Source organism: uncultured Mobiluncus sp. (assembly GCF_947087965.1).
Classification (GTDB): Bacteria; Actinomycetota; Actinomycetes; order Actinomycetales; family Actinomycetaceae; genus Mobiluncus.
This window is the reverse complement of the sequence record NZ_CAMUES010000003.1, coordinates 1-57,671: the sequence shown is the minus strand read 5'-3', so window position 1 is coordinate 57,671 and position 57,671 is coordinate 1. Positions and strand designations below refer to the sequence as shown.

Sequence of the window (57,671 nt, the reverse complement as noted above, 5' to 3'; positions counted from 1 at the left end):
TCACCGACCTAATCGCTCTGGTAGACGGCCACGAAAACTCCCCCCACACGGATACGGGTAAGGAAACAAAAATATAACCCCCACCCCGAAAAGGTGAGGGGACACACAGAAAAGGTGACCATTATGGACGCACGAATGATAAAAATGTTCCCCGCCGGCTCTATCGAATGGCTCGACCAGCGGCGCAACAAAATCGGAGGCTCAGAAATCGGAGCCATCATGGGGCTATCCCCCTGGAAATCCCACTATGCGCTATGGCATGAAAAAAAAGGTGCCGCCCCAAAAACCATGAACCCGGTACGGGCAGCAATCGGACACGGCCTCGAACAAACCGCCGCAAACCTGTTCGAGCAAGATTATCCCGAATATCGGACAATGCGAGGCGGCTGTTGGCAGTCAAAAACCCGCCCCTGGCAGATAGCCGAACCCGACCGATTCATCACCCCCACCGACAGTCGAAAAAAGATTGGCATTATCGAAATCAAAACAGTCGAACCGTCAATGATTTGGGTATGGGGCGACCCCGAAGACGGTAGCGACGCTATCCCGCCCACCTATTTCGCACAAATCCAATGGTATCTCTCCACCCTCGGACTCGACTTGTGCTACCTGGTGGCGATCATGGGGTATAACACGGTCAAATATTATGAGATACGCCGAGACGAACAGTTTATCGCTCAGGCCCTCAACGCCGGACGGGCCTTTATCGACTCCCTAACTAGCGGGGTTGAGCCCGATATTGATACGACCGACTCTACCTATGAAATGATCCGCCAATTGCACCCGGACATTCACGAGGGTGAAAACGTGGAAATAGACTCCGGCCTGGCGAAAGACTGGGTTGATGCGTTGGAAGCGTCGAAACAGGCCGACCGGCGGCTGGTCGGGGTGAAGAATCGTCTTGCCGATTTTATGGGCTGTGCCCAGGCTGCGACCTTCAACGGTGCGAAAGTCGCAAAGAGGCAGGCTCGCGGTGACGCTGCCCCGTTCGTCACGACCAACCCGAAGGGTGTGTCTGAAGCCCGTATCCTGCTAGAGGCGAGGGCCTAAAAAGTATGGTTGCGGACGGTGCGCTTAGACATGTGGTTGGGGTAGATTTGTCCCTGACCTCAACCGGTATAGCCGTTTACGACACTAAGCGCGGAATGTGGAAATTCCACAACCCGAAAACGGTCGGACACCGGCAAGACACATGGATGCAACAAACCCAGCGTATCTATACGCTCGCCAACCTTATCCTCGGCACCATATCTAACCATGCCCTGGTGGTAGTGGAAGGACCGTCCTACAACTCGGTATCCACCTCAGTTTGGGAACGGGCCGCACTCTACTATCAACTCACTATCTGGCTACAAGAACTAGAGATTCCGATAGCGGTCGCTGCACCAAAAACGTTAAAACTGTGGGCGACCGGCACCGGAATGGCGGGGAAAAAATCTGTCCAAAACGTTGCCGAACAATTCGTGGGACGAAAACTGGCTAACAACGATGTGGCTGACGCGACCATACTCGCCCTCATGGGGATGCACCGTTTAGGGCTGATTAACCCGCCCGGAACATGGCGGGGAAAAACTATCGACCGTATCGAATGGCCAGACGGAGAGTTGACGTTATGGCGGTGAAAAAAACGAGCAAACCTAAAGGGGCACCAGACGGCGAGTTTTGGTTTGATGTTCCCCCGGAAGCGCCCGCCCCAGCCAGGGCAGCCGCAATATGTTTAGCCATCCTCGAAATCACGAAAACAGTCAACCTAGACGATTTAGAAAAAAAACGGGGCGACCCCAGCGTTTCCGGCATGCTTGCTAGGGCACATATCGGCCCCGACGACAGAGGGCTGATAGCCGGACATGCTCCCATGCTGTCGCTTTTGCGTAACAGTAAACCGGCCACAAATTTAGTGATTTGTGACAAATGCGGCCAATACTATCTGACCTCGTCCAAGTCTGTTCCGAAAACCTGCCAAATGGGACCGGCGGGATGTGACGGCGGGCCATATTTGGTTACGGCCGCCAACCGTACACCCACGCCCCCACACGGAAACAACAAGAGCAGCGAAACATAGGCAAGGAGTCTGTAACGTGAGTGTCCTCATCAAAACTGGCCTCAACTGGGGCGAACACCCCAACAATCCGAAAACAGGGCTGGTCGTGGCCGAAAACGGCACGGTCGGATACAAATATTGCCACCCGCTCGGGGCATGGTTCCAGTACGTGTATGGTGCGGCGGTGAAAGAAACCAGCTGGCCTGAAATCCTCTACCAGCATAAAGACCCTATCCTGGTTGAATGTGTGGCGGAAACGTGGAAGAACTCTGTCGCCCCCGTAAAGCCCGCCTTATATGCGACTATCCCCGACCGGTATGTGAAAACTCCGCATCCGTTTGTGCCGGCCGCCCTCACCCGCGAAAACACCTATATTACGGTGTGTGCCCCTGACGGTAACCAGCGGCTCGGGCTTGACTTGTTGGAGGCCGCGACCGGGGGACTGTATGAAACCGTTAGGGCTGTTTCGACTTGGCGGGGCGACCCTACCCCCACCGGTAGGCGGCAGGCAGGAACACTAGACCCTGACGGTTGGCTCCTACCCGGACAGGCAGCGAAAACCCCAAAAATCTATCTCATCGGCCCCAACAATACCAGTATCCTAGGTCGTGTGGCTGAGTTGGTGGAACAGTCCGGGTATCAGCCTGTGCTGCCGCCTGTGTCTGGGCCGGACTGGGGAGAAAAACTCTACAGCCTCGCCAGGATTATCAAAACCGTGGACAAGATTCTGCTGATTCCGGGGTGGGAGAGGAACGAGTTGGCGAGGGTTGAAAGCACCACCGCGATACATTACGGGATAAGCGTGTGGCATCCGGACCCGGAAACCAAAACCCTAATCAACACCATCAGTATGGGGAGGGAATAAACCCATGTTGCAAACCGCACGCATCAAACTACCCACAGGATTCAACCCAGACCTACACACCCGTATGTTTACCAACATAGGGAGGCGATAGGTCATGTTGCAAACCGCACGTATCAAACTACCCTCAGGATTCAACCCAGACCTGCACACCCGTCCATTGGCGCAAAAAATTCGGGAAACCCAAGGCGAAGAATGGGCTATCACCAACATCGATTTAAACGCCGGATACGCCATTATTCAACGCGACCTCGACACCACCACTACCACCGCTACCGACGACACAAACAGTGGCGGGGTCATGCAAGTATATTTAGACCGCACCCTGAAAACGTCAGGAATACCCGCAGCCATAGGCCGACTCGAAGTCCTTCACGAAGGCTGGAGGGTCACCGACGTAAACCTCACCACCTACCGTGCCACCATGCGCCGCATGGAAGAAGAAACCTACCGGGCACGCGAAGCCCTCGCCGCCGCACTCGGCTGCAAAACGTGGGAAATAGACATACGTCCCGAAAACAAAGCAGGCTATTGGGTAAAACTACCCCCCACCTACATGCCGTCAAAACATGCACAAAAACTCGACGAGGCCGCCCAAATGATTGGCGGACCAGGCTGGTACGTAAACATCGACCCAGCCACCCTAGAAGGCCATGTTGTCGCCGGGAAACTCTGGACATTCAACCCCGCCTACCCGTTCCCGTGGGACAGCAAAGATGATAAAACTTGGGAACTACGTCTCGGCTACAGTCTAGGGCACAAGGATCGCCCCAACCAGCCGTTCAGTATCGACCTAGAATCCTCCGCCGGACTCATGGTGGTGGGTACACCAAACTCTGGCAAGTCTGTCGCGGTGAACGCTATGATATATGACGCTTTCACTAAAGGCTGGCAGATAGCGGTGTCGACTACGGCAGCAAAATCTGTCGACTACACGTGGTGCAAACCGTGGGTGATAGACGGCGGATTCGGCGTGACCACCCCCAGACATATCCTGGCCATGCTCAAAATCGTGTATGAGGAAGGACAAAAACGGGTAGAAGTCCTGCACCGGTATGATAAACAAAAAATCCTGGAACTCCCACCAGAAGTACGCCCCAAACCGCTACTGGTAGTAATGGACGAGGTACAACAAACCTTCACCTATACGGAAGAACCAAAATCGTTACCGAAAGATCACCCTCTGCGACAAGAAGCCATCGAATACAATACGAATATTGCGTCGATTAAGTCTGTGTTGCAAAAAATTGCTGCCGAAATGAGGTTCGCGGGTATCCGTGTACTGTTAGCAACCCAAATGGCGCAAGCCAACACAGGTATCTCGGTGCCGTTGAAAATGACGCTACCTAACCGGCTCCTGTTGGGTGCTAACCCTGGCCGGACGGCCCGCGGACACGCCTTTTCTAGCCCGGATTCTGTACCGGAAGTGCCCGATTGGGTGCGTGACGATAAGGGTGCGTCTCGGGGGTGTGGCACGGCAGAGTTGGAGGGCAGACCGTCATGCGTGTTCAAAGGCTACTATGAGGAGGCCGAGGTTTACCACAAGCATCTTTCCCGCCTGGGGCTGCGGGAGTCACCAGCCCCCGAACCCACCCCCGCCCAGTTGGCTAAATATGCGCCCGTACTGTCCGAAGACGCTGATGACGGCCCGCCCGAGTCTAGTATCGAACCTGGGACACCAGATTTTGGTGAACAAGAAGAGCCTACTTTGTTGGGGGCAGCCAAGGCAGCCCACCAACTGAAACAAGAAGAATCAGTAAAATGAAGTGAGGAGAAAAACCATGTTTACTGTGCTTGTGAAACGACCCGAGTTCTTTCACGGGAATCTTCAGCCTGGAGACACTATCGAAGGCGAAGATTTGCCCACCCTTATCGAGGGGCTGTTCCCTGGGTATTGTGAGAATCTGTCTGACGAGTCGCGGTACGCGGGGCGGGTTATTCATTTGACCAAGATTGCGTTCAATCTTCAGGCTGAGGAGTTTAAGAAGATTGAGGATGCGGGCAAAGACCCGTTTGGGGATCTGGGACGCGATGAGGTTTTCGCGGTCATGAACGACAAGAAGACTGGCCCGCTAGTACCACCGTTACGGGCCTGGACTGTCGAGACAATCCCGCTGTATTTGGTGGTGGATGTTTTGGGTGACCAGCTTCCGGCGGGGAACGTGAGGTTTTTGAATGCTGAGACGGAGACCCTGTTTTTGCGTTCGTTGGCGTTTGTGGATTTGATCGAGATTTACGAGAAAAAAGACTAGCCGCCATCCTTTACGGTTGGCCCCGCACACGAATAGGTAGGCGTGAAGCATCTATCTAGCCTGAAACTTGTTTTGCTGTCCGTGTTGGCGGTTTTTGTCGTGTCTGGGGGGGGGCTTGCTACCGTCGCCGCTTGGCAAGACACGCTTACGGTAGGGGATGCGACTGTGACATCGGGGGATGGTTGGGGCAAGCCGTTGAATCTGGTGAGGTTTACCCAAATAGCTACAGGCGGTAGCTACACGGTCGCTATAGACGAAAACGGCGGCACTTGGGCGTGGGGCAACAATCAGGCAGGACAACTCGGCGATGGCACAACCAATAATAGCTCAGTCCCAATCCAGGTTGCGGGTGGGCACAAGTTCACCCAAGTATCAGCAGGCGGTTCTCACACTGTCGCCATAGACACCAATGGTGACGCTTGGGCATGGGGCAACAACCGTAGCGGGCAACTCGGGGACGGCACTCTCAACGGCAGCTCTATCCCGATTAAGGTTGCGGGCGGGCACCAGTTCAAACAAATATCGACAGGCGACGACTGCACCATCGCCTTAGACACTGACGGCGATACTTGGGTATGGGGCGACAACAGCGACGGACAGCTCGGGGATGGCACAAACATCGGGAAAAATGCCCCCGTCAAAGTCGAATACGGACGCAAATTTGTCCAAATATCGGCAGTTAGAGCCTACATGGTCGCTTTAGATGAAAACGGTGACGCTTGGGCGTGGGGCTACAACAACTCAGGACAACTCGGCGATGGCACAACCAAGAATAGAAATACGCCCGTTCAGGTTTCGGGTGGGCACAAGTTTACCCAAATAGCGGCAGGCTACAACCACACCGTCGCTATAGACGCCAACGGCGGCACTTGGGCGTGGGGATGGAACCAGTACGGGCAACTCGGGGACAGAACCACCACCAACAGCCCCACTCCGGTAGAAGTCAAAGGTGGGCATAAATTTGCCCAAATAGGAGTAGGCTATAGCCACACCGTCGCTATAGACGCCAACGGCGGCACTTGGGCGTGGGGTCGCAACGATTTAGGTCAGTTGGGAGACGGCACCGCCACCGACAGAAACATCCCGGTAAAGGTTTCTGGTGGGCACAAGTTCGCCCCAATATCGGTAGGAGCCCAACATACGGTCGCCCTAGACACTAACGGCTATGCTTGGGCGTGGGGATGGAACGACCGAGGTCGTCTCGGTGACGGAACTACCACCGACAGACACACACCTATAAAGGTTCGAGCCCTAGTCGAACCATAACAATTGCCCGCACCCGTAGCCCCCACACGGTGCAAGCCATGAAACAACACACTAGCCGTCACTAACCACACGGAAAAAGTTTTATGGCAGACAACACCCTATTCCCCCTACCACAACCAGGCGATTACCCCTGGCTCACAGGCACACCCGCCCAAAAACTCACCACCTCAGCCATCCTCCCTATAGTCGCCAAAGCACGAGGATACGAAACCCTCACCCCCGAAAACTATCCAGACTGGCTCGAAAAATATAGGCAAGGCACCAAAAACTCCAAAACCGGCGTGTTCGTCCGCGATGCCATCGCCTCACAAGACGCCATGTTCATGCCCTGGTACTCCATCCCCTCCGTCACCGAAGCCAACACCACCGGAATCAGCCCCTGCATGGACTCCTGGCAGCTTAGGCCCGCTATCCCCCGTTACACCACCGGTACCGGCAAAGCCGCCAAATATTTAACAGCACCTGGCAAACCCACAGTCATGGACATCCACCCCGCCACACCACCAAAAACCCTACGCGACACCGACACAGTCATCATCGCCGAAGGGTTACTGAAAGCCGACGCCATCGTCTCAGCCCAACTCAACCACCACAGCATAATACTGCCCGTCACCGACCAAACCACCGTCACCCAAGCCCAACAAGCCCTACAAGACGCCATAAAAAACACGCCCGGCTGGATACCCGTCATTGCAATCGCCGGAGTCTACAACTGGCGCTCCAACCCCGAATGGAACAGCCTAAACCTCACCCAAAAACAAATCTATATAGCCTTCGACGGAGACACCGCCACCAACCTTGGTGTATGGCAAGCCGCCTCCAGCCTGTTCGAATACCTCGAAACCTCAAAACACGCCAAAACCGTCAAACTAATCCAAACCCCCCTCACCCAAAACGACCAACATCGTGGCGTAGACGACTGGATACACGACGGGGCACTATTCACCGACATCCTGAAAAACACCACCGACCTGCCCCAAGCCCCCACCCTAGAAGAAACCACCAGCGTAGACGGACTCAAACGCATCTCCCCCGACGGGCTACGCTTCGAACAAGGCATCGGGGCAGACGACCAACACGACGCCGGCTGGATCACAATCGCAGGCGTTGGTGGACGCATAGTCTCATTCACCAACCCGCGGTTCCCCACCGAAGACGAAATCCGCACCGGGAAACTCAACGCCGGGGTTCCCATCGGGGAACAGACCGCCTATAACCCCAACTCGACCGTATCAATCGAAGTCGGCTGGGCAGACGAATCCGGACACCCCACCACCGTAAAAATTGAGGGCCCGTCCGATATTCTCAACCACAAGCCGGAAGAATGGGGCCGGTGGGGAGCAAAAATACCTCCCATCCTCTACTCGTGTCCCGACTGGCCCCCCAAAAACGGTGCCGAATGGGTAGAAGCCATCCGGGCACACCGCAAACAAGAAGTCACCTATATTGATAGGTGGACCTCAATGGGTTGGATACCTCGCAAAGACGATCAGCCCGTGTTCACAATCGGGAACCAAATCATCGACTACACCGGGCCAATCAGTCTACCGAATTTTGTTCCGCTCAAAGAAGAAGACCTCGATGGGGCGAGCCTGTTCGGGATAGTAGACCCGCCCACAATAGACCAGCCGATAGAAAACAACCCCGACTATCAGGCCCAAATATTAGACGACTTCCGGCGCGTCTATGCTGGCATGTTCCAGTCCGGGGCCTGGACAGATTTGCGTCTCCCCGTACTCATGATCGCCCTAGCTTTGCGCCCAATCTGCCCCATACCCACCCGGCTCGCATCCTATTTCGTTGGTTCGAAAGGATCCGGGAAATCCTGGTCGGCGGCCGCCATCATGGGGTTTTGGCAACACACGGCAGGAACCTGGACCAACTCGCGGCTCCCCGGCGGTGCCTCAGACACGGCAGCCTCAATGGAACACGCGATAGCCCGTGTACCTATCTGGGTCGCTGACGACCTGGCACCATCCGTATCAAAAATGCGGGCAGAAACCACCGAATCTGGTATCGGCGAAATCATCCGCAACGTCCACGATCACAGGGGCCGGAGGCGCATGAACCCTGACGGGTCAGCCAGGGTCGTAAACACGCCCCGTGCCCTGCTGGTGGTGACGGGTGAAAACGACTTCACCACCACTTCTGTGTCCGACCGTGTCCTGATAGTCAGGTTCGGGAAAGAATCTTTGGTTGTGAAAGACGAAGAAGGGCTGGAGGTCGGGTCGCTGGCCCCCGTAGAAGCGTTAACGAAAGACGAGCCGGTGTTGGCGCGTATCAGCGGGTATTGTATCCAAAACTATTGTGATATTGCCCGACAGGTGGGCTGGGCCGAACTGTATAAACAGTGTCAAACGTTTTCTGAACGTGCTTTGAAGTTTTTCAAAACTAAGTTTTTTGCCCAAGTTCAGGGCAAAGACGGTTTAGGCACTAGGAAACTCGAAATGGTGCGGGAACTGTTCCTGGGCCTATACATGCTGGAACTGTTGCTGTATCGTGCCGGGGCCGATAAAGACAAGGTTTTGGGGCCGGTGTTGCGGGAGAACCTGTCTGGTCCGGAAGGGGACGGGAAAGCCTGGTACGGTGACGTGTTCAGTTACGTGTTGGGTGATGTGGAAGAATCTGCGGAACGTATGCCTGGCCTGTCGCTGTTGGAGGGGTTGCGGGGCGTGTTGGCGTCCGGGGCGGCACACCTGGCTGACCCTGACCATCCGGGCGAACCCCCGCTGGGTGGTACAGCTAAGGATGCTGGGGTCGGTTGGGTGCGTGACGCCGCCCGAGACACTTACATGCCGAAGGGTGAAACTATCGGCTGGATAGTGAACAATAACGGTGCCCAAGTGGCTGTGTTTAACATGCGGGGGTCTTTCAACCTGGTGCAACGCAAATTCCCGGACTTGTTGCCTCCCGGCACGAAACAGGCCACCACCTGGTCGGCGTTCTGGGCCGAACATTTAGCCTATGACGTGCGGCAACGTCGCCGTAACACGTCCGGCAACTTCCGCAACGACATCCAGTATGAGACGGGTGAGGGCGGGAGCGTGTCCGGGGTACCAATCCTGGTGGATGAACTGTTGTACGGCAAACAAGGCAGCGTCCAAGACTAGAGGTGGTTTGCATGCGGAAAGATAATCAGCACAAGAAGCGCGACAAGAAACGCGCCAGAACCATCGAGGCTTGCCCGCATCCGGAAAAAGCGGCGTTCCTTTCCCGACAGGACGCTTTACGTGCGGCGCGCGTCGCAAGCAAAGAAAACCCCTTCTTTTCCGGGGAAAGAACGCTCGCCCCCTACCTTTGCGAATGCGGCATGTGGCATCTCACCAGCCACCCCCGCCCCGACACGAAACATCGAAAAACACGCCGGAAAGGAACAGAAAACATGCCCCAAACCCGGTACCGTATCCTGAAAGACTCCAACCCAAACAGGTACAACTGTATCGATCTGTTCGCTGGGGCAGGAGGAACAGCCCTCGGGCTAGAAAACGCCGGATTCCATCATGTTCTTCTAGCAGAAATCGACAAAAACCCGGTCAACACGTTACGGAAAAAACCGGCCCGACTGGAACATCGCCCATGAAGACATCACCAGCCTAGACTTCACCCCATACCGGGACAAGATAGATCTCGTGGAGGGCGGTTTCCCCTGCCAGGCGTTCAGTCGTGCCGGGAAAAAGGAAGGTTTTGACGACCCGCGTGGTGCCATGTTTTTCCAGTTCGCCCGTGCAGTTAACGAAATCATGCCGAAAATGTTTGTTGGCGAAAACGTGAAAGGACTAATCTTTCACGAACAGGGCGAAACGTTCAAAACCGTAATCGACACGCTACAGGACATACACGACCATGAAGGCCGACATTACCGTGTCGGATACCGGGTCGTGAAAGCCCAACATCATGACGTGCCCCAAAAACGCGAAAGACTCATCATTATGGGCATCCGCAACGACATCGGCACCGAACTATTCTTCCCCAAACCCCGCAACTATATTCCCACGCTACGTGACGCCATCTACGGCCTGCCCGAATCTGTCGGGGCGCAATACTCTGAGAAAAAACGGGCGGTGCTTGACCTGGTGCCGGAAGGCGGCTGCTGGCGTGACCTGCCTGAACCGGTAAAAACCGAATACATGGGGACACTACTATATGTGCGGGCAGGAAACAGTGGTGTAGCCAGACGCCTCTCCTGGGACACACCCTCACTCACCCTACTATGCACCCCGTCACAAAAAATTACTGAACGTTGCCATCCCGAACAAACCCGGCCCCTAAACCTGCACGAATACGCCCGTATCCAAACCTTCCCCGACGATTGGGAATTCGTCGGCTCAATGGCCTCAATCTATAAACAGATAGGTAACGCGGTACCCCCGAACCTCGCCTACTATATCGGCAAAAGTGTCCAGGCCAGTCTAGGCGACCGTGGCCCACAAATCCTGGACTATGTTGAGTTCGCCAATCCGGAAGACTACACAAACTAGCCCCTCTCAGTCCCCGCCTGTTTTTTGCCCGCACACATACACCCCGTAAGAAAGAATCTAAACCCGAGGGAAAGGAAACGATCATGGGGTTCGATCCGCGGAAACAAGGCAGGCTGAAGAACGGCGAGTTCGGGCCTCGCCTATATGGGGCCTCGCCGCAAGACCTGGAAGACACCAACCCGAACATGCCCAGTCGGCAAGACTATGATGCGTGGATTGAGAAACGCCGCCAACTCTTGAAACAGCGCGGCTGGGTAAAATCTGTCTCCCTACCCGTACCGACCGTCCCGGCCACCACGAAAGGTATCAAAAACTGGTGGAAAGGCGGATTTGATGCTTACGGGGCCAACAATCAACAAACCGCTATCCCTGTACTACCCGACAATTGGTCCAAATCTTTCAGGGAAGGCCGCGTCTCTACCGGGCATTCGTTGGAAGGTAACCGGCGTGTGTCTCGCATGTGCTACCAGGCCGGGGACCGTAACATTCGTATGCCATCCAAAACCGCGATACGCCACTATATGAACAGTCAGGGCATCAACCAGCTACAGGTACCGTTGTCTATCGACACCCCCACCGGGCCTAGGGTCGGGTATGTTACCCTCACCCGTAACCCTAACGGTTCTTGGGTCGGGCATACGGAAGGGTTTGACGGTGAGGACAAACTCTATGTGGAGGAGGCTTCTGCCGCCATCATGGAAAACCGTAACATGGAGATTAACACGCCCTACCAGATGCGTAAACGTGCCCGGGCCAGGGCGGTGGCGCACGGGGTACAGCCGGTGTTGGCGCATTCGTCTTGGGCGCAAGAATACGCTTACGACAAGAAAACCCACACGTTCTACATGTCTACCTTGGATGGGAACTCTTACGCCTATAAGGCTAGCCCCGATTTTGATGTTCCTACCGAGGCCGACCAGTCGTTTGGACGCTGGTTCAACCAGAAGGTTAAAGGAAAAATGGAACAAATCGAGGGGGCACAATGCCCGGATTGTGGCAATTTTGTTCCCGACCTGGAAGAACACGTGTGCCGGTTTGCGCGTAGCGAAGACACTAAACACACCCACGCCACCGATTTGTATAGTTTGGCGGCATCCGGGGAATATCCCGTGTTCGACCGGGACAATGACACAACCGGCCTGGGTGTGGCACAGCCTAACAGCCCCATGCTGCGCGGCACCATGTTCGGTGGTGAAGAATACACGCCCCTCATTGAGGCCGCCAGGCGGAGCCGTGTCCCGTGGGCGTACCGTGACGGGGCAACCAACGGAGAAAACGGCCAAATCCACTATGACGGGGTAACCCCAGACCAGATTCCTGATAAACATTTAGACCAACAGTCGCGCCGGATCATTGCCAGCCTGAAACATCGGGACGGGGTAGAGATTGCTGGCACCATGTACGCGAAAGACGGAACAATCCGCGCTCGGGCTATCAGCATCAACCGGCCTAACCTGCCTGAGAGGGACGACATTGCGGGGCAGGTCAAACTGGCTGAACAATACGGTATCCCCACCCAGATGATTTCGCGCGGCCGGATTCGTCGAACCAGTAATGGGCCGAGGCTCACGTTTACGCTGCTCGATCGGAACATTGCATAAACAGGGTGAGGGTAGCGGATGGAAAGTGGCGTGTCTGGGATGAAACCGCCCAAACGAACCGGCAGGCATGCCACTAAACATCCCCAATATCGTTGCGGTCCGGCCCCGCAAACCACACCGGGAACTGTGGGGGCGCAGTCGTTGGGGCGAATCCGGTTTGCTCCCCCTGTGGTCCATATTGTGTTGTTGCCGCCTAACCTTCTGGCGGCTTTGTCGTGGGGTGCGCAAAACACTAGTGTCGTCTTGTTGACGACTTTGACCGTGTTGGTGGCCTGGTGTGTTGCCCGCCGGTTGGATGCACGAATAGTGTGGACGGTCACTGTCCTGTCTGCGTTGGTGGTGTTGGTGGAGCGTTTTCAGCCTGCTTACGGCACGATTTTTTCCACCGTCTCGACACTGTTGGCTGCTGGGCTGTACACCCGCTACGAGTATGCCACCAGTAGCCTGTTTAAGATTTTACAAAAACAGCAGATTGTTATTACCCGTACTGGTGTGGTAGGTGAGCGTGAGTCGTTACAGGCTTGGGTATATTGGGTCGAGCAGGCTATGTGGGGGCTACCGTATGCGCGGGCGGTAATCAACCTGGCTTCACCCACCCCGATAGTGATTATTAACGGTTCACGTAATGTTACTGTCCGTGCCGGGCACAGCCTAGAGCCGTGTCTAATGTTGATGGGGAGAAACCTGTCCTTGGACTGTGCCGGTCCGCAAGCTGGCCAGGTTCACGATTTTTTGGCGGGGGCGAGGTTTCGTCGCGCCAGATGGGGGCCTGACATGGTCAGGTTTTTGGCAAAAACCGTTGATGATGCCCCCACACGGTTGTAAACGTGCAGATAGTTTCACCACCTTTCACCTATATGGGGAACAAACGGCGTCTACTACCGCAACTCTTACCGTTAATACCGCCCGTCACGGGTAGGTTTATTGACCTGTTTGCCGGTACAGGGTGTGTGGCTGTGAATGCGCAGGCTGGTCGGAAGATAGTGAACGACGCTAACCCGTATCTTACCGGGCTGCTTCGGGCCATTAGAGACACCGACCCTGATAGTTTTGTTCAACAAGTTTATGGTCTTATCAGCGAATACGATTTAGATAATCTGAACGAGTCGAAGTTTTATACCCTACGCGACCGATACAATACGGGCCATGATCCGGTTGTTCTCTACACGCTGCTGCTGTTCGCGATAAACAGCCTGTTTAGGTTTAACAGTCGGGGGGAATATAACGCGCCGAAAGCCCCAGGACCCCGCCAATATGCCAATAAGCTGGATTGTCTGCCCGGGTATCGCCAGGGCTTGCAACAGGTTCGCATCACGAGCCTCGACTATCGCAACATTGACCTGAACGTTTTTACACCCCACGATTTTGTTTACCTAGACCCGCCCTACGAAAACACGGCCGCACCATACAACACCATGTGGAACATCGAAGACGCGAACCGGGTACGCGACCTGGCTGACCGGCTCAACCAACACAATATAGGGTTCGGATACTCCAACCTGTTAGCCAGCAAAAACCGGCAAAACACGAGCCTCAAAACATGGACAGAAACCCACAACTATAAGGTTTACAGGCTAGAAAAAAACTACAGTAACTGTTTCAAAACACGAAAAACCTACCCGACAGACCAAGAAGTCTATATAACCAACCGTCCCCCCACACGGTAACAACCAACAAAACACACAAAAACCAGGAGGTGACCCCGTGATAGACAAAACCAGTCTCTACTATGAAGACAGAGAAGGACGCCTATGGCATCGCACCAGCGGCAACCTATACGTCAACCTGTGGGACTCGCTACTCGCCACCTGGGACGACATGGACGCCGAATACGGCCCGGTCACCCCCACCAGCCTACAAAAATGGGCACCACCCGAACCCCACCCCGAAACCGTCATATACGACCGGGAAGGCGCAACCTGGATACGTCTCGAAAACGGGTGGGCACCCACCATCAACCCCCACCATCAAATACCGTGGGAAGACCTTTACGAACAGTCCCCGCTCATGAGCGAAACCCAATGGGCACGATTCACGGCAAGACTCCGCGCCGCCGTCCCCAACGCAGTCTAACCAAAGACTATCCCGCAAAAAAACCACCCCCCACACCGTGTAGCCCCCACACGGTGGGGGTATGGAAACAAAAAACAAAACCACAATCATCCGCGGCCACGCCGGCCCCGAAACCATGAACGGCTCATGGTTCGACACCGACCGGCTCATCCTCAACCCCGACACACTCCAAGCCGCCAAACGACAATTCCTATCCCCATCCACCGCCCTAGCCCTACAAGGCTGCGCCGCATCCTGGATAGCAGGACGAACCATACAAGAACCCTGGCGGTATGACGCCCCCAACATTACCGGCAACATCATCCACAACATTTTCGAACAACTCTACAACCTACCGCCAGAAAACCGCACCAACACCACGTTCCTCAACATCACCTCCTACACGCTCGAAAAACTACAGGCAACCCGGAAACTCACCAACCAACAATTCTCGGACCTGGCGAAACTCGTCGAACAAAACTATGACGGACTATGCGCCCTCACCGACCCCACCCAAACCAATGTTGCCGGCACCGAAGTCCTCGTCCAAGGCGACATCGCCGGAATACCGTTTAGGGGCTACGCCGACCGGATAGACCTAAACAACAAAAACATGCAACAGGTCGTGGACTACAAGACAGGGAAAGCCCCCACCGCATACAAAATCCGCAAATACGGAGACGCCCACGGCGACCAGATTATCGCCTACTCTATGGTTATCGCCCAAAACGACGGCACCACCCCACAACCCGCCACACTTTTATATACGGCAGACCGGCAGGCCCGCACCGTCACCCCCAACCGGAAACACAAACAGACTGTCCGCGACCTGTTCACAAAATCGTGGAACAAACTCGCGACCGCCACCGAACGAAACGAATTCCTGCTCGAACCCACCCCCTTGTGCGGCTGGTGTCCTTTAGTGTCTGTGTGTCCCGCCGGGTCTGGTGTCCCGAAAAAAGACGGGCTGCCAAAACCTGACGACCCCAGGCTCCCCGGAACAAAACCCGCCACCCTACCCGTAAACGGCCCCCCACACGGTAAGGGCATGGAAACAAAAAACAGTAAACCCGAGGCAGCGGGCACCAAAACTGCCGACATTCCCGCCACCCCCAACCGGGTGCCGCAACACTCCCACAAACTATACGGAGGCTCCCAAGCCTGGAACCTGATGGCAGGACAATACCTCAACGGCGCATCCTACGCAGTCCAAGGCACAATGGGAACCATCACCCTATCCGTACAGTTGCTGCAGGACGCAAAAATGCGCACCACGAAAAACCGTATCGAAACCCTATCGCGTGCCCTAGAAAACATGGTTGCTACCGCCCAAGCCAGAATCTCAATCGTAGACTCCCCAGCGGACGGTATCGCCACCCGGCTACGCGGCTCGATGCGCACCTTCGTTGAACAAACCCCACCCCCAATCGGGGACGGGCATAATGCGGAAGAAATGCGTGCCTGGGGAGAAAAATGTGTCGCCTACATGTGTTGGCAAGCCGAACTCGCCGCCCGCATCATCATGGAGCCCCAGCCGCGACTCAACCTCGACTGCCTATTCTAAAAAACGGAAGGAAAAAATGATGGATCCAGAAATTTTGCGTCTCGCCATTGAGCAAACCCCCGCCCGGAAAACCGGAGAGCGCCAGGAAGATTATGAAGCCCGTATCGGGTTCAAAGCCGTACAGTTGATGCGGCTCGCGTCCCCCGCGTCCATCCCCGGCCGGGTAGTGGAAGCCTATCAGCGTGCGGTAGATAGCGAGAAACCGTTCCCGGCCACTGTTACCCAGGTGGTGCAAGAACCCAACACTAAACGGTTCCTGGTGGACCTGTTTACCGGAACGGATCGTGTACCGGACTTGCCTGACGGTGCGCCAGCATTGGCTCCGGGCTGTGAACGTATCCGTACCGAACCGGCCTACCATCCAGAGGGCCGCCTGATGGGCAAATATGTCCGTTCCCTTATTGGACATAAGGTTTTGGCTTTTAAAGAGGTTGAGAGTTTCGATAGGGGTAATGGTGTGTCTAAGGTGCGTGTGTTGCGTTGGTTGGACGATTTGGGGCCGGATTCTCGCGCCCAGTTCACGACCGGCCCGGACGGTGTAGAGACGGTGACGGTTGCCGCCAACCAGTAGCCGCCGAACAATTGGATAGTCCTGGTGGCGGGTAAATCTAACAAGGGTTTGCCCGCCACCACAGTTTTTGTGTCCCGCACACAACAATCAGGTTGAGGGTCGGGAAACACAACCCCACCTCAAACATTCAGGCCCCTGTTGGGAGATGAAAGAAGCGGAGAGGCGTAGATAAAGCCTTCAAGAAAAAAGAATCGGACTGTGGATTCTTGAAGGTGCGTCTCTCTGCTTGCTACGGCCTGACTGTTCGGGGAAAAACCTGGGGGTGTGTTTTCCCGCCCCCAAACCAAAAAATGTTGCCCGCACACAAACACATTAATGAGACGGGTTCATGATTGGAGAAAAAGTTTATGGTGAAGCCACCTACACAAACCTACCGGCCGCTACCGCCGGTTGTTCAGCGACTCCAAAACATTTGGGACACTACCAGTCACGCCCTGAACTTCACCCCCCACACCAATATTCAACACCTGCCTCACGTTCTACGTGCTGCCGGGGACATTAACCAAACCCCCGCCACCCTCACCGTCGGGCTAAACGCTGAACTGTGCGACCCGATTCGGGTCATGCCCCAAATGTTCCACCCCCCAATACTCACACTCGACAACGCTATCCTCACCCCCACAGTCGAACCAGCGCCGCGGGTCAGGGCAAGAGAAGTCCTAAACCTCCTATTCGATATGTGGAAAGGAGACCGGGTAGCGCGCCCCCTACAGTTCCCGCTGTGGGCAGCCCAAACTATCCACGACCCGGATTTGTATGAGCAAGCCTGTCTGATCGCCCAAAAAGATGCCGTCGGGTGTCAGACTATCCTCGATTTTTCTACCCCCCACTATGTGGGCCGTGACCTGGTTTTCGCCCCGCAACCTTTAGTGGAAGCCCCCGTCGAAGCCGCCGCCGCCTGGTGGGCGGTACAGCAACCAAACCCGGGCCTAGTATTGCGCTCCTACGAGACAGCAAACATGGCACACTACAGGCCAAACATGGCCGAAGAGTGGCTAAACATTTTTGACCGAAACAAGGCACAAAACAACTAGCAAGAATCGAGGAACCCCATTATGGAAACCCAAACCCCGCCCCTGACCCAGCCGCACATGCCGGTGTCGTCTACCCCACCGGTGGCACGTCCCGCCCAGGCTACCCCACCGGCACAGGCACGCACCACCCCTCCGGTGGTACGCCCGACCCAAAACCCGCCGGCACAGGCACCAGCCGCCCCAGCGGGACAGCCGTCTACCAAACCGGCAGCATCGGGTAAACCGGCGAAAAAACCCCGCCCGGCCCGTAACAGTAAACCCAGCAAAACCCTAATCCGTAGCATTGCCCAAACCGCCACAAAACTGCACCGGCTCGACGATGCGACTAGGCAACTGTTGGCAAAAATTTTGGACACCACCCCAGACCCGACCGAACTCACCATTGCGGTCTACGACACCGGCAAGACCGCTATCAAACAGCTTGACACTATCGCCGACTATATGGGCATGAACGAGATGGATTTGGCCCTCACCCTACTCGGGGCTGGGCGTGCCGGGATGCGCCCCGTCTGGGACATTACCCGCGCCCTGACCGGCAGCCAAGACAGTATTCCAGGCCAGGATATTGAGGCCGCGAAACAGCTCGCCCACCGACTCAAGACCTTGCCCGAAAACACGGGTAGCCGGCTCGACCAGATTCGCGAACTACTCAAATAAGGGGGGGCGTTGGGTTACCCAATGTGTGTAGACAACCCGGTAAAAGGGAAAACTGTCCCCTACCGGGTGGTTGCCACCCGTCGGGGTGCGGTAATGGCGGCTGATGTCGAAAGACCGCACCCTAACCCTATGGGGTCACCCATAACCGTTTTCGATTTGAAACTATCGAGGAGAAGGAGGCGGCGCTGATGCCTAGGTGCCGTTCTTGGACCCCCGTCCCCGGGTGGGAGGGGGAGGTTGAGTGGCCTCCGAAACCGTCCTCGAAAGGGTGGCGGATTTGTTTAAACCCGATAGGGGAGGGAGAGACTCGCTGCCCGGATTGTGCTTCCCTGCTGGCTACCCATAAGGATTTGAGGGTGCGTCAGGCTCTTATTGGTGAGCCGAATTTGTCTGCTGGCACTTTACAGATTTTGTTGGCGGATCCTGATCCGAACATTTCTCGTACGGCGGCTAACCGGTTGGGTAACACCACCGGATGGTGACGAAGCATTCGGAGAGGGAAGAACTAGTCGGCTAGGGCAAACCGGCAACACTTGGGAAAACGGCACGATAGGAAAAACGCGCAATGGTGAACAATGCTTGGGAATCTTTAGAAGCACGAGACGAGAACCCTCGCCCCGGCATACTCAAACTCGCACAAAAACAAAAGGACCGCAAACGGATACTGAACTATGTGCGGGCCGCCACCTACAGTTGGCCAATCCTGATTGTCGTCACCATTTTTTCCCTCGCCTACGTAATCTCCGGCGCGGCCGTCCCTCAAACCGGCACCGGCAACGCTAACGGCGCTATTACCGGTAGCGAAGATGCGCTAGACCGGTCGCTGGCCCTCGAAACCGTCCAAGAGTGGTTGTCGACTAGCCCGTCCCCCCTGCCGAGAGCCAAAATTTTGGCCTGGAACAATGCTATAGACATTCCCCAAATTAGTGAACCGAAAGAAACTGACAGCAACGGGGATGTTGTGCCTTGGCCGGTATATCGTATGCATTCTGTATCTATAGCACAGTTCCCGCCCCCTGACGGTGACAGCACCGTGGTACGGTTTTTTACTGCTACGGTCGCTATTGCCCGTGCCGCGTCCGGCCCGCTAGTGGTGGGTGAACCGTCTTTGGTGCCCGCCCCGACCCCACCGGCAGGAGTCACCCTGGAACAGTTGTGGCCTGGCGCTTTGCCCGCTAACCTTTCGGATAATGCCCAAGTTGCGGTGACTAACTGGGCTGAGGCGTTCACGAGCGGGGATGGTGCGAAGCTGCGTCAGATTGTGGGTGACCCGGATGAGACCCATAATTATGTTCCTTTGCCTGGGTTTGATTTGGTTGAGGCGAAGATTGTGGCTGCTACGTATCCTCCGGGCACGGATTTGAAGGCTAACCCGAAACTGGAAGAAGCCCCTGAGACGGTTATTGCTCGGGTGTCTTTGTCTGGTACTTGGCCTGATGATGAAGGTGGCCGGGTGGATGGTGAGACTGGTGAGGGGCTGCCGTCTATCAGCTACGATGTGCTGATTGTGGAGGCTTCGTCTGCGGCTCCGCGCGTGGTTGCTTGGTCTGGTGCTGGTGGCGGTCTGGGGTTGGAGCCGTTCCAGAATTGGGTTACGGCTGAGGTTGCTAAGGCTAATGAGGATGCTGGTTTGGTGTCTCCGCAGGATAAGGCGGGGGCGGGACCTGATACTGATGCTGATACTGACACCGATACTGATACTGAGGCTGATACCGATACCGATACTGATACGGGTGAGGAAGTTGAAGGCGAAGAACCAGACGCTGACACGGACACAGGGAGGAAAGACAAAAAACCTCGCAAAAACAACAAAACCCAAAAACCGGCCCCCAACCGGACAAAAACCCAAAACAACACCGACACGAACACAGACAGCAAAGAAGCCTAAAAATGCGGAAAAAGAACGAAACCGGCAAACACCTACCCCCTAACCTCACCGAAGAACAAGCCTCAATCCGGCTCCTACCCCGCGAACAAGCCCCCGTAGTCCCCACCACCGTAGTCCGACGCACCTCCGACGGTAGGCTCATCGGAGAAAACGGCACCGTCTGGGCAGCCTACAAAATCCCCCTCTCACCCGTAGTCGAAGCCAAAGACACCCAACGGCGTATCGCCGCCGGACAACCCCTAACCGACGCATTCCAAGAACTCGCCGACATGACCCCGGTCGGCATGATTAAGCAGCGCCGCGCCAACCGAACAAACTACCGCCAATTCCATGTTTTGGAAGTCAACCTGCCAGCATTTTTTCAAGCCCCCAAAGGCCACCCATTGAAAGACATGCTGGACTCCTCTTTCGCAGAACACACCACTATTGCTCGCGTAGCGGTCTTATTCGTGAGGTTGAACTCGTCTTTCGTACAGGAAGGTTTGCGCAAAACTATCGAAAACGTGGTGGACTCGATTGTCGCCCCAGAGATTTCTACCGCCGACTATGATCAAGATTTTCAGGCTATGACGGATGCGATGCGTCGCGCCGGTTTGGCACGCCTGTCACGTGAAGAACTCCGTCTGGCGGAAGCCTGGTGGAATAGGGGCATTAACCCCGCAACCCCCATGATCCCGATGGTAGACACACTGCACGTGTTTCGTAACACCACGTCCACCAAGATGGCTATTGACTATATTGAGCGGGATATTCCTTGGACTGACTGGCCGCGAATCCCCGAACACTCAGTGCTACGTTTCATGTGCGGAATGGATTTGGATGTGGGCTATACTCCGGCGGATTCTGACGCAACCCAATGGGTGACCGATTTGGTAAACCAGGGTGCGGTATGTGTATCGATTCGTGGCGCGGTAGAACCTGGGGTTATCGCCTCAAAAGAACTCGACCGGCAAGAGAAAAACTATCGCGAAGACGTACGCGAACGTATGGCCCAAGGCCGTATGACGAAGCAGGAGCAGGAAGACAAGCTGGGGCTGATTGACCACTATAAAATGATTTATTCTGGTGCGTCTGCTCCCCCGAATTTGACTAATGTGTCTGTGGTGGCGGCTTTTCCTGCAGCGGCTGGTAGTGCGGCGGACGTTTCTTCCCGGCTAAACTCCATGACCCTGGTGGACATGGTTGACGCACAGATGGGGGGTATGGCCCACACCTGGCCCTGCTCCAGCATCAACCTCGCCCCCTACCGGCTAGAAATGCCACCCACCACCCTCGCCCACTCCGGCATCTGCTCCCTATCAATGGCCGGCGACGAACCCGACGACGCAGCCCTCCTCGGATTCACCGAACACGACCGGCAACCCGCCTGGTGGTGCCCCACCGACGCGATGGACGCAGACACCGCCCCCGTCACCCTAATCGCCGGCGAATCCGGGTCAGGCAAAACAATGGCCATGCTCTGGCTCGTATCCCAATTCGCACTACTAGGCCACCCGGTAGTGTTCGTAGACCCGAAAGAAGACTCCGACCACTCCCCAATCATCAAATATTTAGGCGGCAACGTATTCTCAATGGACGACCTTATCGGCGTGGACGGGGTAATGGATCCGTTACGGTTCTCCACTGACAAAGAATCCGGGAAACTCGCCGCCACGGCCCTACTCACTTCAATAAACCCGTGGGGTACCGACCTGTACAAGTTCGAAACCCCTCTCATGACCTCGCTTGCCTATGGGGTGGAACATGGTGCGGACTGTATCGGACAGGCCCTCCTAATCGCCTACAACAATGGGGAAGCCCCCCGCGAACTCGTCGAACCAGTCCTGAAAGGCGCAATGTCCCAACCGCTTATGGCGGCGATGGTCGGAACCCAACAAGGCGGGGCCTCGCTAGGAATCATGGACGGGCTAAACCTTATCAAGGTCGGGAAAATGAGCCTGCCGCTACCGAACCCGGGCGACCCCAACCCGCCGTTGGTGCAACGTATCGCCGCATCGTTGGTGAAAACCCTGGTTTCTGGTGCGGCCACAGCAGTACGCCATCGTGACGGGATAGTCGCGTTGGACGAGGCCTGGATTTTCTTAGGCGCATCCCAGCAGGAGTTAAACAACTTGGGTCGTTTGGCTCGTTCGCAACGTACCGCAATATTTTTGGCCACCCAGAGGGTGTCTGACGCGGAGCGGGCCGATTTGACCGAGTTTATTTCCACCGGCCTGGTGATGCATATGAAGACCCCGAATGAGGCTGAGGCGGCCTGTCGTCTGACTAAGCTGGAGCCGACCCCGGAACGTATGGCTCGTATTACTGCCCCGGCTACTAAGGGTGGTATTGGGAATGTGGCTGCCCCGAACTGGAATTCTATGGCTCACTTGGTGGAGCCTGGCACGAGGCGGGTGTTACGTGGTTCGGTGGGGTTTTTTGTGGACATGTTTGACCGGTCGGTGCCGGTTGAAGTGACGCTGCCGAAGTGGTTTTTGGATTATGCGTCTACTAATAAGGCGGATATTGATAAACGCAAGGCCCAACTAGGCTACTAAAAAATGTTACCAAAACCCTAAACGGCGACACGCACCTAAAATGGCCTAAACCCTATACGCGGCAACGGAAACCAGCACACCGAATGTTGCCAAAACCCCCACAGTGAAAAGCGGCGGTCAGTCTAGTTTGACCCCGTGCCGGTTACGCAACTCCCACACCAACTCACGCTGCTCACCCGTAAAACGATCATCCAACCGATACCCCACATCAGAAAACACACCCATAACCGCCACCAGCCCCGCAATCAACACCTCAGCAGCCTCACCACCAGACAAACCACCCGAAATAACCCGACGCACATCCCCCGCCAAACCACTATCATCACCCTCACCAACACCAACAAGCCAACGCTGCGCCAACAAACCAAAATTCGTCAACTCCACCCCAGACGGCACCACACCCTCATCCTGTTCAGCCAACAACACATCACACATATCCCGCGCCAACATATACTGCCCCGCCCCAAACACGTCATCAAAAAACGACGCCACCTCAGTCTCCCCAGACTCCAAATAAACCATCGGACGATCCAACGCATACTGCGCCCAACCCAAATCACGCCCCGAAGCCACCAACAAAGACTCCAAATCAACCCGATCCAAATCCGGATCCGACCCACCAGACAACCAAGACTGCACCCGTTCCAACCCACGCGGCGTATCCACATCAACCCCAGCCAAAAACGGAACATCCAACCAGCCACCAGAATCCCTATCATACAAAGGAATCAAATGCGCCAAATCCTCATCGCTCGCCTCACGCAAAAGACGCATCTCCGACAAGTCATACTCCAATAGAGGCATATCCTTCGCGTCCGGATCGAAAGGCACCTGCAACGGCACCCCAGCATACGAATGCAACCCCACCCAAAACCGTTCACCAATCTTCACCGGGAAAGCCCCAGCAATCTCCACAAAAACCCGCGCCTGCCAAGCACACAAATCCTCAACCGTACCATCCTCAAACCGGAAAGGATACGCCAACCGTTTCGGCAACCAAAACAGCGGATTCTTCAACCATTGAGGATCCACCCCCGGCCACCTGTGCTGCACATCAGCCCCATCAACAATCGGAGACGGCAACGGGACAGACCCCACCGGGGTAGGAATCCAACGCGATACACCACCCTCACCGTTCAACCCTAAAGTGTCCCCGAACACATCCAGCGGGCTACGCCCCAACAACAACGGTGTTCCGGCTTCCAACAAAAACGGTGAATAACGAATAGGCATATCGGGTAACTCTCTTTCCGCTCTCTCAAGCTGGGACACGTCAAAGGCGACGCCCCAACCCTACATGAATGTGTTTGTGTGCGGTAGCCCTTTCACCACCCCAAAAATACGCCGCCCCTCTTCCCCCCGCACACAAATAGCCGTCGCAAGAAAAACCAAAAAACCGGGAGAAGGGGACCGCAATGGGATACGTAGCCGCCAAAAAAAACGCGAAAACACAAAAACGTAAAAGCAAAGGCCAACCCGACGGCGGACAGTTCGCGCCCGAAGAACACGAAACCGCACCCAACGACCTCGACGAAACCGCCCCAACCCCCACACGGGAAAACACAAAACCAGACCCCCAGCAGGAAAAAGAAACAATCATGAAACCCGAACAATTCATCGACTACTCGCAGCAGCCCCTCGACTATAAAGACCCCGAACTGTGGAAAACCCCCGACCAAGGCGGAATCCACTACCCTGAAAAAGGCGAACAGATCAGTGACGAACTCATCGCCGCATTCTCACCCACCTACTCCAGTTGGGCAGAACTCCTCGACGATGCTAAAGATACCGCCCGGCGGCGCATGTCAGACTTCGCCCGAATCAGGAAAGACCCCAGCCTCGCCGATGAAGTCGCCCAATGGGTTGCCGAAGACTATATGGTGCCCGTCCGGCACGCCATCGACCAAACCAGCCCCCAAAACCGGCCGCCCGCACGCGAAGAAGGCGAAACCGACGAAGCCTACAACTATCGGGCAGAAGGGCTACGTCGCGCAAAAATCCGGCAAGCCGTAGCGAAAGTCCAAGGCAACTATATGAACATGAAAGTCCGGGGGGTACTCAAAAAATATTCCCTCATCGACGAGGCTGGGCTAGACCCCAACGAATATATGCGCAAAATTGATGGACGCGACACGGCAGGAATCAAAGAACTCGAAAAACGTATCGAAGAAACCGAAACCCTCCAAAACCGTATCCTCACACCCGCCGAACGAGCCACGATTTGGGAACAGATACGGCAAGAACAGCGCGAATCCGACAGTAGCAACCGTCAAGCCCACCAACAAATCGCCTACGGAATAATTAGTGGACGAATCCACAGCCGCCCCTACTCCCTCGACCAACAGTACGAGGGCGACGACAAGACAGGGGACTCCCTAGGAGACCGGCTCACCACCAGCGATATACGAACCAGCCACGGTCCACAATGGGACACCCCAAACACTACGGCGAAAAAATCTAGGCAAGCAAAACAGGCCGAAACAGACGCCATGCTACAACGCGAACAGGAACTTGAAGAACTACGCCGTGTCGGAGAGAACCCCGTCGGAAACAAAATCCGGGACTATTCGCTAGTGATGCAACAACATTTAGGGGCAGAAATCAGTCGCCGCCGCGAAAACGGGGAAGGCTGGGAAACCATCAAACAAGACTACACAATCCCCGCAGTCGCCCCCGGACAGTTACCGAAACATATTGCCGCGAAAGCCCTCAAAACTATCACCACAATCGAAGATTTACAACAAGCCGTGCAGGACTTGTCCGAATGGAAAGGCACAGACCGTGCCCAAGCCCTCCTCTGGCTACACACCCTCAAACCGCAAAAAGCCACCAGACGGCAATACACCAACATTGCCTCATTCTGGGCGCACATGCAAGGCGACGATCGTATTTTTGATGACGGAGACGACAGGCACAACTACGAAAACGCGCTACGCCTATACAAAGCCGGGGTCCTTGTCGCGTCAGGAAAAGTCCGTAAAGACTGGGACAAACAACTCGTAGCCTAACCTTTACCGCACACAAACACGACACGTGCCTGAAACTACCCCCACCCCCCACGAGATACCACAGTCCGGGCATGCGGAAAACATTACACCACCCGCATCCCCACGGCCCACACCTGTAGGCGGTGACGAATACGGGGCGGCAGATATTGCGAAAGACACCATAAACGACGGCAAAAACGTTGCTAAAGCAGCCGTAGACGGAGCCATGAAAGGCGGACTACACGGGGCGGCCATACAAGGAGGAATACAACTCGGGAAAACCACCCTCGAAAACTTCAAAACCACACAAGGCCGCAAACGGATAGCCATCGTCGCCACCGTCATAATACTCGCCCCACTCCTCGCCCTAACCAGCATTATCTTCGCAGCGTCACTACTCATCTACTCCCTCGCAGACGCACCAAAAGGACAAGAATCCATATCCAGAGCCGCGTTCGTCAACAACACCGCACTATCCGAGACACAATTCAAAACCGTAATCAGGGTAGAAAACGAACAGCATGTGCCGTGGCAAATATTGGCAGCCATACTATCCCGCAACGAAACCGGCTCCCCCGTAGACGCCACACCCACATTCGGTGGGAAAACCGCCGGACCAATAACCGGGTGCGCCCCAGGAGACTCAAAAAAAGAAAAAGGACTCACCGACGCGGCACTCTACCTATACAGGTGCGGGCATGAAGGCTTCCCGGACGTGAAAACCATACACGGTATCGGCAACCGTGCCGGTGTCGGCGGTGGAGATCATGAGAACGGGCGCGCCCTCGATTTTATGGTCAACGATGGACGTAAATGGGACACGCCACAAGCCAAACAGTTAGGAAAGTCTATAGTCCAATGGGCGCTCGGGAACGCCAAAACATTCAACATTAAATATGTTATCTACTATAACCAAATCTGGTTGGTGAGCCCGGATGGGACTATCAGACAGAAGGACTACAAACTCCCTTCCCGGGCGGCTGACAATGACACTACCCGACATATGGATCATGTGCATATTTCTGTGAGAGGCCCGGTGGACAAGAAAGCCCAATTGTCTGGTCCTGACACTAGCGCTGACCCGTTCAAGAAGACACCCAAGGCGAAAACTGCCGCGTTCGATAATAGTGTCGTGTTTGCTCCCGCAGTGTTCAACACTAATGTTGTGTTTACTCCTGTCGCGGGTGGTGTCCGTAAAACCGACCGAATCAGGCCAGACGGCGGCAAAAAAGATGACGGGTTGAGTGTCGGGGAAGGCCGCGGCCCCTACGGATTCAACAACCAGGTCAAACAATTAGTACCCGACAAGGTAGCAAACGATTTTCTGGCCGCAACCCGCGCCGTCGCCTACATTCTCAAAAACGGTGGCGGATACAACCACGACCACAACATTTTTGCCCTCACCTGCGAAACCATCACCAACAATCAAGGCACATACATGACAATGGACACACCAGAAAACAATGCGTGTGTAAAAAAACGCAGCGACGCGCTCATCAAAAATTTGCAAGCCCTACCTCTAGTAGGGATAGACAAAAATAAAGCCGAAAAAATTTATGAAAACGCCTTCGCCTGGATGCTCGGAAGAGACTACACGCCGCAATGCTCCGAATATCCCCCCGCTATCCCCACAGATCCGGACGAAAAACAGAAAGCCGAACAGGACGCTGTTGACAAGGCGACCGGCACAAAAACCCCAAAAAACCAAGACGCACCCGAAAGCAGACTCTCAGTCGGTTGGGTAGTGAAAGCCAAAGGCGGGAAAGGCGAAACATTCAAAATGAACCAAACCCAAGTCGACAACGCCACCGCTATCATCCGTGCCGCACAAAAAAACGGGGCAACCAGAGACGAACAAATCATGGCAATCATGACCGCAATCGTCGAAACACATCTTACTAATCTTCCCGGCGGGGATCGTGACTCGCTGGGCCTGTTCCAGCAGCGTCCTTCATCCGGGTGGGGCACCAAAGAACAAATCATGAACATTGAATATGCGACAAAAGCATTCCTAGGCATGGTCGGTCCCAAGGTCGGGCAGGGCTATCGGATAAACAAGCGGGCACAGAAAGCCACCACGCTGGGTGCTAAATGTCAGGCCGTACAAGGGTCTGCCTACCCATACAAGTATGCTTGGTGGGAAGAAGCCGCCACCATGATAGTGGACGCTGTGGGGGGCGGTGTGACGGACGGTTGCGGGGTAGATAGTTTGGGGGCTACCGGGGCTATGCCTGGCACGATAGTGTCGAAAACCGGTTGGACTTACCCGTTGAAACAGTTCAGGCGTATCACGTCAGGGTATGGGCCGCGCAACATTAGCTACGGTAGCCGGTGGCATCGTGGCGTAGATATTGGGGCGGCTAAGGGTGAGACTATTTTGGCGGCTAAAGCTGGCGAAGTCGCGGCTATCGGCATGGTTGAGGGCGCCGGGAACACTATAACTATTAACCATAAGGACGGGCATTGGTCCGTGTATAAACATTTGAGCAGGTACGTTGACGGTATCAAAGTGGGCGATAAGGTGGTGGCCGGGCAGCCTATCGGCTATGTGGGCGGTACTTGCGGCAGGAGATGCTCCCCTTATGCCCCGCACCTACATTTCGAGATAGGCACCAGGGGGCCGGCGAACTCGACTACTATTATTACGTATGCGTCACCGCCGCTAATCAACCCCATCGACTGGATGGCGGCTAACGGCGTGGATTTGAAGACCGGTAAGGTTACCGGCACAAAAACAGAGGAAACCCCCAAACAGGGCGAACCCACCCCACACGGTAAAGGCAGGAAACCGTAAGGTTCCTTGACCGGATAGGAGCGGACTGTGAATAAAAAGATTTGGGTTGCTGTGACTGTGCTTGTCGTGGTGACAGTGATTGTGGCTATTATGGGGGTTGTGTCCGGGTGGGGCAGGTTCGCTACCCCAGACACTCCAGGGCCTGTAGCTGCACCGTCTATAGATGACACGGCCCCCACTGTGCCTCAACCCGGGAAGGATGACGAGAAGGTCAACCCGGAGGATGAGCGTGCCCCATACCCTGGCGAAACTGTAGGGGATAAAAAGCCCGGTGAGTCTATCGAAACCGTGGAGAGCGGACACTTCGAATTGCCGGATGGTGTGAGCGAGCAAGACTGGGCTCAGGCGGTGGAGTCTGCAGAAAAGACCGCCAGCGACTTTATTTCCGTAGCCCTGTCTATGAACAAAAATTATGCGAATCCTTATTCTGGTTATCGGGCGGCTTACCGGAAAGGACTGTGCAGCAAGAAAATTGTTAACGACCATGATCCGGGAACGTTGAGCGCATCCGACAAGCGGGACTGGACAGGCATGACTGGTGCAGGTATCACGGCTGAGGCTAGGGCCGATTTGGATTCAACTGTTTTGGGGGACTCGGGTAAGGCTGACCCGGATAGGATTGTCCTATATATGTTGGTGAACACTAGCCTTTACGATAGTGGTGAACTGCATTCTACAGACATGTATGGGTATACAGTTACGGTGGTTCGTGACGGGGATAAGTATGTGGTGGATGAGTTTGTTGAGGGTGCGGAACCGTTAGGGCTATAGCCTGTTGCGCTGTGGTGGAGGGTGCGCACTTTTTGATGCTACCGGCAAGAACATTTTGCGCCCCACACGGTCACAACCATGACCACTCCCACCTGTATCCTGACCGGTACCGTAACCAGGCCGAGGCTCGTGTTCGACACCAACCCGCTCCTGCCTTACACGACACGAAACAGCAACAGTGAATGGGCGACTAATGTTTTGGTGGGTGACCCGCGTCGGCTACTGGCTAAATACCGGATATTACGTGACAGGCGGCTAGACGGGCACACTATCAGTAGTCTGCAAAAACCGTTGTTGGCCAAAAACCGGCGGACGGGGGGTTTGGTGGTGTTTCCTAGGTTCGCGGGGCGTGAAAACACGGCCAGAATATTAGGGCCGACCGCGAAATGGGACACCGACGGCTGGTTCACTATCACCCCTAGCCTAGCCAAAACCCTCACCGGGACAGACCTAACATTCACCGACGGGGCCAAACAATACTTGACACAGTTCGCACCCGAAATCCCCGACTGGTTCGGTCTAAACCTTTACGACTATCAACAGGAGGCGGCTAGTCTTGCCGCGTCCGGACACCGGCTTATTGCTGAACCGATGGGTTTAGGCAAGACCCGTATCGCTTTGGCGGCGGCGGCCTGCCACAACCCAGCCAGGCTTCTCGTAATAGCCCCACCGGTTATGGCGACCGGTTGGCGCAAAGAAATCGAAGAATCCCAAATCTGCGGGATAGGTGCGGAGATTTCCCTAGTCACGGCAAAAACCAAACCAGACAAAGTCACGCTGCCAGACCGGGGGACAGTAATCACGACGGATTCTTTGCTTGCCGCCCGACCCCAATTCACGAAGACCCTTCAAGATTGGGCTCCTGGCGTGATTATTGTGGACGAGGCGCACCGGATAAAGAACGGGAAAGCGAAACGCACCCAACAGGTGCGCGCCATCGCCCGCCACACCGACTCGCCCTGCTACTGTCTAACCGGCACACCCATGTTAGCCTCCCCAGACGAACTACTACCCATCCTGGAAGTAACAAAAACTATCCGATGGTTCAAAAACCCTGGCGCTTTCCTGCAAACCTACACGTGGAAAACCCCGTGGGGGGCACGCCTGCCACGAAAAAACCAACTCCCCAAACTGCGTCAAACATTGGATGCTCACGTTTGGGTGCGGCATCCGCAAACCGTGGTGGCCAATATTCCCGAAATGGTGTCCCAGTCAAAAATTGTGGATGTCGATTTGGGCGAATACCGTAAAGCACATAGGGAAGTAGTAGATGCGATACGCGCCTGGGCTAAAGATTTGGGTGTCGCACCAACCCCTCAGCTGGTTGACGAGTACTGTTCGGAGGCTTTGCCCCACATTTCGAGACTTAGGGTTGCGGCGGGCCGCTGCAAGATTGTGGCCGCTAAAGAACTGTTAGCAGACTGGCTAGATACCCATCCGGCGGGAGAGGATGGGCTGTTTGCGGAGCCGTTGATTGTTTGGGCACACCATCGAGAGGTGATGGACGCCTTGATTGAGACGGTTGAGGATATGGGAGTGAAAAATTTTGGGGTGATTCGTGGGGGGATGGCGACTGAGGATGTTTCCCGGATGGTGGACGATTTTCAGGAAGGGCGGCTACCGGTGTTGTTGGCTTCGATTCATGCGGCCGGAGTGGGGGTGACTTTAACACGGGCGACGGTGGCGATTTTTGTGGAGACAGACTGGACTCCAGCTATCGTGGCGCAAGCCCAAGCGAGGATCCACCGTATTGGGCAGACGCGGGATACGTTGTGTGTGACTTTGGTTGCTCCGGGCACGTTGGACGAGACGATTATGCGGATTTTGGGGGAGAAGTCTAAGGTTTTGACTCCTGTTTTGGGTGGGGGGCAGGATGTGCGTCCCGATGATGGGGTGGCGGGTGAGGTTCCGGCGCGGGTTGTGTTGCGTCGCCTGGTGGAGGACACCCTAGGTTTGGGTTAGCTTTTTGCCCCCACACGGTGTGGATACCGGGTAGGGGATGATGCCCCCACACGGTGTGTATGTCGAGAAAAGAATAGCGACCCAAGACGTGGGTTTTTCTCTTGACGATATTGTTTTGTGAATATTGGCGTGGAGCGTTTTGTTTTGCACGAGTGTCCCCAATTTTTTGGCGGGGGCGTTTTTCCTGGGTTCGATTCCTGGCTCGTGTACTGGACTGCCCCCTCTCTTTTCTTTTTTTCTGCGTGGTAAAAAAAAGAGGGGATGGTCTGGGGCGCGGCGAAGTGTACCGGACGGTACACTAATCCTATTTTGGCTTCCGCGAGTCTTTTTCGTTTTCATCTTCGTCTTGCGGGAGTCTTCCTCTCGGTAGGCACCGCGTCCCCTATAAGCCCTCGAAAACCGGAGTCCTTACACCTCCCTTCGGTTTATTGGTTATGCAGGTTCGATTCCTGCCGGGGGCACGGCTGAGGCTCGTTCCTGTCCTGCTGCGGGAACAAGCCAAAGCTACTCATTATTCAGTGGATATTCCAGGTAGGGAACGGGTGTCCCCTGTCTGGTGGCGCAACGCGAGTTACTCCTTTCATCGCCGGCACTCTGGACTGCCGAAATCGTAGCCTCGCCATAAAAGGCTACGGTGCCCAGAAAAAACGAAACAAGACAAAGAACAGTAAGGGATTGTCTACCGATGCCAGTCCAAAAACAGTCCCCTCTTTTTTCTTTTTCTTGTTTCGTACCCCTCATGGCTCAACGGATAGAGCAACAGCGTCCTAAGCTGCGGGTTGCAGGTTCGAATCCTGCTGAGGGGACGGCTCCCACAATCGTTCCGAACCCCGACCGGGAAAAATTAGGCAATGTGACGGCGTGTTATCTTGGGCCCACACCACACCAACACCCCCAAGATGACACCCCTGGCCTGTTTTTCCGGTAGCACGGGGAAAAGGGACGATTGTGGGGGTCTTGTAGGAGACGGGAAGCCTCCCATACAACGTGGCTTCCCCAGTCCCCTAGCGCGCCAGTCCAGTATGGGAGGCTGGCACGCGCATCCCCCTTGTGGCTCAATGGTCAGAGCAACGTCCTTCTAAGACGTGGGTTGCGGGTTCGAGTCCCGCCAAGGGGGCGAAAAAATTAAAGGCTTTGTGACCCCCACCAACGGCGGGTCAACAGGTTTTCAGCACACGTATTATTGCCTGTTTCTCGGCAGGCGTGACCCACAACCCATACTTCGATTTCACTTGCACTTGGCGGGACACGTAGGCGCACCGAAACCCCTTGTTTGGGGGTAGCCAGGTGGCTGCGTCCCCATCCGATTTAGCCATGTTCGCGGCCCCGTCCACCGCCAACAGGTTGTCCGGGTCGTTGGCCAACGCTTCCCGCTGAGGTTGGGATAACTGTTGCGCCCCGGTTTGCCAAGCATTACTCAACGCCACCACATGATCAATCTGTACCAGGCTGGAGGTATATTTTCCGCGCCTAAAACCAATCTCGACCCCCGTATAAGGGTCGTTTAGGGTTCCGGACAATATTACACATCCGCCGGTGCCTGGTTTCGATTCCACGTTTTTGAGGTCGCGACGCAATATATCGTTGCGAGTGTCGCATCCGTTACGGTCAATGTCTTTCCAGGCCGGCCCGAACTGGGCGCGATCATATCCGGTTTTCGGGGCACGCCCCTTCACCGGCAACATATCCAGTTTTTGTAGCGTTTCAGAGCCGCGCAACCCGTCCGCATCCGTGCGCTGCACCGTCCCCGGAACACCGGCCTGCTCTAACAGATTCGGCAACCTGATATCAGCCCCTGGAACACTCGGAGCCGCAACAGCCGCCCCCACAGCCAACCCTACAACCAGCAGCCAACCAAACTTTTTCCTCGCCATACCCCACAAGTCGTGTGCGGGGAAAAACCCCCGCACACAACAGTAGGTGACAAAGTAGCCAACTCTATTCAAGAAAGGTAGAAGAACCATGACTACTATCCCCACAATCGTCCCCACCGGCAACCTCGTCAACGGGTGGAACAAAATCACAGAAATGTTGAACCCGATTCTCACCCCGTTGGCGGTCGTGGGCGTAATCATCCTAGTCCTAGCCCTAGTGGGCTACCTGTGGTCCAAACGTAAAGGTGGAGGCAACCCACAACTCACCCAAGGCCTACTAATCACCACCGTAATCGCTGGTATTTGTGCATCCCCGAAAGTAATTATTCCCGCATTCCTAGCCATCTTCGATATTCTTATCGACGTCCTGGCCAAGTTCCTGCACATGATCGCCTAACATGGCCGACATCAACATCAACATCCCCAAGGTGTACACCCTTACCGAAATAATCGGTAAGGGTGCTGGGGCTGACCGTACTACAGAGGTTGCGACCTTCGAAATGAGCCGGCGCGCCTTCTGGGGAATCGTGGTCGGACTGTTAGCGGGGGCACCAATCGCCACCATGTTCGCGTTCTTCATCGGACCGTGGGCGATTATCGCCTTCCCCGCCTCAGCCATGCTAGGGGCGTTCGCGGTAACATTCCGCTCCACTAAAGGCATGCAACTGCGCCCCTACGAGCGGCTCCTTGTGAAAAGGAAATCGGCCACAGGCAAGATTCTGTACTGCGGTCGCCCGTTCAACCCGAACCTGGCCCAACCCTGCATCGTGGTGGAAGCTAAAGAATCCCCCGTGATTGTGGATTTGATGCAAACCAAATGGGCACCAATCTGAAAACCAATACTCATCCAACCTTATAGAGAGGGATAGGTAGCCTGTTATGCGGGAAAAACCTGGACTCGTCTCAACAATCATTCTCGTCACACTAGCAATACTGATAGTGTTGCCAGCCTATGGTGCCTACGCTATCCCCAACCAGCCCGCCCCCAGTACGGTAACGGTCGGGAACCTCCTTCCTGAAACCGTCAGCCAGACTGTCCCCAACATGGTGCCGGCAGAAGACTACTCCGACAAGATTGTTGCCGCCGACTCTGCCACCGGGCAACTCCTGCCACTCAACCGTTGGGCTGGAACAATGGGCGGATTCCACTCCCGCCGTAGCTTGCCTGTCGCCCGACCCCTCGAATCCGCCCAACTATTCATCGGCGGGACACTCATGGGGTTCAGCAACACTCTATGGGTTTTAGCAACCTCCCTAGTCGCCACTGCAGCCACCGCAGACATGACCACCGCCGGTTCGGCCCAACTCGACCGTATCGCCGCCACCGTCGGAGAAGGCATCATCGGCTCGGCAGGCGGCGCATCCATCGCAGTCATCTTTATCGTGTTCGTCCTCGGCGCGTCCCTATGGACCGCCCGACGCGAAGGCATGATGGCGATAGTGCGCCAGGTCGGCACCAGACTCCTAGTAATCGCCCTCATCGGTATATTCATCACCGGGTCGAGAGCCTCAACAGGTGGGGGCACAACCGGCACCACCTACCATCCCGGCAAATTCTCCCCAGCATGGATAACCAGACAGATAGACGACGCTATCGGCACTGTCGCCTCCGCTATCACCGAAGCACCCCTGAAAGCTGTTATGGCGCAACAAAAACGAGAAACCCAAAACGACCCGTTAAGCTGCCAAGCCATGATAAACGCGATGCGTAAAGACTACCTATCCAAAACTGGGCAGGCTGAGAAGGTCGGGGCAGCAATGCCGTTAGCCATGTCAATGATATGGGAATCTGTAGGCCCTAAAGCCTGGTCAATAGTCCAATTCGGGGCATCCCCCGAAGTACAACCGTATTCTGAACGCTCCTGGTGCCACGTGGTGGAAATGATGAGTAACCGTCCGCGTAGCGAACATGTGCGCCTAGTAGATAGGGCGGGGGCTAAAGGGGCACGTGCGGACGCTATAGCGTTCGATGACTCTAACGAAACAAAGATTGATATTGCTGCCGTGGGGTGGGCGGCCTGTACTATGCGGGGTGGTGGCTCATTCGACCCCGGTCATGTCACCACGTCGAAAGGGGCGAAACAAAACCCGGCCTATTTCTCCAACACATGCGCAGGACTTTTGGGCAACTGTAACCTTCCGAAGGCATGCCAAGAATGGTGGAACCCGCCAAGCACTCTACAAAAAGCCGAAACAGCAGTGAAAAGTATGCCGGTTATAGGGTGGGTGGCCAACTTTTTGGATCCGACAGCGGACGCAAAATTCGACTGGTGGGACGACAACGGAAAAATCAAAAAGGAAGTGAAAGACCCTGGGGCGGCAGAATATATTATCAGCCTGCATGGGGCCGGCAACCCTGGGGCTCCGGTCGCCGCAGGGCTAACCTATCTTTTCTCCGGCCTGTGTGTTTTTATCACGTTTGCCCTACTGGCGTTGGCGATTATCGCGTCGAAACTGATTCTGTTCATTATGGGGGTGGCCATATTTTTCCTGCTGGCTGCTACCTTGATTCCGACCGTGAACACGGGCGAGAAGTTGAAACAGTTGGCGAAAGCATGGCTGTCGTTTTCTATGATTTCGGCTATCGCTTTGACCCTGATGGCCATGTTGTTGATTATTACTCAGGCGATTATTGCTATGGGTGAAACCATGCTGTCTGGGTCGGGTGTGTTTCTGATTTTGTGGGTGGGTATGTCGCCTATGTTGGCTATTTTGGCGGTCAATTTCTTGTTCAAGAAGGTGTTTAAGCTGCCGAACATGTTTACCCCGAAGGGGGCGTTGGCTTGGGCTGGTTCTGTTGCTGGTGTTGGTGGGGCGGCTTTGGCCGGTTCGGGCATGGCGTCTCGTGCTTTGTCGCGTGGTTTGCATAGTTTGGAGCGACGCGCACAGACGAAGGCTTTGGGTAAGGTTATTTCGGGGGTTCGTTCTGCCGGGTCTGGGGGTTCTGATGGTGCGGATTCTTTGACTATAGGGTCTAAGGCGAAGGCTAAACCTACGGTTACTGGGGAGACTCCGAACTTTAATATTGATGGGGCTAAAGGGTCTGGCAAGATTGGTTTGGATGGTGTGGAGATTGAGGGTAGCCCGAAGATGTCTGCACAGGGGGCGGACGTTTCAGGCCCGGTGAAAGTCTCTGACGTGGAGGCCAAGTCCGGTTCTGCAAGCGAGATTCGTGCGGCTTCCGCCCAGGTTTCGGGCACAGTTGGGGCTAAGTCTGGCGAGGCAGGCTTGTTGAACGCTAACCAGGTTGAGGTAGGGGGCGGCTTGTTGGCGGCTCCCGTTTTGGCGACACCTGGCGAGACCAGTGGCAGGGGTATAGCCGACAGACTGTCTGGGTTTGTTGAGGAGCAGAAGATGTTTGCCGAAATGCACCCGAACTCTAACAGGGCCGTATTCATGAGAGACATGGCTGCGGTCAAAGAAAAGGCTGTGCGCGGCCGGGAGATTCTTTCTAAGCATAGTGTGGATGGTGTACGTGATAGTTTGCGTGCGTCCGCGCCGGCTCAGCCTACTAGCACGGGCCGGAAGATTGTGGTGGGGGCTAAGACTATTGGTAAGGCGGCTTTGACCGGGGCGGATCGCTTCGCCCGTCTGCCGTCTGTGGCGGTTTCTGGGGTGAAGACTGTCGGTAAGGCCGGTTTGGGTGTGGCTGGTGCCGGTGCGAAGGCGGCGGCTGCTACCGTCGCGGGGTCGCTGATTCCTGGCGTAGGTATGTTTGCGGGGCCGGCTATGGGTGTGAATTCGTTGCGTAAGTCTATGTCGAAGATGTCGGATGGTTTGCGGGAGCGTTCGGTTAAGGTGCGTAAGGAGCATGCGGCTTGGTTGGAGGAGCATGGTTTGGGTGTGGTTGGTGTGCCGGATGCTCGTCGTGTGGATGGGGGGCCTGCTGGTGGTGTTGGCGGAGAGGCCGAAAAATCCGGCGGCAATGCCGCGAAACAGGGTATGGATAGCCCCGACGTGAAGAGCACAACCCCACAAGAGACGGCACAAGCCGCGCCTAAACCAGACGCTGAACCGAAACCCGTGACGGAAGAAAAAGCCCCCAACACCGGCATACCGGTGGGAGAAAAACCCCGCAACAATGCTGTCCCCGAAACCAACACTACGGTACGAGAAAAAACCGGTACCGTCAGCCACGACAGTTCAAACGCTACCGCGACCGTCACCGGTTTCCTCGGCGACATGGCCGATACGCACCAGGAAAAGAAGCAGCGGGAAAACGCCCAAATCCAGGCCCATATGGATACCATAGCGGCCCAGAACTCCGGCAAACAGGAGGACGGTAAACCACGGGCGCAGACTATGGCTGAGGCTATGACCGGGGTCGCCCAGGCTGACACGGACACGACAGACCAGACGCTGCGTCGCCAACAAACCGAAATCGAAAACACGAAACAGGCGTTGGCAAACCAGAAGATAGAAATGGAAAATGACGCTAAACGGCTGGCGCAAGAAACACAGGCATCTGCTACTAATCAGGTTCAAGATGCTCCACCCATATTTACCCCGCCGACCCCGCAAACCCCACAGGCTCCAAGCGTTGAAACCGCACCCGTCGCGATGCCCGTGGTACAAACACCAGCCCCACAGCCACCGGTAGGGTCTGTTCCGCAGTCACCGGAGGTTCCGACCCCGCAGCCTACGTCACCCACAACCCAAGAACCGCAAACCCCCAACCTACCGTTATCTGCCCAACCTGAACCCCCCAGGTTCATGTCCAGGCGCGGACGGCACCACAACGGGGACGACCCCATAAAAGGGGCTGGAGAAAAAACCTCCAAACCCCAAGCATGACCAGACATTATCGGTAGACTAAACAGAAAGGAATAGGTGCATAGGGGCGATGAGAATGAACCAGAACCAGCCGAGAGACGAACACGGAAAATGGCGGCCTTTTGTCACCGACGAAGGACAACTCGACTTCACGTCCTTCCCCCGAAACCGGTCGGAAGGCTCACTTATTTACCCGCCGCATTGCTCTAATACGGAAGAACTCATCACGTTCTATCTGCAAGAACCCGTGCCCGAGCATGTTATCGGAATGGCCCGATCCCTCTACCGGCATATTCACGACAACTGTAAAGAAGTCAACGATTATGCGCGTGCCCAGATGGAGCAGTGGGTGAAAGATAACCCGCGCCCCGACCAGAAAAATCCGCTCAGGTATGCTGGCGGGCGGCATGCGGAAGAACTCCAAGCCTGGAACGACACCTACGACCAAGCCCAAGAATGGTACCTGCTACACTACCCGGACAACCCACCCGATTTGCCTATCTATCAGGCTCGTTCGCTAACGAAAATAGCCCTCGCCACCAACTATGCGTATAAAGAGTTTTCCAAAGAAGAACAACAACGATTCCTCGACGCATTGGTAGATTTCGATGGCGAAGTAGACACTGTTCGTAGTAAATATCGGCAGTATCTTTTGGGGGATCTTGGTACCGCGCTAGGACGCTACTATCAATGGCAAGGCTCCGAAACCAAACCCCAAATCCACGAAGACCTCACCGTCAACCCGCACATCAACAAAATCTATGCCTCCCCAGGCGCATACGGGTCCCTACGTTCCGAAGAAGAATTCTAACCCCCCACACGGTGACCCAAGACAAAACAGTCGAAAAAACAAGCACACAGGGAGTCGCCGTGGAAACATTCATCACCCTACAACCCAAAGACACAAAAACCCCCATCATCATCAACACAGCCCACATCATCGTCGCATATGTGAGCCCCGGAGGCACCACCCTAATGCTCACCAACGGAGCCACCATCCAAACCAGATACCCAATCTCAGCCCTAGAACGACACCTCAACCAGGTCGCCACCGTCTACTCCCTCACCCAAGAACACGCCCCCAAAACAGGAGCAAAAAACAAAGAAAGAAGCCGGTAATGTCCCAAGAAATATTCACCCTAATCAACATCCAGCCCCCCGAAGACCTCACCATAGTTTGGGACACGTGGGGGCAAGAATGGCACCTAGATTACGCCGCCGGCCTGTGGGTGCTACAAAAAGACTGTACAAAAGGTAGTGTCATGAAAACCTGGAGCGACCTAATGCTATACTTCGCGCCCCTATACGACCATCCGCCCCTCATGTACGACGAATGGACCCCCAACGCCCAAAACCTCTCCTACATATATGTGAACACCACCAAAGCCGCCGACATCCTAGAACACGTAGTCAAGTCCATCGACCGGCTATACGACACACCCAACCCGGCCCGTAACAAAACCAAAGAACCCGTCAAAGAAACCGAGTTTTGGGCAGAAACCCGTGGCGTAATCTCCGCAGCCTACAATGTTCTCTCCGTGTGGCGAAACATGATAGAAGACGGGCGGCACCCCGAGAGTCTCGCACCTAAAGAACTCGACCCGCCCCAACCCGCCAAGCAACAAAACACGCCCCGCCTGAAACTCGTAAAAAACAGTGAACAGTGATGAAAACGCCGCAACCCTGGAAAATGAGCCTGTTTGAAACAAACACCACCCAGGCAGGGGAGAGTGTACTGTATGTGAATCCTCAACAAACCTGGATCACTGACGGCTACACGTTCATCAACCCCAACCATGTGACCCCGGGGGACAGTTTTATTCTCGTACCGGCAGACTCTACAATGCTACAGTTGGATGCTACTGCGAACCTGCTAATCCCCGACCCGAACGCCTACCCTGCCAACACCGCGAACACGCCAGCCCCGCCACCGTTTTGGGCATGGTGTAGGGAAAACAATCTACAAGTCACGGCTAAACCATCCACCCAAGGGGCCCTGTTTCAAGCCATCTATTCTGGGCAGGTTATTGCTGCGGCCATCACGGACACGAAAACGGGGCCGTCATGGGGCACGCTCGAAAAATATGGTGACGATATTGTTCGCCTCGCCCAACTAACACAAGACACAAGACTGTTACCGTATGAGTCTTGGTGGGCGGCCGCAACCCTCATCTGGGGACAAGTCAAACAAAAACTGTAGCCCCCGCACACAAACACTCCTTCAGGAACCCTTTTGAAGGAGGAAAACCCATGATTGACCCGCACGGCAACCATCACGGCGATGATGGACGATTCACGGCAAAACCCTACCCCGCATCGACCGACCTCGACGACTGGGAAGAACAACTCTACACCCAGCAAGCCTCCCACGACCGTAACATTGCCGAACCCGCACTCGATGAAGGCATTGATCAGGGCGTGTTCGACTGTGTGGATGGGAAAGCCCTAAACGAGGGATGGAAACGGGAAAAAGTTTTCAAAGCCCTCCAGGATGCGTTCAACAACCTCGGTTGGGATCGAGAACTGGCCGAAGGTATGGGGCAGGTGACTGAAGAAAAATTCGGCTGGAGCGTGGACGATATTGTTCCTGATCTGATTCACGACCTGCGTCTCGACGATGAAGACTATCAGCGCGAACTAGCCGAAGAATATCGGAGCGAACTCGCCTACGAACTCAAATACGGAGACTGATAGTCGCCATGATGGGACACGCGCACGCCATATCGGGGGCCACAGCTGCATCGGTTGTGGCAGCGTTCCAGCCCGCACTCATCGCCCCCAACCCGCAAACCTACACCATGTCATGCCTGTTAGCGGCAGGTGCGGCAGTGATGGCCGACGCTGACCACCCCAACGCTAGGGCGGCGAAAACGTTCGGCCCTATCGTGAACATTATCGGTGCCGTGTCCGGCGGGCACAGGCATGGGACACACACAGTTTGGGCTGCGGGCCTGGTTGCGGCCGCCTGCTGGGGAGCCGGACTATGGACACTCCAAGTGGCGGGTGCGACCATATATCCGATAGGTTTCCTGGTCGTGTTTATAGCTATGGGGTTGGGGTTGGCGGCATTAACTGGGATGAACCGGTGGGTTGTTCTGTCTGTCGCTGCGATGGTGGCTGCGGGGGCTGCGGTGTTGGTGCCTGACCCGCTCTGGTTGACTGTTGTGGTCGGTGGAGGCTATCTGGTTCATCTTTTGGGCGACATTTTGACGACGAAAGGGGTGGCGGTGTTCCGTCCCCTCCCGCCCACAATACGTATACCATTGCTGGGCGATGCCGGGTCAATGCGGGAAGCTGCACTCGTCGTGCTGATGGCAGCAGTGTGGATTGTGTTGACATTTACGGTTATCGTGCCCGGAATGTGACCGTTTTTCAGGCGGGTCTTCCGAGGAGATCCCTCTTTAAGCTAGAATACGTGTATCTCGTCAGCCAGGTGCTGAAGGAGAATCTGGAGCCGTCCATCTAGCCGGGCGGCTTTTGCCATGCGGGCTGTGCCGACTGTTCCGGCTCTCGTTCTCTCTTACCGAAAATCACCCTTTGTAGGTCTTTAAAACTTCCCGAAAATCTGCCCGCACACAATAACACTCCTAGAAACACGCCAAAAAAAGCTAGGAGACACAATCATGGGCAAAAACACCGACGACCTCGACAATCGAAAAAACGAAATCGGCACCTACCTACACAAACACAGCGGAGCCCTATTCGCCATAATGATCATCCTCGCCATCATCCTCACCGTCCGCATCATCCTCACCGTCATCGCATAATCATGGGACGAATATATGGAACCCCCGGCGGTGGGCTACAACACGCCGAAACCTGGGCCAAAAACCAGCAAGTCGCAGACCTGGGCCGTGAAGGAGAACTCCGCACCGCCCAAATCCTCAACCAGAAAGCCGCCACACCCTCCGGCCCCACCATCATCCACGACATCATGATCCCCGGCCTCGACCCAAAATATCGGGCAAACATCGACCACCTGATAATCGCCGACACCCGGATACTCATCCTCGACTCGAAAGTATGGAAACCCGGAACCTACTGGACCGTGTTTTCTAAAAGTTTCCGCGGCCTAACCCGAGTGCCCCACCTGGACAAACAAACCATGCTCATGGGTAGAAACGGGGTAACAAAATTTTTGGCCGCCCACCGGCTGGACGCCACAATCGTCTGTCTGGTTGCTGCCTGGTCGTCCTCCAGCCAAGGACAGGTCAACACTATGTTCGCCCGCATGCCGGGCGCAAACATTATCCCCGCCGTCAGGTTAGATGGTTGGCTTGACCGTCACGGTTTCAACCGGCCCGCGAACCCGCTACTTGAAGGAACACTCGCCCAACTAACACAAAAACCCGCAAGATAGGGGGGAAGCATAGTGGCCGCCGTCAAACAAACCCCACAATCCATCTTCTACCCGCTCCTAGCCGGGACCGTAGTCGTGGTCGCTGGTGGCACATATTTCGGTATCCCCCTAGGCGGGCTACTGTTCGCGGCAGCCATAACCGTGTGTGTGTTGGAGCCGAAAGTCCAATACACGGGGCCTAAAGACAAACAAGGGTTGGCTACCCCTATCGGGGACGAGGAAACACGTAACCGCCGCTACCAAACCTGCAGACAAGTCCTAACCAGGCTCCTCCTGCCCGGCCCCCAACTGTTGCCCGGGAAACACGTAAACCTCTCCTGGTTGGCCGTGTTCCCTATTGTTGTTTTGGCTACTTTAGCGCCGGTAGACCCAACATGGACCAGCACCGGGGTTCTTGTTTCGCCTCTACTGGTGGCTCATGTTTGGTTGAGTGTCACGTTCGCGATCCGTAAAGCATCGGGGCAAAACCCGAAGCCTGCCCTGTCTATAAAACACGCTGCCGAAAACCACACCATCATCCACATTGTTAGCGCCATTGCAGGTGTAGTTGTGGGGGTCGCAACCATTGTGACGCTAACTATAGTCACCCTACCGTGGCTACCCTCAATGCTCCTCCCCACCTGGACATACGGCCTCACCACAGCTGCCCTCACTGTCCTCACAATAGAAGCCGTAGCCTGCCGCAGCCGTGCCCTAGAACAATGGAAGGAAGAAGAAAAGTCGGCAACCATGTGGGAAGCCATGTGGCAAAACCTCGCCCCTAAAGACATACCGCCCGTACACGTCTCCCACCAAACCACAGGCCCCTACACGGTAGACGAATTTATGGCGATAGCCCCCACCACCGCCGAAACCTATATCAGCCTATCCACCCGCATCGCGCCACTACTCGGTGCAGGATACAACGCGGTAGTCCTCGCCTCACCAGTCACCAGCCGGGAAGGCAACATCGACTGGAACAACACCGATCCTGGAAAATTTAGGGTCGCTGTCTGGACCGAAGAACCCGACCTAACCCAGCCGGCAGATATTGAGACAGTCCGGTTGGCTATCGACTGTGAGATAGCGTCAGCCTGCGACAGCCTCTCCCCCGGCAGCCGCATCCTAGTAAACAGTATCAGCCTCGTATCTCCCGAAGACGAGCCGGTAGTAGAAACAGACAAATATTGGTGGGTCCACCAACTCACCAAAAAACCCGAAAATGTTACCAAAACCCCCAACAACAACACCCCAAACAACCCCAACGAAACCCCCGAAAACACTAGCGAAACCCCCGACGACAATGTTGCCAAAAACCTAGACGGAACACCCGCCTGGTGCTACACCGTGATAGGCATCCCCGAAGAAACCCTCAAAACCGAAATACTCCCCAACATCGCAATATCCGGCCTCCCCATAACCTACGACCCCCGCTACACCCACCTCGGACTACTCGCCAATCCCCAAACAATGGGCATCAACACCCAAACCGACTTCTACAACCAAATCAGTAACCTCAAAAACGGCAAATATGCTGGCCCCACCGGAGTCCAACAATTCTGGCAAGACAACCTCGAAGAAAACATATGGCGCAACCGGTGGGACGGAATAAAAGAAGTCGGCTCCATAAACCCGCCCACACCCCAATCCCACCTACGCCAAACCGCCACCCTCAACAACCCCCACGCCTACCTCACCTCACTACCCTTCGCCACCCGACAAGGCATACCCCCCTCCATCTTCCTCAAACTCGAACCCAAAATCGCCACCGTACTCGGCGGAGCCCCCTTCGTATCCATAGTCGGATTCACACCCCCAAACGGACACAAAGGCGACCGGCACCCCCAAGGCATAGTCCTACGCTGGTCCAACCAACAAATCCCCACCTCACCAATGAGCCTCACCCCGCCCCGCAACGACGACACCACCGCCCAAGAATGGATCCTCGCGGGGGCCATAAACCGGGCCTTCGACGCAACAAAACTCCCCCGCCCCGAACTCATCCAAGCCCGCCCCCTAACCGCACCCACCGCAGGGAAGCATCTCTGGGAAATCCGGCTCAGACTCTACGACTCCCTAACTGTCCCCCTCATCCGCAAAAACGCGCAACAAATCGGGGCAGCCATCCAATGCCCCTGGATACGCGCCATACAAGATGGCCCCAACCCCTCCCAATGTGTCCTCATCGCCGGAGCCCACTATAGGGACACCCAAATAGTCGACCCTGAAGACCTCCAAATGTTACAAAACGTAGAATGGGCCGCCGCCTGGGAAGCCTGTGGCGTCACCATAAACGGGGCGCTCCCCGAACCGGTAGAAACCGGGTTCCTCCCCACCAACCATAAAGTCGAACGGCTCATCTTCAAACTACCCCCCGGCCTAGACGTTAACGATGCCCGCCGGGCCGAAAAGAAACTCACCGGAGCCACCGGCAACCAATTCATACAAATCAAACCCGACAATGTGCCGTCCCAAATCGAGGTTTTGGCCTGCAAAACCGACCCCATGCCATTCCCCGCCCCCTTCAACTGGGACCTCGCCCTAACCGAAAAACATTACCCGTTCGCCACCGGAGTAGACGGAGCCCCCGTATGCTGGGACCCCAACTCAGACCCCCACCTGCTAGTAGTAGGCACCACCGGCGGCGGCAAATCCACCTTCGCCCAAACCTTCCTATACCCCCTCCTGGCCCGCGACTGGGAAGTCGTCATCATCGACCCCATCAAAAAAGCCGCAGACTTCAAATGCTACCTACCCTGGTGCGTACACGTAGCCACCAGCTGGGACGACGCAACCGCCACCATCAAAGCCGTCAAAGCCGAACAAAACCGCCGCTTCGACCTGTACCGAAAAGCCGGAGTACAAGACATCTACCACCTACCACCCGACCAAAAACCCCCAGAACTACTACTGGTCATAGACGAGTTCAACTCGGCAGTAACCATGCCCAAACCAGACCAACCCGCTGACAACACGCCAGAAACCATCCAAACACACATAGAAGCCGAACAAGCCTTCACCGGCTCCAAAACCATAGGAGCCATAACCGGCAACCTCGCCGCGCAAGGACGCTCCGCCGGAATACACATCCTCCTGGCCGGGCAGCGGGTGACCGCGAAAACCCTCGACCAAGTAAAAGGCGGAGAAGTCCTACGCACCAACCTAGGACGCATCCTGCTCGGCAACGCCACATATGGGGAAAAACAGTCCGCGCTACGCTCCCCAGACACCGCCCCCGAACTAGGCACGTTCGTACCGAAAGGACGCGGCATATTCGAATCCGTCACCGGCGCTACTTCAATAATCCAATCCTGGTATCCCGACGACGGCGACCCGCTAGAGACCCTACCGAAACATTTACAGCAAGTCCGGCCCGTTGGCGCCCGGCTCGAACTAGATATCGCCCGGTTCGAGACTGAAGAAGCCACCGCGTTCGAAGGCAAAATCATCAACACCCCCACCCCCAGCCCCGAACCGGTCACAGATTTGGGCGAAATCGACCTCGGTATAGGGATAGGAGACCTACAATGATAGAACACATCATGTGGCAGGCCCCTTATGTGGACGGGGCACACAGCCTAATCCGAGGCGACTCCCAACAAGTACTACCCCTGCTCACAGGCAGCGACTGCTACGATCTGGCCTATCTTGACCCGCCATACGCTACCGGGTCACAAAAACTCACCTACTCCGACAGTCTCACCGTCACCCAATGGTGCAACCTATTCTCAAACATCGTCGAAAACACAGTCAAACTATTAGACCCTAAACGGGCGTGTCCTGTTTTGGTGTCGATAGACGACAATCGGATAATCCAAGCCCGCACCATCCTCGACAAGGCTATCCCTGGCGGGTTCATTGCTACTATTATTTGTCAAGGCTCAGTCAGGCCAGGGGCACAACTCGTGTCGGTCGGGCACGAATATTTACTCATCTACATGACCCGCGCCAAAAAATATAGGCGCAGCGGTGTCAGGTGGCGTGTAACCAAACCGGGAGCCGGCACGGTCCTCAAAAAAGCCGAACATGTTTGGAAACAACACTGGCTACAGCCAGACACAGCCTCCCAAACTATGCGGGAATGGTACCGGGAACACCGGAGCGAACCGGAGATTTGGCGGCTACGCGAATACAAATGGTTCACGCTTGAAGGCCGCCTCTACCGGCGGGGGCCGATAAACGGGCCGAGAGGCACCAAACACTACCAGTATCCGATTACGGCTCCGACTGGGAAAATCTGGATGCCGGACGAGTGGGGTTGGCGCATGCCCGCCGCCACCTGGAACACGTGGGCAGGTCGTGACGAAACCGACTTCGGACCAGACGACACACTATCCCCGGCCAGACGCATCTACCTAGACGAACACTGCCTAGAGACACCAACATCGTTGGATATTGCCCGCCGTAGTGCCGCCACTCGAAAACTATCAATACAGTTAGGAGACAGTGGGTTTTCTTGCCCGAAAAATCCCGAACTGTTAGCCAAATGGATCCATATCACCACCGACGGCAGGACCGGGCTGCGGGTGTTGGATCCGTTTGCGGGCGCAGCAACCATCATCGAAGCCCTCGAACAACTCAACCAGCAAGACGGTGGCAGTAGGGTCGCGACCTGTATTCAGATTGACGAACGCGACCTGGACACAGCGAACAAAGTCTCGATTTTCGATTCCGCAACCCTGCCAAGGGCTTTGCGGGTTTGTGCCAAATATGGTTCTGGGCTCAACGTGGGGGAACTGGTGGAAACCGACCCCGCACACTAAAACACGACAACAACCCCAGCCAGACAAAAGGAACGAACCGTCATGTCCACCAGCATCAACAACCGTAGCCGTCAACCCAAAGGCACAAGTAAGGGTGGCCAGTTCGCGCCAGAAACACACACGGAAACCCCCAACGACCTGGACACCACCAGTAGCGACACATCCCCCAGCGTCGCGAAATACTACGACAACGGCAACCCAAAACTCGAAGAATGGCACGACAAAAACGATGACCTCCACCGCACAGACGGACCAGCCTACATACGGTATCGTGAGGACGGCACCGTCAGTGAAGAAGGATGGTGGCGAAACGGGGTAATGCACCGAGACGGAGCCCCAGCCCGAACGTTCTACGACAAAAAAGGGAACCCCACTACCGAAGCCTGGATCCAGCACGGAAGATGCCACCGCGAGGACGGACCCGCCATAACCGAACGCCGGAAAGACGGAACCATCGAATCAGAACAATGGTGGCAGAACGGTAAACGCCATCGTACCGACGGGCCATCCTGGGTAAACTACACCCCAGACGGAAGCATCGAAACCGAATTGTGGTGGCAGAACGGGCAACGGCATCGGACAAACGGCCCAGCCGCCACCGACTACTGGAAAAACGGCACCGCACAAGAAGAATCCTGGTGGAAAAACGGGAAACTCCACCGCGATGATGGGCCTGCCTGGGTGGACTACAACCCAGACGGCTCCGTCGAATTCGAGCGATGGTTCCAGGACGGGAAAGAAATCACCCCACCCCAAAAATAACCACCCCCAGAAAAGGAGCCCCCAAAATGGTCACCAACACTGCTAACCGTAACCGCCAACCCAAAGGCACCAGCAAAGGCGGCCAGTTCGCGCCAGAAACACACACGGAAACCCCCAACGACCTGGACACCACTAGTAGCACGCCCCCGAGTGTTATTACCCGCTACCCCAACGGGAAACCCCGAACCGAACTGTGGCGCAACAAAGACGGACAGCCCCACCGCGACGACGGACCATCCACCACGATCTACCGAGAAGACGGAAGCATTGCATCCGAATCCTGGTCTAAAAATGGGTTAGTCCACCGCGACAACGGCCCAGCCACCACTAGCTATCACAAAAACGGCAACATCGAATCCGAAACATGGCGACAAAACGGACTCCTACACCGCGATGACGGTCCCGCTTTCACTATCTATAACACCACCGGACAAGTCAAAGAAGAACACTGGCACAATAACGGAGAATGGTGCCGCGAAAACGGGCCAGCAACCACCCGCTATTACGGAAACGGCAATATCGAAGCCGAAATATGGTGCAAAAACGAAAAACGCCACCGCGACGACAACCCAGCCCTAATCACCTACTACAAAAACGGGGCAACCAAAACCGAAACCTGGTACGAAAACGGGCAACGACACCGTACCGACGGCCCGGCCTACACATCCTACAACCCCGACGGGACTACCAAATCCGAATGCTGGTGTCAGAACGGGGAATACCACCGTACCGACGGCCCAGCCTGGGTGGACTACAACCCCGACGGCAGCACCAGACGTGAAGAATATTGGGAAAACGGGGAAGAAATCGCTCCACCCGGAAAATAGTCGCCGCCCCCCCAGAAAGGAGCCCCGAAATGTCCACCAATATAAACAATCGTAACCGTCAGCCCAAAGGCACCAGCAAAGGCGGACAGTTCGCCCCAGAAACCCATGCCACAGCCCCCGACGATTTGGACAGCGCCGGCAACGCGGCCCCTGACGTTGTTCACTCCTATCCCGACGGCAAACCCAAACGCGAACAATGGGTCGACAGCAACTTCGACCTCGACCGTGCAGACGGGCCAGCCTTCATCGAATACAACCCAGACGGTAATATCAGCTCCGAACGTTGGTACAAAAACGGCTACACCCACCGCGACGACGGCCCAGCCTCCATCGAATACTGGCAAGACGGAACCACCAAATCTGAACAATGGTACCGCAACGGGCAGCCACACCGTGTAGGCGCCCCATCCAAAACCTCATACAACCCCGACGGCACCATCAAAAAAGAAGAATGGCACCAAAACGGAGAATACCACCGCAATGACGGCCCAGCCGACATAATATACGGACCAGACGGCAGCATCAGACACGAGCAATGGTGGCAGGACGGGCAATGGCATCGGGAAGACGGACCAGCCAACATACGACGCTACGAAAACGGCAACCCACGGCTCGAAGAATGGGGCCAAAACGGCAAATATCACCGCACCGACGGCCCCGCAAAAATCACCTATTTCGAAAACGGCAACATCGAATCAGAACAATGGCGCATCAACGGGAAATACCGACGCGACGATGGAGGCCCCACCTTCAAAAAATATTACGAAAACGGCAACCCGCAAATCGAAACCTGGTACAAAGACGGGAAAGAACACCACGATGACGGCCCGGCCATCATAGCCTATCGAGAAGACGGAAACATCGAACGCGAAGACTGGTGCAAAGACGGAAAACCCCACCGGGCAGACGGACCCGCCGCCGCGATCTATCACAAAGACGGCAGCATCAAGAAACAAGAATGGCGTCAAAACGGACAATATCACCGTACCGACGGCCCCGCCGTTATCGAATATGCCCCAGACGGGACAATCATGGCCGAAGAATGGTACGAGGACGGGCAACGCCACCGAGAAAACGACCCCGCCGTCACATACTACAACCAGGATGGCAACATCGACCACGAAGAATATTGGCGAAACGGGAAACTCCACCGCAACAACGGTCCAGCCATCGTCGAATATGACGAAAACGGCGACATCGAATCTGAGCAATGGTGGCGACACAACGAACTATCCGCCCCACCGAAACAATAATCCCCGCACGGTAAGCAACACAAGAAGCATCAAAAAGAAAGGAGCCCCGACAATGGCCACCAACGTGAACAACCGCAACCGCCAACCCAAAGGCACTAGCAAAGGTGGCCAGTTCGCCCCGGAAACCCACGAGGCCGCCCCCAACGATTTGGACAACGCCAGTGACGCACCCAGCGCCGTTATCCACGCCCCCGAAGGGTATGTCGAAACCGAACAGTGGTGCAACAAGGACGGGGAACTACACCGTGACGGGGCGCCCGCCGTCATCGACTACCGGCAAGACGGGACTGTTCAAGCCGAAGAATGGTGGCAAAACGACCGACTCCGCCGCACAGACGGGCCTGCAATCGTCCGATACGACGACAACGGCAACGTTGAGAGCGAAGAATGGTACCGATATGGGGAACTTCACCGGATAGATGGCCCAGCCTACATATCCTACAACCCGGATGGCGACCCGCGCCTCGAAGAATGGTGCAAAAACGGGGAACGCCACCGTACCGACGGCCCCGCCCGCACCGACTATTACGAAAACGGAAATATTTACCGCGAAGAATATTGGAAAGACGGGCAACGTCACCGCGAGGACGGCCCAGCCGAAACCGAATACCGGAAAGACGGAACCATCAGCTACGAAGCCTGGTATAGAGACGGGCAAGAACATCGCGACAACGGCCCAGCCTCCACCGACTATCGGCGAGACGGAACCCTCGAATCTGAGCAATGGTGGCAGAACGGGCAACGCCACCGGGTAGACGGTCCCGCCTACGTGTCCTACAACCCTGACGGCACCATAAAACGAGAAGAATGGTGGCAGGATGGGGAAGAAATCACCCCACCCGACACGCCGGGACAGTAGCCCCCACACGGTGGCTACCAGGAAAAAACATTCGACAAAAGAAGGAGTCCTGAGATGTCCACCCGTAACCGTAACCGTCAGCCCAAAGGCACCAGCAAAGGTGGCCAGTTCGCGCCAGAAACACACACAGCCGCCCCAAATGATCTGGATACAGGCGAGCAGCCTAGCATTGTTCATTACTATCCCGACGGCACTATAGAGACGAAACAGTGGCGTAACGAGGACGGGAAACTCGACCGGGCAGACGGCCCAGCAGTTATCGGATACAGGAAAAAAGACGGCACCCTTCTGGCAGAAGAATGGTACAAGAACGGTAACCTTGACCGGGCAGACGGCCCCGCCTGCACCTTCTATTATCCCGATGACACCATTCAACAAGAAGAATATTGGCAGGACGGGAAAGAGCATCGTACCGACGGGCCGGCGCGCACAATCTACTACCCCGACGGCACTATCCATACGGAAGAATATTGGCAAGACGGGAAAAAACATCGCACCGACGGCCCAGCAGTTATCTACCGGGACAAAAAAGGGCAAACCAAAATCGAACAATGGTGGCAGGACGGGCAACGCCACCGGGAAGACGGACCAGCCATCGTGGTCCGGCCCGGAAACGGCCCCGTATGGGGAGAAGAATGGTACAAAGACGGGAAACGCCACCGGACAGACGGCCCAGCCAACTTGTTCTACCGCCCCAATAACACTCTCGATACCGAAGAATGGTGGCAGGACGGGAAAAAGCACCGGTTAGACGGTCCTGCTGTCATCAAATACGACGAATGCGGCAATGTCGAGTCTGAGCGATGGTATTTGGACGGCACCCCTATCGACCCGATCGTGAAATAGCATGCCCTGTAACGTTGGTGAACACCCCGCCGGTCAAGACAACAACGGCGCACACCGCAATGTTGTTGAATATTATGGCAGGTGTGTCCCAAAATTTGAGGAATGGCGCAACAAAACCGGGCAACTCCACCGGGTAGACGGACCGGCACGCACAAACTATTACAAAAATGGGACACCCAAAACCGAAGAATGGTACCAGAACGGGCAACGGCACCGTACCGACGGCCCGGCCTACACAGACCGCTACTCCTACGGTACCGTTTCGTGCGAAGAATACTGGCAAGACGGACAACTACATCGAACTGGCGGGCCGGCTCGTATCGAATATTGGCCGAACGGGCAACCCCACCAAAAAACCTGGTACCAACATGGGCAACAGCACCGAGAGAACGGCCCCGCGGTCACGGTTTACCGACCAGAAGGCGCCATCAAACATGAAGAATGGTGGCAGTATGGGGAAAAAATCGCCCCGCCCCGTACACTAACCAGTCCCGGAAAGGAACCCCCAAAATGACCACCAATATCAACAATCGCACGCCTCATAACGTTGTAGTCCGCTACCCCAACGGAAAAATCCGCTATGAAGCATGGTGCAACAAGGACGGCGAACTCGACCGGGCAGACGGGCCCGCATACGTCGGATACGACCCGGACGGTATCATCGACTGCAAACAATGGCGACAAAACGGGAAACTGCACCGTGACAATGCCCCCGCCAGTATCACCTATTTCGAGAACGGCATAATCGAAAAAGAACAATGGTGGCGCAACGGGAAACTACATCGTGACGGTGCCCCCGCCATCACCACATACAACGAAGACGGCACAATCGTGACCGAAGAATGGTGGCACGACAGACACCTACACCGAGACGGCGGCCCAGCCTGGGTGGACTACAACCCCGACGGCAGCATCAAACGTGAACAATGGTGGCAGTATGGGGAAAAAACCGCCCCGCCCCAAAAATAGCCAGCCCCCACACGGTGACCAATGCAGAAAAACATCAAAAAAAGGGAGCCCCGACAATGGTCACCAACAACACAACCAGTCACACACCCCCCAGTATCGTTTCCTACTATCTCGGCAGAAAAATCCGCTACGAAGAATGGCGCAACAAGGACGGTAAACGCCACCGGACAGACGGGCCAACCGAAATCTTCTACTACCCCAACGGGACTATACAGACCGAATTCTGGTACCTGAACGGGAAACGTGACCGTACCGACGGCCCCGCCTGCACAGCCTACAGGGAAGACGGGACTATCGAATACGAGAAATGGTATCGACACAACAAAACCCACCGCGCCGACGGGCCAGCCTATATACGATACCGGAAAGACGGTAGCATCAGTGAAGAACAATGGTACCGTAACGGGCAATTCCACCGCGATAACGGGCCAGCCATTATCGAATACGCCCCCGACGGGGTCATCACATCCGAAGAATATCTACAAAAAGGGCAACCCCACCGCGAGAACGGACCGGCCCAAATCTTTTACAACAAAAACGGCAGCATCAAAGAAGAAGTCTGGTACCGGTATGGGAAACTCGACCGGGAGGACGGGCCGGCCCGCACCGGCTACCGCCCAGACGGAACCATCGACTACGAAGAATGGTACCGCAACGGTATCACCGACCGAGAGGACAAGCCTGCCATCACCAAATACAGCAAAAACGGTGACCCTCAAAAAGAATTCTGGTGCAAAAACGGCCAGTTCCATCGCGATAATGGGCCGGCTATTATCGAATATGCCCCGGACGGAACCATCATGTCCGAAACCTGGTATCAGGACGGGCAACCCCATAGGGAAAACGGCCCAGCCTATATCGAATACAACCTACATGGCGGTATCGAATCCGAGCAATGGCTGCAGGACGGTCAACGGCACCGTACCGGCGGGCCAGCCTACACATCCTACGCCCCAGGCGGGGCTATCAAATCCGAATGCTGGTGCCAACATGGGGAAATCCATCGCGAGAACGGCCCCGCCTGGGTGGACTACAACCCCAACGGCAGCATCAAACGTGAAGAATATTGGAAAAACGGGGAATTCTACATACCGCCCGCACACTAAAACACGGCAACAACCCCAACCCCATAAAGGAGCCCCGACAATGGCCACCAACGTGAACAACCGCAACCGTCAACCCAAAGGCACAAGCAAAGGCGGCCAGTTCGCGCCGGAAAAACACTCTGAAACCCCCAACGATTTAGACACTGCTAACAGTACGCCGCCCGATACTGTCACCCGCTACCCTAACGGCAAACCCAAACTCGAACTATGGCGTAAAAACAAAGAATTTCACCGTACCGACGGGCCAGCCCGTATCGAATACGCCCCAGACGGCAAAAAAGTGGTCGAAGAATGGTGGCAAGACGGAGATTTGCACCGTGACAATGGGCCGGCACGCATCAGGTACGACAGAAACGGTGATGTTACACGCGAAGAATGGTACCAGGACGGGGACCTACACCGCGACGACGGCCCAGCCATAACCACCCACGAACTAGACTACCCAACCGGCAACATATACACGACCGAAGAGTGGCGACAGCACGGAATACTACACCGTGAGGACGGCCCTGCCTATATCTTCTACGCCCCAGACGGGAAAAAACTAGGCGAAAAATGGCTGCAAAACGGCAAATATCATCGTGACGATGGACCTGCCGTCATCGAACATTTCGGTCCAAAAGGTGCCGTAAGCCAAGAAAAATGGTACAAAAACGGACAATACCATCGAACCGACGGGCCAGCAGTCACATACTACAACCCAAACGGCACAGTATCGGGCGAATTCTGGTATCAACACGGTAAACGCCACCGGACAGACGGCCCGGCTGTCATAAGCTACGACGAACACGGCGACATCGAATATGAAAAATATTGGGAAAACGGGGAAGAAATCGCTCCACCCGAAAATAGCCCCCACACGGTGTCCAATACAGAAAAACATCAAAAATAAGGAGCCCGAAATGGTCACCAATACTGAACTAACTAACATTGTCGAATACTACCCTGATGGCACCCCTCAAACCGCAGAATGGCGCGAAAAAGGGCGACTCCACCGGACAGACGGACCCGCAGAAATACGCTACTACCCCGACGGGACCATCGAATCCGAAGAATGGTGGAAAGACGGGCAATGGCACCGTACCGACGGACCAGCCTACATATCCTACAACCCCAACGGCAGCATCACTACCGAATTTTGGCTCCAAGGCTGGCAGCTGCACCGTGACGACGGTCCAGCCCGTATCGAATACAACACAGACGGAACCATCAAACACGAATCCTGGTATCAGCGTGGAAAAACACACCGTACCGGCGGCCCAGCCGCCACCGACTATTACGAAGACGGCAGCATCAAGGAAGAAACCTGGTACGAAAATAACGAAATACACCGTATAGATGGCCCCGCCGTAACAAAATACAATGACGACGGCAGCATCAAAGCAAAAGTGTGGTTCCAACACGGCGATATCCACCGCGACAACGCCCCAGCATACGTTGGATACTACCCCGACGGCACCATACGAGCAGAATCCTGGTGGCAACACGAGCAACCCCACCGCGACAATGCCCCAGCCCACCTCCACTACAGCCCAGACGGTATTTTGACGGAAGAAGACTGGTACCGTAACGGGCAGCTAGACCGCGAGGACGGCCCGGCCTCCACCCGCCGCTGGCCTGACGGCACCATCAGCCACGAATCCTGGTGCAAAAACGGGCAACCACATCGGTTAGACGGGCCAGCCGAAATATCCTACCAAGAAGACGGCAAACCTAGCAGCGAGCAATGGTATCGACACGGGCTGGCACATCGTACAGACGGCCCAGCCTACACCTACTATGGCAAAAACGGCGCCGTCAAATTCGAGCAATGGTGGCAAAACGGGGAAAAAATCGCCCCACCCACAAAATAGCCGACCCCCCACACGGTGACTACCACAGAGCAAAAAGGAGCCCCCAAATGGTCACCAACAATCACATGTCTCCTGACATTATTGCCCACTATCCGGACGGAAAAGTCCGCTTTCAAGAATGGCGTAACGAGGGCGGCGAAATGCACCGGACAGACGGACCCGCATACGTCGGATACGACCCGGACGGTAACGTCAGCTACGAACAATGGCGAATAGACGGGAAACTGCACCGCATCAATGCCCCCGCCAGCATCGCATACAACGAAGACGGCACAATCGAAGAAGAAAACTGGTGCCAGAACGGGAAACTGCACCGTGACAATGCCCCCGCCCGTATCACATACAACCTCGACGGCACTATTCAAGCCGAAGAATGGTGGCAAAACGGGCACCCACACCGTGACGGTGCCCCCGCCGAAATCACCTATTTCGATGAAGGCGGACCCTTCTACGAAGCCTGGTATCAGAATGGGAAACTCCACCGCACCGACGGGCCAGCCGAAACCTGGTACTACCCTGACGGAAACATCGAATCTTGGGCATGGTGGCAAAACGACATGCTCATAGACCCGCCCGGACCAGACACGACCGAAACACCCGACTGTTGCGACAGTCTCTGACCCGCACACAACAAACACGCAACAAAAACTTCCTCAACAAGCTAAGGAACAAAACATTATGGCCACCAACGTTACCAACCGTAACCGTCAACCCAAAGGCACTAGTAAAGGTGGCCAGTTCGCCCCGGAAACCCACGCCACAGCCCCCGCAGATTTGGACACCACCAGCAGCGACACTCCCCCTAGCATCGTAGATCACTACCCCAACGGAACTATAGAGTCCGAACAATGGCTCAACGAAGACGGGCAACTCGACAGGGCAGACGGGCCAGCCTGCATCTACTACTACGAAGACGGCAAAGTCATGACCGAAGAATGGTGGCAAGACGGGAAATGCCACCGCGATAATGAACTAACCTGCACCGTATATGATAAAAACGGAACCATTGTATCCGAAGAATGGTGCCAGCACGGGCAGCTACACCGCACCGACGGCCCCGCTCACACTTCCTACCGGAAAGACGGAACCATCGAATACGAACTCTGGTTCCAACACGGACAACTACACCGTGAGGACGGGCCAGCCCGTATCGAATACCGGGAAGACGGTAGCATCGAACAAGAAGCCTGGTACAAAAACGGGCAACTACATCGGTTAGATGGACCCGCCAAAATAGTCTATGACGAAAACGGACAAACCAAAATCGAACAATGGCGCCGGTGTGACCTAGCCCACCGTACAGACGGGCCAGCCAGTATCTACTACGACAAAAAAGGCACCGTTCGAATCGAAGAATGGGCCCAGTGCGGACAGCGCCACTGTGAAAACGGGCCAGCCATAACCGAACGCCAGGAAGACGGCACCGTCGAACGTGAAGAATATTGGCAAAACGGGAAGAAACACCGTATCGGCGGATCGGCCTACATAGCCTATAACCCCGATGGCACCATCGAACGTGAAGAATATTGGGAAAACGGGGAACAAATCACTCCACCCACAAACTAGCCACCCCCAGAAAAGGAGCCCCAAAATGGCCACCAACATCAACAACCGTAACCGACAACCCAAAGGCACCAGCAAGGGCGGCCAGTTCGCCCCGGAAACCCACGCCACAGCCCCCGCAGACCTCGACAACAGTAGCGATAAACCTAGTGTCGTGGAATATTACCCTAACGGTAGCCCACGGCTCGAAGAATGGCTAAATAGCGACGGGAAAATACACCGCGAGAATGGTCCTGCCCGTGTACGGTATCGCGAAAACGGCACCATCGACTACGAAGAGTGGTGGAAAGACGGGGAATTGTGCCGCGACAACGAGCCTGCCTGCACATACTATTACCCCGATGGCACAATCGAAGAAGAAGAATGGTATCAAAGTCAAGGGGCGCACCGGATAGATGGCCCGGCCTTCATTAAATACTATGAAGACGGAACCATCAAATATGAGGACTGGCGGTTAGACGATAAACGCCACCGTCTAGACGGGCCGGCATACGTCGAATATAACCCGAACGGCACCCCCAAAACCGAAGAATGGTGGCAAAACGGGCAACACCATCGCACCGACGG

Annotated in this window: 53 protein-coding genes and 2 tRNA genes (1 of these 55 running past the window's edge); 53 read left to right on the top strand and 2 right to left on the bottom strand. The window is 55.5% G+C overall.

Going from position 1 to position 57,671, the window contains the following annotated elements:
- From Q0V70_RS04205 to Q0V70_RS04105, 21 genes are all read left to right on the top strand, one after another.
- Positions 1-77, top strand: partial view of a hypothetical protein gene (locus Q0V70_RS04205; RefSeq protein ID WP_297588746.1) — the 3' end only. The gene continues 235 nt to the left of window position 1, outside the view; 77 of the gene's 312 nt are visible here — the last part of the coding sequence; the start codon falls outside the window, past its left edge; the stop codon is at positions 75-77.
- Positions 78-123: 46 nt separating this feature from the next.
- Positions 124-1,050 carry a YqaJ viral recombinase family protein gene (locus Q0V70_RS04200; RefSeq protein ID WP_297588744.1) on the top strand — a complete coding sequence of 309 codons (927 nt, stop codon included), beginning with the start codon at positions 124-126 and terminating at the stop codon, positions 1,048-1,050.
- Between the two features lie 5 nt (positions 1,051-1,055).
- A complete protein-coding gene (locus Q0V70_RS04195; RefSeq protein ID WP_297588741.1) occupies positions 1,056-1,622 on the top strand; it encodes a hypothetical protein in 567 nt (188 codons plus the stop codon).
- Positions 1,623-2,078: 456 nt separating this feature from the next.
- Positions 2,079-2,906 (top strand): hypothetical protein, encoded by an 828-nt coding sequence (locus Q0V70_RS04190; RefSeq protein ID WP_297588738.1) that lies wholly within the window; start codon positions 2,079-2,081, stop codon positions 2,904-2,906.
- A 94-nt stretch (positions 2,907-3,000) separates the two neighbouring features.
- Positions 3,001-4,668: an FtsK/SpoIIIE domain-containing protein gene (locus Q0V70_RS04185; protein ID WP_297588735.1), complete on the top strand. Its 1,668-nt coding sequence runs from the start codon at positions 3,001-3,003 to the stop codon at positions 4,666-4,668.
- A 16-nt stretch (positions 4,669-4,684) separates the two neighbouring features.
- The gene (locus Q0V70_RS04180) at positions 4,685-5,155 is read left to right on the top strand and encodes a hypothetical protein (RefSeq protein ID WP_297588732.1); all 471 of its coding nucleotides are present in this window, start codon (positions 4,685-4,687) and stop codon (positions 5,153-5,155) included.
- Between the two features lie 42 nt (positions 5,156-5,197).
- On the top strand, positions 5,198-6,421 hold the full coding sequence (locus Q0V70_RS04175) for an RCC1 domain-containing protein (RefSeq protein ID WP_297588729.1): 1,224 nt from the start codon (positions 5,198-5,200) through the stop codon (positions 6,419-6,421).
- An 83-nt stretch (positions 6,422-6,504) separates the two neighbouring features.
- Complete coding sequence (locus Q0V70_RS04170; protein ID WP_297588726.1) at positions 6,505-9,531, top strand: DUF3854 domain-containing protein; 3,027 nt, start codon at positions 6,505-6,507, stop codon at positions 9,529-9,531.
- Positions 9,532-9,542: 11 nt separating this feature from the next.
- The gene (locus Q0V70_RS04165; RefSeq protein WP_297588723.1) at positions 9,543-10,001 is read left to right on the top strand and encodes a DNA cytosine methyltransferase; all 459 of its coding nucleotides are present in this window, start codon (positions 9,543-9,545) and stop codon (positions 9,999-10,001) included.
- A complete protein-coding gene (gene dcm, locus Q0V70_RS04160; protein ID WP_366126680.1) occupies positions 9,991-10,899 on the top strand; it encodes a DNA (cytosine-5-)-methyltransferase in 909 nt (302 codons plus the stop codon). Before Q0V70_RS04165 ends, dcm begins: the two co-directional genes overlap by 11 nt.
- Positions 10,900-10,982: 83 nt before the next feature.
- On the top strand, positions 10,983-12,500 hold the full coding sequence (locus Q0V70_RS04155; RefSeq protein WP_297588721.1) for a hypothetical protein: 1,518 nt from the start codon (positions 10,983-10,985) through the stop codon (positions 12,498-12,500).
- Positions 12,501-12,530: 30 nt separating this feature from the next.
- Positions 12,531-13,325, top strand: coding sequence for a hypothetical protein (locus Q0V70_RS04150; protein ID WP_297588718.1), 795 nt, complete (start codon positions 12,531-12,533; stop codon positions 13,323-13,325).
- 2 nt (positions 13,326-13,327) lie between these two features.
- Entirely contained in the window at positions 13,328-14,167 is an 840-nt protein-coding gene (locus Q0V70_RS04145) for a Dam family site-specific DNA-(adenine-N6)-methyltransferase (protein WP_297588716.1), read from the top strand.
- A 37-nt stretch (positions 14,168-14,204) separates the two neighbouring features.
- Complete coding sequence (locus tag Q0V70_RS04140; protein WP_297588713.1) at positions 14,205-14,573, top strand: hypothetical protein; 369 nt, start codon at positions 14,205-14,207, stop codon at positions 14,571-14,573.
- 61 nt (positions 14,574-14,634) lie between these two features.
- Entirely contained in the window at positions 14,635-16,116 is a 1,482-nt protein-coding gene (locus Q0V70_RS04135; protein WP_297588710.1) for a PD-(D/E)XK nuclease family protein, read from the top strand.
- A 16-nt stretch (positions 16,117-16,132) separates the two neighbouring features.
- Complete coding sequence (locus Q0V70_RS04130) at positions 16,133-16,687, top strand: hypothetical protein (protein ID WP_297588707.1); 555 nt, start codon at positions 16,133-16,135, stop codon at positions 16,685-16,687.
- A 347-nt stretch (positions 16,688-17,034) separates the two neighbouring features.
- On the top strand, positions 17,035-17,721 hold the full coding sequence (locus tag Q0V70_RS04125; protein ID WP_297588704.1) for a hypothetical protein: 687 nt from the start codon (positions 17,035-17,037) through the stop codon (positions 17,719-17,721).
- 21 nt (positions 17,722-17,742) lie between these two features.
- Positions 17,743-18,378: a hypothetical protein gene (locus Q0V70_RS04120; RefSeq protein WP_297588702.1), complete on the top strand. Its 636-nt coding sequence runs from the start codon at positions 17,743-17,745 to the stop codon at positions 18,376-18,378.
- 356 nt (positions 18,379-18,734) lie between these two features.
- Positions 18,735-18,860 (top strand): hypothetical protein, encoded by a 126-nt coding sequence (locus tag Q0V70_RS04115; RefSeq protein ID WP_297588700.1) that lies wholly within the window; start codon positions 18,735-18,737, stop codon positions 18,858-18,860.
- Between the two features lie 83 nt (positions 18,861-18,943).
- Positions 18,944-20,266, top strand: coding sequence for a hypothetical protein (locus Q0V70_RS04110; protein ID WP_297588697.1), 1,323 nt, complete (start codon positions 18,944-18,946; stop codon positions 20,264-20,266).
- A 2-nt stretch (positions 20,267-20,268) separates the two neighbouring features.
- Entirely contained in the window at positions 20,269-22,803 is a 2,535-nt protein-coding gene (locus Q0V70_RS04105; RefSeq protein WP_297588694.1) for an ATP-binding protein, read from the top strand.
- Between the two features lie 117 nt (positions 22,804-22,920).
- On the opposite strand, the gene Q0V70_RS04100 is transcribed toward Q0V70_RS04105, so the two are convergent.
- Positions 22,921-24,036: a hypothetical protein gene (locus tag Q0V70_RS04100; protein WP_297588692.1), complete on the bottom strand. Its 1,116-nt coding sequence runs from the start codon at positions 24,034-24,036 to the stop codon at positions 22,921-22,923.
- Positions 24,037-24,218: 182 nt separating this feature from the next.
- On the opposite strand from Q0V70_RS04100, the gene Q0V70_RS04095 reads away from it, so the two are divergent.
- The 6 genes from Q0V70_RS04095 (at position 24,219) to Q0V70_RS04070 (ending at position 32,434) form a co-directional block, all read left to right on the top strand.
- A complete protein-coding gene (locus tag Q0V70_RS04095; protein ID WP_297588690.1) occupies positions 24,219-25,811 on the top strand; it encodes a hypothetical protein in 1,593 nt (530 codons plus the stop codon).
- A gap of 25 nt (positions 25,812-25,836) precedes the next feature.
- The gene (locus Q0V70_RS04090) at positions 25,837-28,584 is read left to right on the top strand and encodes a M23 family metallopeptidase (protein ID WP_297588688.1); all 2,748 of its coding nucleotides are present in this window, start codon (positions 25,837-25,839) and stop codon (positions 28,582-28,584) included.
- Positions 28,585-28,611: 27 nt separating this feature from the next.
- A complete protein-coding gene (locus Q0V70_RS04085) occupies positions 28,612-29,355 on the top strand; it encodes a hypothetical protein (RefSeq protein WP_297588686.1) in 744 nt (247 codons plus the stop codon).
- 78 nt (positions 29,356-29,433) lie between these two features.
- On the top strand, positions 29,434-31,317 hold the full coding sequence (locus Q0V70_RS04080) for a DEAD/DEAH box helicase (RefSeq protein ID WP_297588685.1): 1,884 nt from the start codon (positions 29,434-29,436) through the stop codon (positions 31,315-31,317).
- 733 nt (positions 31,318-32,050) lie between these two features.
- Positions 32,051-32,123: transfer RNA gene (locus Q0V70_RS04075), tRNA-Arg, on the top strand.
- 238 nt (positions 32,124-32,361) lie between these two features.
- Positions 32,362-32,434, top strand: a tRNA-Arg gene (locus tag Q0V70_RS04070).
- A gap of 40 nt (positions 32,435-32,474) precedes the next feature.
- On the opposite strand, the gene Q0V70_RS04065 is transcribed toward Q0V70_RS04070, so the two are convergent.
- Complete coding sequence (locus tag Q0V70_RS04065; RefSeq protein WP_297588683.1) at positions 32,475-33,191, bottom strand: HNH endonuclease family protein; 717 nt, start codon at positions 33,189-33,191, stop codon at positions 32,475-32,477.
- A gap of 88 nt (positions 33,192-33,279) precedes the next feature.
- Between Q0V70_RS04065 and Q0V70_RS04060 the strand changes: the two genes are divergently transcribed.
- The 26 genes from Q0V70_RS04060 to Q0V70_RS03935 form a co-directional block, all read left to right on the top strand.
- Positions 33,280-33,588: a hypothetical protein gene (locus Q0V70_RS04060; RefSeq protein ID WP_297588681.1), complete on the top strand. Its 309-nt coding sequence runs from the start codon at positions 33,280-33,282 to the stop codon at positions 33,586-33,588.
- A 1-nt stretch (position 33,589) separates the two neighbouring features.
- Entirely contained in the window at positions 33,590-34,024 is a 435-nt protein-coding gene (locus tag Q0V70_RS04055; RefSeq protein ID WP_297588678.1) for a hypothetical protein, read from the top strand.
- Positions 34,025-34,070: 46 nt separating this feature from the next.
- Complete coding sequence (locus Q0V70_RS04050) at positions 34,071-37,985, top strand: hypothetical protein (RefSeq protein WP_297588677.1); 3,915 nt, start codon at positions 34,071-34,073, stop codon at positions 37,983-37,985.
- A gap of 55 nt (positions 37,986-38,040) precedes the next feature.
- The gene (locus Q0V70_RS04045) at positions 38,041-38,775 is read left to right on the top strand and encodes a hypothetical protein (RefSeq protein WP_297588675.1); all 735 of its coding nucleotides are present in this window, start codon (positions 38,041-38,043) and stop codon (positions 38,773-38,775) included.
- 59 nt (positions 38,776-38,834) lie between these two features.
- Positions 38,835-39,083 carry a hypothetical protein gene (locus tag Q0V70_RS04040; protein ID WP_297588673.1) on the top strand — a complete coding sequence of 83 codons (249 nt, stop codon included), beginning with the start codon at positions 38,835-38,837 and terminating at the stop codon, positions 39,081-39,083.
- Positions 39,083-39,631 carry a hypothetical protein gene (locus Q0V70_RS04035; protein ID WP_297588671.1) on the top strand — a complete coding sequence of 183 codons (549 nt, stop codon included), beginning with the start codon at positions 39,083-39,085 and terminating at the stop codon, positions 39,629-39,631. Before Q0V70_RS04040 ends, Q0V70_RS04035 begins: the two co-directional genes overlap by 1 nt.
- Positions 39,631-40,164, top strand: coding sequence for a hypothetical protein (locus Q0V70_RS04030; protein ID WP_297588669.1), 534 nt, complete (start codon positions 39,631-39,633; stop codon positions 40,162-40,164). The genes Q0V70_RS04035 and Q0V70_RS04030 overlap by 1 nt, the downstream gene beginning before the upstream one ends.
- Positions 40,165-40,214: 50 nt before the next feature.
- Positions 40,215-40,655, top strand: coding sequence for a hypothetical protein (locus Q0V70_RS04025; RefSeq protein ID WP_297588667.1), 441 nt, complete (start codon positions 40,215-40,217; stop codon positions 40,653-40,655).
- 8 nt (positions 40,656-40,663) lie between these two features.
- Positions 40,664-41,329, top strand: coding sequence for a metal-dependent hydrolase (locus Q0V70_RS04020; protein WP_297588665.1), 666 nt, complete (start codon positions 40,664-40,666; stop codon positions 41,327-41,329).
- Between the two features lie 258 nt (positions 41,330-41,587).
- A complete protein-coding gene (locus Q0V70_RS04015; RefSeq protein WP_297588663.1) occupies positions 41,588-41,731 on the top strand; it encodes a hypothetical protein in 144 nt (47 codons plus the stop codon).
- 2 nt (positions 41,732-41,733) lie between these two features.
- The gene (locus tag Q0V70_RS04010; RefSeq protein WP_297588661.1) at positions 41,734-42,324 is read left to right on the top strand and encodes a nuclease-related domain-containing protein; all 591 of its coding nucleotides are present in this window, start codon (positions 41,734-41,736) and stop codon (positions 42,322-42,324) included.
- 12 nt (positions 42,325-42,336) lie between these two features.
- The gene (locus Q0V70_RS04005) at positions 42,337-45,834 is read left to right on the top strand and encodes an FtsK/SpoIIIE domain-containing protein (protein WP_297588659.1); all 3,498 of its coding nucleotides are present in this window, start codon (positions 42,337-42,339) and stop codon (positions 45,832-45,834) included.
- Positions 45,831-47,066 carry a DNA methyltransferase gene (locus Q0V70_RS04000; protein ID WP_297588657.1) on the top strand — a complete coding sequence of 412 codons (1,236 nt, stop codon included), beginning with the start codon at positions 45,831-45,833 and terminating at the stop codon, positions 47,064-47,066. The genes Q0V70_RS04005 and Q0V70_RS04000 overlap by 4 nt, the downstream gene beginning before the upstream one ends.
- Positions 47,067-47,108: 42 nt before the next feature.
- On the top strand, positions 47,109-47,828 hold the full coding sequence (locus tag Q0V70_RS03995; RefSeq protein WP_297588655.1) for a toxin-antitoxin system YwqK family antitoxin: 720 nt from the start codon (positions 47,109-47,111) through the stop codon (positions 47,826-47,828).
- A 26-nt stretch (positions 47,829-47,854) separates the two neighbouring features.
- Positions 47,855-48,655: a toxin-antitoxin system YwqK family antitoxin gene (locus Q0V70_RS03990; RefSeq protein ID WP_297588653.1), complete on the top strand. Its 801-nt coding sequence runs from the start codon at positions 47,855-47,857 to the stop codon at positions 48,653-48,655.
- 29 nt (positions 48,656-48,684) lie between these two features.
- Positions 48,685-49,908 carry a toxin-antitoxin system YwqK family antitoxin gene (locus Q0V70_RS03985; RefSeq protein ID WP_297588651.1) on the top strand — a complete coding sequence of 408 codons (1,224 nt, stop codon included), beginning with the start codon at positions 48,685-48,687 and terminating at the stop codon, positions 49,906-49,908.
- Positions 49,909-49,960: 52 nt separating this feature from the next.
- Entirely contained in the window at positions 49,961-50,767 is an 807-nt protein-coding gene (locus tag Q0V70_RS03980; protein WP_297588649.1) for a toxin-antitoxin system YwqK family antitoxin, read from the top strand.
- Between the two features lie 54 nt (positions 50,768-50,821).
- Entirely contained in the window at positions 50,822-51,613 is a 792-nt protein-coding gene (locus tag Q0V70_RS03975; protein WP_297588647.1) for a toxin-antitoxin system YwqK family antitoxin, read from the top strand.
- 1 nt (position 51,614) lies between these two features.
- Positions 51,615-52,127, top strand: coding sequence for a toxin-antitoxin system YwqK family antitoxin (locus Q0V70_RS03970; RefSeq protein ID WP_297588645.1), 513 nt, complete (start codon positions 51,615-51,617; stop codon positions 52,125-52,127).
- Positions 52,124-52,582, top strand: coding sequence for a toxin-antitoxin system YwqK family antitoxin (locus tag Q0V70_RS03965; RefSeq protein ID WP_297588643.1), 459 nt, complete (start codon positions 52,124-52,126; stop codon positions 52,580-52,582). The genes Q0V70_RS03970 and Q0V70_RS03965 overlap by 4 nt, the downstream gene beginning before the upstream one ends.
- 56 nt (positions 52,583-52,638) lie before the next feature.
- Positions 52,639-53,688 carry a toxin-antitoxin system YwqK family antitoxin gene (locus Q0V70_RS03960; protein ID WP_297588641.1) on the top strand — a complete coding sequence of 350 codons (1,050 nt, stop codon included), beginning with the start codon at positions 52,639-52,641 and terminating at the stop codon, positions 53,686-53,688.
- 40 nt (positions 53,689-53,728) lie between these two features.
- A complete protein-coding gene (locus Q0V70_RS03955) occupies positions 53,729-54,580 on the top strand; it encodes a toxin-antitoxin system YwqK family antitoxin (RefSeq protein ID WP_297588639.1) in 852 nt (283 codons plus the stop codon).
- A 10-nt stretch (positions 54,581-54,590) separates the two neighbouring features.
- Positions 54,591-55,541, top strand: a complete 951-nt coding sequence (locus Q0V70_RS03950) for a toxin-antitoxin system YwqK family antitoxin (protein WP_297588637.1) — start codon at positions 54,591-54,593, stop codon at positions 55,539-55,541.
- Positions 55,542-55,588: 47 nt separating this feature from the next.
- Positions 55,589-56,161: a toxin-antitoxin system YwqK family antitoxin gene (locus Q0V70_RS03945; RefSeq protein ID WP_297588636.1), complete on the top strand. Its 573-nt coding sequence runs from the start codon at positions 55,589-55,591 to the stop codon at positions 56,159-56,161.
- Positions 56,162-56,219: 58 nt separating this feature from the next.
- Positions 56,220-57,107: a toxin-antitoxin system YwqK family antitoxin gene (locus tag Q0V70_RS03940; protein ID WP_297588635.1), complete on the top strand. Its 888-nt coding sequence runs from the start codon at positions 56,220-56,222 to the stop codon at positions 57,105-57,107.
- Between the two features lie 25 nt (positions 57,108-57,132).
- The coding region (locus Q0V70_RS03935; protein WP_297588634.1) for a toxin-antitoxin system YwqK family antitoxin at positions 57,133-57,671 on the top strand (539 nt) is incomplete at its 3' end.

Excerpts from the sequence above, each read along its gene's own strand:
- Q0V70_RS04200 (WP_297588744.1), top strand. The coding sequence starts at position 124 with ATGGACGCACGAATGATAAAAATGTTCCCCGCCGGCTCTATCGAATGG.
- Q0V70_RS04195 (WP_297588741.1), top strand. The coding sequence starts at position 1,056 with ATGGTTGCGGACGGTGCGCTTAGACATGTGGTTGGGGTAGATTTGTCC.
- Q0V70_RS04185 (WP_297588735.1), top strand. The coding sequence starts at position 3,001 with ATGTTGCAAACCGCACGTATCAAACTACCCTCAGGATTCAACCCAGAC.
- Q0V70_RS04180 (WP_297588732.1), top strand. The coding sequence starts at position 4,685 with ATGTTTACTGTGCTTGTGAAACGACCCGAGTTCTTTCACGGGAATCTT.
- Q0V70_RS04170 (WP_297588726.1), top strand. The coding sequence starts at position 6,505 with ATGGCAGACAACACCCTATTCCCCCTACCACAACCAGGCGATTACCCC.
- Q0V70_RS04165 (WP_297588723.1), top strand. The coding sequence starts at position 9,543 with ATGCGGAAAGATAATCAGCACAAGAAGCGCGACAAGAAACGCGCCAGA.
- Q0V70_RS04155 (WP_297588721.1), top strand. The coding sequence starts at position 10,983 with ATGGGGTTCGATCCGCGGAAACAAGGCAGGCTGAAGAACGGCGAGTTC.
- Q0V70_RS04135 (WP_297588710.1), top strand. The coding sequence starts at position 14,635 with ATGGAAACAAAAAACAAAACCACAATCATCCGCGGCCACGCCGGCCCC.
- Q0V70_RS04130 (WP_297588707.1), top strand. The coding sequence starts at position 16,133 with ATGATGGATCCAGAAATTTTGCGTCTCGCCATTGAGCAAACCCCCGCC.
- Q0V70_RS04125 (WP_297588704.1), top strand. The coding sequence starts at position 17,035 with ATGGTGAAGCCACCTACACAAACCTACCGGCCGCTACCGCCGGTTGTT.
- Q0V70_RS04120 (WP_297588702.1), top strand. The coding sequence starts at position 17,743 with ATGGAAACCCAAACCCCGCCCCTGACCCAGCCGCACATGCCGGTGTCG.
- Q0V70_RS04110 (WP_297588697.1), top strand. The coding sequence starts at position 18,944 with ATGGTGAACAATGCTTGGGAATCTTTAGAAGCACGAGACGAGAACCCT.
- Q0V70_RS04105 (WP_297588694.1), top strand. The coding sequence starts at position 20,269 with ATGCGGAAAAAGAACGAAACCGGCAAACACCTACCCCCTAACCTCACC.
- Q0V70_RS04100 (WP_297588692.1), bottom strand. The coding sequence starts at position 24,036 with ATGCCTATTCGTTATTCACCGTTTTTGTTGGAAGCCGGAACACCGTTG.
- Q0V70_RS04095 (WP_297588690.1), top strand. The coding sequence starts at position 24,219 with ATGGGATACGTAGCCGCCAAAAAAAACGCGAAAACACAAAAACGTAAA.
- Q0V70_RS04080 (WP_297588685.1), top strand. The coding sequence starts at position 29,434 with ATGACCACTCCCACCTGTATCCTGACCGGTACCGTAACCAGGCCGAGG.
- Q0V70_RS04065 (WP_297588683.1), bottom strand. The coding sequence starts at position 33,191 with ATGGCGAGGAAAAAGTTTGGTTGGCTGCTGGTTGTAGGGTTGGCTGTG.
- Q0V70_RS04060 (WP_297588681.1), top strand. The coding sequence starts at position 33,280 with ATGACTACTATCCCCACAATCGTCCCCACCGGCAACCTCGTCAACGGG.
- Q0V70_RS04055 (WP_297588678.1), top strand. The coding sequence starts at position 33,590 with ATGGCCGACATCAACATCAACATCCCCAAGGTGTACACCCTTACCGAA.
- Q0V70_RS04050 (WP_297588677.1), top strand. The coding sequence starts at position 34,071 with ATGCGGGAAAAACCTGGACTCGTCTCAACAATCATTCTCGTCACACTA.
- Q0V70_RS04045 (WP_297588675.1), top strand. The coding sequence starts at position 38,041 with ATGAACCAGAACCAGCCGAGAGACGAACACGGAAAATGGCGGCCTTTT.
- Q0V70_RS04035 (WP_297588671.1), top strand. The coding sequence starts at position 39,083 with ATGTCCCAAGAAATATTCACCCTAATCAACATCCAGCCCCCCGAAGAC.
- Q0V70_RS04030 (WP_297588669.1), top strand. The coding sequence starts at position 39,631 with ATGAAAACGCCGCAACCCTGGAAAATGAGCCTGTTTGAAACAAACACC.
- Q0V70_RS04025 (WP_297588667.1), top strand. The coding sequence starts at position 40,215 with ATGATTGACCCGCACGGCAACCATCACGGCGATGATGGACGATTCACG.
- Q0V70_RS04020 (WP_297588665.1), top strand. The coding sequence starts at position 40,664 with ATGATGGGACACGCGCACGCCATATCGGGGGCCACAGCTGCATCGGTT.
- Q0V70_RS04015 (WP_297588663.1), top strand. The coding sequence starts at position 41,588 with ATGGGCAAAAACACCGACGACCTCGACAATCGAAAAAACGAAATCGGC.
- Q0V70_RS04010 (WP_297588661.1), top strand. The coding sequence starts at position 41,734 with ATGGGACGAATATATGGAACCCCCGGCGGTGGGCTACAACACGCCGAA.
- Q0V70_RS04000 (WP_297588657.1), top strand. The coding sequence starts at position 45,831 with ATGATAGAACACATCATGTGGCAGGCCCCTTATGTGGACGGGGCACAC.
- Q0V70_RS03995 (WP_297588655.1), top strand. The coding sequence starts at position 47,109 with ATGTCCACCAGCATCAACAACCGTAGCCGTCAACCCAAAGGCACAAGT.
- Q0V70_RS03990 (WP_297588653.1), top strand. The coding sequence starts at position 47,855 with ATGGTCACCAACACTGCTAACCGTAACCGCCAACCCAAAGGCACCAGC.
- Q0V70_RS03985 (WP_297588651.1), top strand. The coding sequence starts at position 48,685 with ATGTCCACCAATATAAACAATCGTAACCGTCAGCCCAAAGGCACCAGC.
- Q0V70_RS03980 (WP_297588649.1), top strand. The coding sequence starts at position 49,961 with ATGGCCACCAACGTGAACAACCGCAACCGCCAACCCAAAGGCACTAGC.
- Q0V70_RS03975 (WP_297588647.1), top strand. The coding sequence starts at position 50,822 with ATGTCCACCCGTAACCGTAACCGTCAGCCCAAAGGCACCAGCAAAGGT.
- Q0V70_RS03970 (WP_297588645.1), top strand. The coding sequence starts at position 51,615 with ATGCCCTGTAACGTTGGTGAACACCCCGCCGGTCAAGACAACAACGGC.
- Q0V70_RS03965 (WP_297588643.1), top strand. The coding sequence starts at position 52,124 with ATGACCACCAATATCAACAATCGCACGCCTCATAACGTTGTAGTCCGC.
- Q0V70_RS03960 (WP_297588641.1), top strand. The coding sequence starts at position 52,639 with ATGGTCACCAACAACACAACCAGTCACACACCCCCCAGTATCGTTTCC.
- Q0V70_RS03955 (WP_297588639.1), top strand. The coding sequence starts at position 53,729 with ATGGCCACCAACGTGAACAACCGCAACCGTCAACCCAAAGGCACAAGC.
- Q0V70_RS03950 (WP_297588637.1), top strand. The coding sequence starts at position 54,591 with ATGGTCACCAATACTGAACTAACTAACATTGTCGAATACTACCCTGAT.
- Q0V70_RS03945 (WP_297588636.1), top strand. The coding sequence starts at position 55,589 with ATGGTCACCAACAATCACATGTCTCCTGACATTATTGCCCACTATCCG.
- Q0V70_RS03940 (WP_297588635.1), top strand. The coding sequence starts at position 56,220 with ATGGCCACCAACGTTACCAACCGTAACCGTCAACCCAAAGGCACTAGT.